The sequence below is a fragment of the Enterococcus sp. RIT-PI-f genome (assembly GCF_001297065.1).
Classification (GTDB): Bacteria; Bacillota; Bacilli; order Lactobacillales; family Enterococcaceae; genus Enterococcus_D.
Genome location: NZ_LHOX01000014.1, coordinates 1 through 57,671 on the forward strand (window position 1 = coordinate 1; position 57,671 = coordinate 57,671).

Consider the following 57,671-nt stretch of genomic DNA (forward strand, 5'->3'; position numbering starts at 1 on the left):
AAAAAAAAAGAAAGAGCAAGTCGATTAAAAATCATAGAAAAAAGCCTAGCAATGAATACCAGGCTTTTTTTCTATGGTTTTAAAATATAAACGGGTTGAATCTGGATGTTGTTTGGACGAGCACCATTTCTGTCAGATAGACGCTGGAAAGCACCATGTAAGCCTTCAACTAAATGACTGGATGGTAATAGTTTTTGCCAATCCGTAACGATTTTATTTAATTTATTTAATTGCCTCTGTTTTTCATTAGGTTGATCATCCATGTAAATATTTAATACGTTTGTCAGGTATTGTGCCCACATTTTTAGTTCGATTGAGTCCACATGATCTGCAACGAAAGCTAACTTATCCAATACGATTTTAGATTCATCAAAGTATCCTAAGTCCATCAAGCAGTCAGATAGGTTCCCCAAGCAGATGGGATAATATTTTTTGTAAAAATGGTTGAAAGAATTCATAACATTGAAATCCACTGTAAGTAATTTCTGACTAATTATTTGTAGCTGATCAGTAGATAATAGGGTCATAAAGTCTGCGAAAAATTGAAGATCATAAGAAGTCAGATACGTGGTTACTAAAATTTGATTCATTAGTGCCTGAACTTCAGTGATATCAATTTTAGGGATTTGAGTAGTGTCATTTGAAAAATATTTCTCAAGCAGCATTCTCAAACGGATCATTGTTAAATTATTGTTTTCGTTCTCTAAAAGGTCATTGTAGAGCAAAATAGCTTCTTGTACATCATGAGAATCTGTCACAATGTTGTATCGTTTGAACAGATATTTGTTTTCGTAATTCTCGCTCTGATAGTAAAGATCCAAAATATCTTCGATTCGTGCGTTCAATCTTTTGGTTAACGGAACCAAGTAAAACATAGGAATTTCTTTTTTTCCTTGTTTTAAACGTGTGTAAACACTCTCACTTAGAATACCAGCGACCAAATCTTTCTGAGACAGCTTTCTTTTTTTCCTTATATTTTCAATTATCTGTATTAAAATGATAGAATTCTCATGCACAGCTCATCAAACCTCCAGAAGAAATTGCTAAATTCGGCAATTCTTATTTTTTTGTTGTAAATATTTTACAGGGTGGTACTATTTGTCTTGTGAAATATTTGCACAATAAAATTATCGGAGGAAATCAGCATGAGTTTAGACTTAATCTTATTTTTGTTAACTGGTTCTACTAGTGTTCAAACACAAGATGTTCAAATTGGTACACGCTAATCGCAGCACATTAGTCAATTTTCGTTTATATTAATTGAGTGACTTTGTATATTACTAAATTAAATTGATATGCCGGCTATTATTTTTTATGAGAAATTGCGAAGTCGCTTATAATATAAAAAAAGCTAGTATAAACTAGCTTTCTGGGGGATAACGATTAAATGGTGGCAAGTTATCAACTGTTCTAAATAAATCTTCTAAGGATATTTCTAAAACTTCAAAAATAATTAAATAGGTTTCCAACTTGGGGCTATCAATTTTGTTGTTTTCAAGCCTTGATAAATGGCTGTATCCTATATTTGTTAAAGATGATAAAGTGCGCAATGAATAGCCATGCTTTATCCGTTGATGTTTAATTTGTAAACTAAGTAAATTTTTGATTTGATGAAATTCGCTTTTATCCATATAATGTAATCCTTTTAGATAAAAAATACCATTAAAACACAAAAAAAATTGCTCTACAGAGCAACATAGTGTATAATTTTAGTATGATAGTTCCTATAAAAATTATTGGAGATTAATCTTACATTTAACCTTCAATGTTCTTTTTTAATAAATTAGTTGCTTAAAATTTTTAACTATGCTATGTTTTACACATAAAAAAATATAAACAAATTTTTGTTTGACGTATTCGTTACAAAGCCAAACAAAAAGGAGCCCCCGAAGTAAATCTCGTCACTGCAGAGCGCCAACTCATGCAGGAGTCATTGATCAACCTCGGTTTCCAATCAAGTGTCGCAACACCTGAACGGATTGAGCTCCTTTGCGTCGTAGGTTATCTACAACGATGTAATTATAACAGATAATGTTTGTTGAGAGAAACGGTTTAGTAAGTGTATTATTGAAAAATATACTTTTGCTTTACCGTGACTTCAACAGACATAGATACATGTAGGATGAGTTATTTCATCGTCTTCATAGGCTTCTGTTATATTCGTTTGAGATCCCGCGATTCTTAGGAGGTAAATTCATGTTCTCGTGAATTTACCTCCTTTTTGTTTGTTTTTTTATGAATATGAATCAAGAAATGGGGAAAGAAAATGACAAAAGGGTTAGCAGTATACGTTAAAGATCTAGCAAGAATTAAAACAACGGTTCAACTATTTAACACGCAGCATTGGATGATCGAAGGCGAAAACGCCTATCGCTATACAACTCTTTTTGAAAAAGGGAAGCCAAAAAAAATATTTTTCGGGGCTGCCAAAACGGAAACGATCTTTCCCCAAATAAAACTTCTTTTTGATCAAAAGGAAAGAGTCATTGCTCAACGATTAAATTCAAATGGTCGTCTGATAACGACACGGGAAAACAAATATTTCAAAGTCCGGAACCATCGAGCGGAACGAGCGTTAGAAGTGTATGCCTTGATCACTGCGATAGAAGAAAAGGAATACGAGGAAATGATTCAAAATTATTGGTACCAGGAACGCAAAAGAGCGTAACTGCTTTTTGAACATTTAATTAAACATCTTTTGTTTGCTAGTTTCTAGCAAAATCTTGATATGAGTTGATAACGAACGAGTATCGAGAACCAATTGAATAAATGAATGTGGGTATTAGAACGCCCCTCTAAACTAAACAGCATGGCTACTAAGGGGTTTAGAGTAACCAGGAATATAATGAACTGGTGAGCCAAAAACATTGAAGGATTTGCCAAGACCGCACGTGTGCGAGCGAATATCCGGCCTTCATAGGAGTTAGATTTCTCCGGTTGTAAAAATCTGCGACTTTTATTTTGTTCTATTTTCGAATCTGGTAAACAAAAGATGTTTAATTGGTTAACACTAAAATTTAAAAAGGGAGTTGAAGTTATGACGAAGACAAATAGGTTATTGGCAGTTGTAAAGTTTTTCTTGAAGATGATGTTTAAAGTTAGTATGGGATTGCTGAAGGTTGCGGTATTTATCTTCATTTTCACTTTCACGTTCGCTGCGATCAATGCTACTTCAACACCTTTTTCTAACCGTTGATTGTATAAGATTTATAGGGGGATGGACATGAGAAACAACAATATAAAAAAAATGAAGAAAAATAATCCTAACCTATTCAAAGAATCATGGGTAAGAAAGCAAGTACGTTTAGCACAGGAAGAACAAGAAAGACTTGATAAAGCGGTTGTTAAAAGAGATCATCCAGTTTGGCGTAACGGAGAACTGATCAAGTGGCAAGACGGTGAAGTCATTAATTGACAGAGATACACAACTAAGGAGGTTCAAAATGCTTCTAAAAAATATTGACCAGTACTTATCAAAAGAAAATCAAGAGTACCTACTCAAAAATTGTTACTATGATCATTCTTTCAAGAAACACACTCTACAGGAAATTGAAAGAATGATTCGTCGAATCAGTGCACAGTTGATGGATCTGAACGAGGATAGGATATTAATAAGGGCTGAATTGTCAATCAAAATAGATAATTTGAAGGACTTGAGACACAAAATTCTTGTTGACAGTTACAATGAGAAATTAGCCAAATTATCGCCAGATCAACGTGCATTAGATGATTGGGATCGGTTTTGACCTTGTCTGAAGAAATAGCGGAAAAGGAGAAATTTACAATGGCTAGAAAAAGTCAGTATGAATTAGGATTAAATGCTGGATTTATTTCATGTGCAAACGCAGCGTTGCATTTCATGGCTTCGGAAAATAAACATGCAGTTGCAGAGCTAGCAAGAACATTAGGGGTAACTCATTCAGAAATGGTCGATGTGGAAGGTAGCGAGGATATTGAGTTTGAAGAATACATTTCTAAAAACGATAAAAACGAAAAGTATTGGAGTTAGTAATTGACAGATTTTAAGGAATAGGAGGCAGATTGATGATCCGATATTACTGGATACGTCTTAGAATGAAATATCATTACTACGTTACCAAAGATATGTCGAAATATGATGTTCTTTGGGAAAAGAAAAGTAAGTTAAAATATTATTCCAATAGAAAGTAGGGGACAAAAAGTGACTTTACCAATTAACGATTGTCCACATTGTGGCTGTCCTATCTTCTATCGAAAGGATTATATGACTGGTCCCTCACATTATTACGCAAGTAATACGATAGATATAGAAAATGGTTCTATGTATGACAGTTTAAAAACCACTTATGGAAAATGGTGGCATTGTGATGATTGCCATAAGAGGGTATTCAAAGACGAAGATGTTGAGTAATTCCACTATCCACCAATATTACCAACTAGGAGGATAAGAAAATGAAGAATGATCTAACCGGAGAAGAATGGATAGTTTTAGCAGACTATCTTGATAAGGAAGACAGAGTATTTGATTTCTGGAAAAAAGATAAAACTTTAAGTAAGAATACTAAGCTTTTGAGATCAGCGCAAAGAAAGTTCTTTCAAACTGCTAGAGATATCAGAAAGGCTGACAAAGCATAAATTCACGAATCAAGGATGTGATTTAAGTGTCTACCTTACAAGACTTTAGAAATGAAGTGCAGGAAATTTTTTTTAGGGAAATGAATTATATGAACAGGTCAGGAGATACCAGAAGTTGTAATGTTTTACAGCAGATAATGAACAAGCTTGATTATCAATATGGCACAGAGTATCAAAAGACCGCTTCGCAATTTCTCGAAGAAACACCTATTTCTACTAAACAGAAAAAAGGGCAACAGAGTTTGTTTTAAAGAAGATTGGTGTAGTTATTGCTGTTGATTGAAGAAGAGAAATAAAAAAAGGCCTTCTAGTTTCCGCTAGAAAGACCTAACTATTATGTCTTTTGCTATTATAAATAAAAACAGATTTATTGCAATTAAATTAGCTTACTATTTGTATATAAAAAATGTCGCTGCTTGAGAAAACTCTTTTCTCAAGCTTTTTTTGTTGATTTAAAGGAGGAAAAGATGAGAAAAGTCTGTCGCAGTCCATAAATGATGGGTTCAAAAAAGTTGAAGGGAGGGTAGAAACAGATGGATGCTGAAAAGAAAACCTTGTATTTAACCGTAGGAAAGGAGGTTTCCCTAAGTTTTACAGGAAACGGTGAAGCATTACAGTATATTCGTTTAAGTGTGAATAAGCTGGCAGAAATTATTAATAATGGCTTGGTCGATCGTCAAAGTATTTTTGAGATCGATGAAGTATCACTGATCACAAAAAGTAATTATAAGACCGTTGTACAAGTGGTCGCTGGGAAACAAGTGTTACACGGGAATACGGATCACGTAGATGTTGTGATCGATAAAGATAAAACAAAACAAAAAGCCGCTGAAAAAGATATTTTTATCAACGGAGATTTTATTTTTATTGTGGATCAAACACAAACCATAGAAAAAAATGATCTTCATACCTTGAATATCAAGAACGCTAAAACTTACCAAAATGAAGGAGGGCGAGTCTAGAAAATGTCGGTAGTCAGTATAGAGGCACAATTTTTTAAAAGAAGGGAGAACGTAAATGAAATCTAGAGCGCCGCCCAAAGATGAAGGTTATCAGAAAAAAAGAAAGGAACGATGTTATGAGTTTCTTAAAAAAAATAAGGTTCCCGCTTCTTTTTCTATTGCTGCTGTTTCTGTTTTCCTCCAAAATTTCGGCGGCTGCTGATGAGATTGGTAGTGGGGAAAATGATCTATTTGAATTTGAAGCTTTTATAAAGGACAAAGAGGTACTTGATGGCACAGCACCTTTTGATTCAAACGATCAATTAGGCAATGATTCAGATCCTAATAATGGCATTGTCCGTACGTTTGATACGATCACCTATCCGGTAAAAGTGACCATCAATCCCAAAAAAGCGGATATGCTCAAGAATATTCGTTTGAAATTAACGGGTACATTAAAAAATGGTGTCACCAATGGCCGCGTAAACGCACGTTTTGCAATTGGAGGGAAAGAATCGATTGATCAATCCAAAGTAGAATTTGAACAATTTTATACGATTGCGCAAACAGGAAACTCGATCATGATCCCTGTAACTGTTGAAGTGCAAGGTGCAGAGACTGGCGTTGTTTTAACACCGACAATCAAAGTAGAAGTGCTGAGTGTAGATGGCCAAGATATTTCTAATGATAAAATTTCAGCGGAATTCAAGGAATTGAAATCGGTAAAAACTTCCGGAAAAGTCAGTGTGGATGTAAAAGTAAGTAAAGGATATATAGGAACTTCAATCAGTCAAATGCTTTATCAATCAGTAGATTCATCTGCTACAAAAGACGATTTTTCGATGTTGTACCAGTTTGGCGTCTCTTTTGATGTCGTGCCCTTAAAAAATAAAAACAATCTAAAAGGGGCCACTTTTCCTTCTGGCAAATTAAATTTTCATATTGAGATATCTGGAAGAGTTGATTGGGATGATCCTGAAGAAAAAAATGTGAATTTTAACTTTTTAGCAGACAACACTCCAATCCAACTTTTTGATTATCAAAATATTACAACCGATCTGGTACGAAAAGGAAAAGAAGATACTGCGAGTGAAACACTGGGTTCTTATACTTGGAAGTATGCTAAAAATCATAGTGTGGCACAATCTAAAATGACCAATACGAATGACTACGAAATCGTAAAACAAGAATCGGGAAATCATGTTTGGGATAGTGGAATTTATTCAATGGAGAAATCAGTTGTTTCTTCAAACAAAGTTAAAGTAAATGGGAGTAACTATGGATATGTGATCGGTAGTACGTTTCCAGAATATCGCGCAGATAATTATAAAGGTTCTAAAGCATACGCAGCGACTGAAAAAGCCTTCAGTACACAATCTTTTATTGTGAAAAGTCCCAATGAATATGCGGTGGGGACTGGAAAGATGAATACAAAGAATAAAGCCAATAATGTTTATTATACTGCTCAAATCGTACTAGATTCTTATGTTGATGATGAAGGAAAGACGATTGATCTGGGATTAACATCAGAAAAAATCATTATGCTTGAAAGAAACAACCCCAGTGGTGCCTATTCTTTACAGACAACTTTTTTTAGTTTTCCTGGTCAAAAACAACTAGGAACTGTAAACGTTAGTTACGGGAATGTATCAAAAGGTGATACAAGTGTCGTGCTTGGACAAAACGTGAATATCAAAGCGGATTTGAACAGTAGAATGTATTCCTATGGCGGTGGTACGATGATTTATAAATGGAATATTGAAAGCTTTGAGTTAACGGAAGAATTTGCTGAAAAAGCACTGACATATCTATATCAGTACGGTTATGTCACATATGACGGAAGTCGTATTAGCAACAATAAAAATGAACAAAAGATCTACTTTGGCGTTCCCAAAAATAAAGATATGTCATTTGAAAACATCACTGGTTATGGGAAAGACGACTATACCTGGTATTCAACGTATAAAGAAGCAATCAAATTTGGTCCGGTGGGTGCAATTAAAAATGATGTGCAAGATATATTAGGTAGTGGCACACCATTTTCAACTGCTTCAATCCCTTTGAAAGTGACCACCAAAAAAATAGGGAGTAAAAACGAAGCAGGCACCTATAATGTCGAAGCGATTCAGGGTTATATGTATCCGGATAAACAAAGAAAAGTTGAAGTAGTGATCAAAGAAAATGGCTACAACACGCCTTCACTTTATGATGATCTGGGTAGCTTAACGACACTACAATCACCAGTAGGAAATTCAGTCAATTTTGAAACGTTGGCTATCCTAAATGCAGAAGTTTCTTCTGTGGCCACTTCAGATAAGCAAACCTATTACAATTCAGAACTTGTAAATTGGTCGGTGAAAAGTTCTGTTGTGTTTCCTGTTACTGGACAATTTGGCGGAGAAGATAATCGAATCGTGTTAAAACAGGTTTTAGATAAAGGATTGACTTATGTTTTGGGATCAGCCAAAATGGCGGGTCAAACGAAGGAACCTAAGGTAGAAAAATTAGCTGATGGCCGGACGACCTTATCGTGGGATTATCTCATGAGTGTCGATTCAAAACAGGTGCCAGATGTGACGTACCAAACGTCTATCAATCCTTTAGCTTTGGACTCTGGGGTGCAGACCTCACAGAAGGTTCAAACGATCATTTCAAGCCCCTTAGATACCCGTAAAGAGCATTTGCGAACGACTGAAAGCAGTATTTCTATTACAAAAGTCGGCATGGTGGGTATTTTTGAATCTCTTGACGAAGCGTATGGTCAAAAGAATAGTGACTATACTTTGACGGTGAACCCATACACCACAATCGACAATGAATTAGAAGTCAAAGGAATCACTGTTTTACCTTATTCTGGTGATAAAGTCGGCAGTCAATTTTCTGGGGAAACGTTCTTGAAAGAAATCTCGATCGACAGTCAAAAAGATGTTGAAATTTACTTGAATAGCCAGGTTATTTCTACCGTCAATCCTAATGAGGTTGATCTTAAAAAAGATCAATGGGTCTTGTATGAACCGACCAAAAAACAGGATCTATCACAAGTAAAAACGGTCTTTTTTGTGATAAAAGATATTTTGACCAACAAAGATGAGGTATCTGTTCATTACAAGATGGGTACTAAAAATAATGTGTTTGGGGATATCTACTACAATGAAACGTCCATCAATACAGCGACTAAGTATAAACTTTCGCCCGTATCAAATCGAGTGAACTATAAGATTCGACCTAATTTTGAAGTAGGCTTACAGCGTATCAGGATCTTTACTGCAGCTGCAGCTAAAGGATTGCCGGTTGAGATCAACCTTGAAAAAGAGATCATCAATAAGGCCGGAGAGAGTGAATCAGTCGCTTTGAATCTATATAACAAAGAGACAGGGAAAAAAGTGGCAGGCAAAACATACCTGGCAAAAGATCTCCCACTTTCTGTTACGTTAACGGTTCCTGCGAAAGGCTTACAGATCGACCAAGTCCAAAATTATGAAGCACGTATTGAGGAATACAATCCAATCAATGTAAATACAATTGATGAGGAAGGAAAAATTGATACCGATGGCCACACGGCAAGTCAAAAGAAGATTACCGCCACTGATACAAAAGACAAAGAACTGAAGTATCAAGGAGTCGTCATGACCGAAAGGGAAATCGGCAAAGAAATCAAAGCTTATTACGAAGATTTAAATATTCCGATAGCCAAACTCTCTAAAAGCAAAAGCGGCTATGGTATTGATCTGAATCACTATACGCTTTCTTATACCAATGCATTAGGTGATCTTTCGACGATACAAACCAAGCTTTTGATCGATCCTAATCTCGTCGATTCGACTATGAACCTTAAAGAGCAATCTGGGTTTAAAGCAATTGATTTGATCACGCTTGATGCTGAGGTCGATGAAAGCGAAACAAAAGAATCCATGTCATATGAGTTTCCAGAAGTCTTGATCCGACAAGGAGACGGTGCTTCATTTCTTAAGGCTCAAAAAGAAGAAATTGAATTATCTAGTGAGAATCAAAATTTATTTGAAGGGGGGAATAAACTGTACGTACCAATTTGGATAAACGGTGAGGGAAGCTATCCAATCAAATTTGTCAGCGAATCACCGGTAGGTATTAATGAAATTGAGTTTGAAGTCATTAATACACAAGAGATTTACGCATATATGTATGCCACGATCGATAGTCATACGAAAGAAGATGATGAATTACTTTTGACCCCGATATATCCAGACTCTACTACGCCAAATGGCTGGTCTAGTGAAGATATAGAATGGTTACGTGGCAAATAAGGAGTTGGACAAAATGTATGGGACAACTGTTTACAACGTACGAACGGAGTTTCAAAGATCCAACAGTAGTATCAGGAAAGTCATCTTTCGCTTTTTAGGCTTGTTTCTATTGTTGTTTCTGGTCAGACAGTTTCTAGATATTCCATTGAATCTGTTAAACCAGGCGAGTTCGTCCTTTTTAAATTTTGGTTCGGGGACTGGCGGCGTTACTGTATCATTGACTTCTGCCATTCAGCACAATCAATTGGTACAATCTGTGGTTGTTTTCTTTACTGGGATCGCTGCAGTATGTACAAAATTTTATGATGAGATCAAAGCATTGATTATTAAATGACAAGTACAAGCCTTAGTGGCTTGTACTTTTTAATTCAAAAAGGAGGTGAACACATGAAAGTAGTTGAAGATCACATGAATACAATTATCGGTGTTGGTATCATGATCGTTATTGTTGTTTCGTTAGGCGCGCTGTTGATCAAATACGTACCTGAACAAGCAACCTCTATGTTGAACAAAGTAACAGATTACATCAACACGTTGTCTATTGGGAAATAAGTTGAAATGCAAAGGAAGGAAGTTAATCTTTCTTCCTTTGTGGTTTCTTAGAGGAGCAACAAAAAATGACACAATATTTTAAACAAATCACGATCGTCTTGTTAGGTATGGTGTTTATGCTAATGATCTCATGGTTTTTTGTCGGCTCTCTCAAAAGAGATACCGAAAGTTTTAACTTGGTAGAGGCTTTGAGATCAACGGCCATATCGAATAAAGATGACTCTGCGCGCATTCAACCAGGTGCTTTTTATCTGAATGAGGAAAATTTTGAAAAAGAGTTTACTGAATCTGTAAAGAAGCAGCCGATTTATGCAAAAGAAGCAGTCAATATCTCGTTTAATTATTTGAGAACGGATGATGGCAAGGGCATCAAAGCAATACGCGCATATGTCGAAGTCAATAGTCAAGTTGAAGAAGCCACTTGTGTATTAAGTACACCTGAAGGAGGAGGATAGGATGGTCATACAAGTAAAAGAGAAAGCTACGAATGACACGAATGATCGATTAGGCAAGCAACTGACCGCAAAAGTATCGACGGCTCTCTTGAATCAACAATTAAAGCACGCGACTGAAGAGCCCCTCGAATCGGATGATGGGACATTGATCAAACTTGTAACAGATGAAGAAATCATCGGCATTCGAGAAGACTTAGTTAGCAATTATCCGGAACTAGTCACTGAAGCCTTTCATTCTAGTGCATTGCGTCAAAAACTTGTGACGATCGTGCTGGAAGAGCAACGCTATGGAAAAAATGAAATTGGGATCAAAAAAGCAGAATATGTCGTTGATGAAATCGTTGGGTTAGGATTTATCGAACAGTTGCTAAAAAATGATGATACGATCACTGATATCGGTTGGAACGGTACATTTCTAACCGTTGAAAATGCGACTCAGCGGCGATTCTATACAGCAGATCAATTACAGATCCGTGATCCGGAAACGGCAATCTTTCGGATCGTCAAAAAATTTGCGGACGCTGCAGGTAAGCCATTCAGCCGAACAGATCCAATTCTTGATAGTGTCCTAGGAAAATTACGTGTGAATGCGATCCATAAAGTGTTAAGCCCTTCTGGTACTACTTTTTCCTTGCGGGTCGTACGTCCTAGACTGGCATTGACGATGGAGAACTTTTCAGATTTTGCGCCTGCGTACATCATTGATTTTCTAAAAGTGATCATGAAAACAGGTTGTATGGCTATTATCGGTGGGGAAACAGGATCTGGTAAAACGGAATTTATGAAGTTGATGCTTTCTTTTATCCCAAAAACAGATCGTATTTTCATGATCGAAGATGTTCCTGAAACGCATATCAAGAAAATATTGCCTGAAAATGATATCTTCTCGCTTGTGACAGGAGGCGTTGTGACAATCTCTGACTTGGTTGCAGCATCTTTACGGAACTATCCTAAATGGATCGTTCCATCAGAAACGAGGGGCCCTGAAGCGTATGAAATGATTCAAGCCGCAAGAACTGGTCATAGAGGTGTCACTTCATTGCATGGGCCAAATTGTCGCTCCTATCCAAGGCGCTTAGTGACTATGTCTGGGATGGGGTATTCGATCAATGAGACTGCAGTTGAAGAAGACGTATTAACGTATGTTGATTTTGGTTTTCATATCAAGACAGCCTATATTGAGATCGATCGAGAAAAACTGATTTTCCATAAAGTCCGCTACTTATCAGAAATAGTTGAGTACTCGACCGAAAAAATTGCCACAACATTGTTCAAACAAGTTCTAAACAACGGTACATTTTATGAAACGACTGGTCTGTTATCAGAAGAGTACGTCAGTCGGATGGGGGAGCATTTTATTGATTTTGCTTTTCCGAAAAGAGAACAATCAGTTTTAACTAAGTCACCTGAATTGACTAGTTTACTTCAAAAAGCAGTAGAAGAAGCAGGAAATACTCATGAGAATTAGTCAATTACAAACCAAGCAATCCAATCGTGTAAATATCGAAGAGCTGCATGCATTGAACAGTGCATATGGGCAGCGTTTGTCTGGTAAAGATTTGATCTTTCTCATAGGCTATCCCGCTTTTATTATTGGTGGATTGGTGTTTTTAATGACCTATGTCTGGTGGGCAGTGGTTATTGCGGTATTGAGCGGACTTTATTTAGGATACAAGATCATCCTTCCGCAAACTGTTGCCCGTCGATATGAAACCCAATCATTTTTAGCCAGAAACAAATTTTTGACCTTGATGACACAGGTCATGGAAGACCACAGTCGGACAGTTGATCAATCATTGCAGATGGTTGCCAAAAGGCTGGATGGTGAACTGCAGATCGAATTAAGTCAATTGATCGCCGCGTTGAACGTGGGATCAGATCCACAAAGGGTCTCGGAGCTATTAAAAGCGCTGGGGCAAAAGTATCGAACAGATCTTTTCTTTGGCCAATATCTGGATCAATTAGAAACCATTCTTCAAGAAGGAAAAGAAAATGTAGAAGCGTTACAAGAAATACTGACCTATCACAATAAAGTACTGGAAAAGATGAATGAATTTCGGAGAATTAAGGACACATTATGGGCAGGGGTCAAAATCATGACCATTGCTTTTTTAGGTATGATCCTTCTTATGCATGCGGCGTCTTACATCATGACGGGTAATCTTGATCAGTATATTCAAGGGTTTGCCCATCATTTCATTGGCTATACGATTGCGGCGATCTGTTCTGTTTCTTTCTTTTTTATCTTTAAAAAATTCTTTAGAGATTACTTTGATGATTCAGTAACGGAATTGGAGGTGCGGACAAAAAAATGAATATGACAGTTCGTCTGAAGCAATCAGCAAAAAATCAAAAAAAACCTTTCTTCTCTCGGTTCTTGCCAGAAAAGCAATACAATTATCTCCTTTTAATGAATAATAGTCTTTCTGATATTGAACAGTGGACAAAGCGCTTGATTCTTTTACTGTTCTTTTTTGTTGTTTCGTTTCTATTGTTAGGCATCTTGCTTGGCTGGCAATTGTTTGTGATAGGTGCGTTGTTCAGTGCTGCAACCTATTGGCTTAAATTAAATCGAATCTCTAATACGTATTATCAATTTCGTTTTGAACGTCAGGTACAGTTTTCAGATTTTGAAAAATTACTCGTTCCGGTTTTAAAGCAAACAAAAGGTGGCATCAATGTACGTTCGATATTAGAGCGACTTTTGCCAAGAATTCCTAATGAGATCGATAAAAAGATCCTTCAGCGATTGATGCTAGATATTACGCACCATCCGGAAAGCTATGAACCGTATGAAAATTTTGCCAAACAAATGTCTGAGACAGATAGCAGTGTCTTGTTCATGATCACGCTGGCTGATTTAGACCAAGGGGTCAAGGACTTGCGAGTGATCGATCGTTTAGCAAAAATTGCTATGAACGAAACAATGGAAGGAATCGACCAGATCATAGAATATAAGCTGAAAAAATTCTCAGGATTATTTCTCAAAATCATGCTTATTATTGTGATTTTTCTATTAGGGAATGGTATTTCGATCGTTGTATTTAATCTAGGAAAACTATTCATCTATTTTTAGGAGGTGGACATTTAATGGGAACAGAAGATGAATTAGGTGAGATCTTCAGTGCATTTTTCTTATGTTTTTCAATTATCGTTTTTTGCGGTGTTTTAGTCTTTGGTTATCAGCTGCAAACGATCACTACTTTCCGGCAACAAGTCAATTACCAAATCGAACGCAAGGGCGGATTGACGCCAGAAGCTGTTTCGGAGTTGAAAGAATACTCTGAAGAGCATTTTCATGGGTGGTATACAGTTGAAAGTACCCGTTTAAATGAAAAAGTGACATTTGGAGAAGTTGTGGATTATACGATCAAAGCGACTTATCCAATCACTTTCTTACCTGACTCAGTGGATATCAAGCTAGGAGTCATGGGACAAGCGCCTTCTCAAGTGAGGTGAGGACATGAAAACCATAGGTAAGACATTGATCAAATTTTTTAGAATAGCGATCACGGTCGCTATTTGTTGCGTGATCATCAAATTATTTTTTGATTATCAAGAATCGATCAAAGATTTTTGGAATCAGTGGTGGGAACAAGGCACGATTCGAATGTAAGGAGGTGATCAAGTGACAGGACAATATCGGGTTCATTTTTCGAATGTAGACAAGAAATTGTCTCGAAAATACCGTGTATTGAACAAAAAAGCGATCCACGGTATCTTCCAAGCGCAACAAGTGTTAGAGCAGCTGCAGCGTTCTTTATCGGAGACTACGACGTTGTCAGTAATTATTGAAAATGATCGACAAGAGTTTGCGATAGAAGACGTAAAAATAGATCCTATCCAGCCAGCGATCCAATTATTGGATATTCTACAAGATCAGTTTTTATCGCTTCAATCAGATACCGTGGATGGCGCAAAAATCTACATGGAAATTAACCGGCAATTCAACGAAGAACGAAAAGTATTACCGGAAATGGAACCAAGACAAAAACGAACCTACTCGAAAAAATCGAGGGGTTTTTCTTTTTTTAGATAATCAATTAGAAAGGAAGGAGGAAGCGTATGGCAGCAAAAAAATCTACAGTTTCCCCATATGTGGAAGCTGCGAAAGATTTACTTTCCCAAGAGGGTATATCTTTCAAAGAATGGTCGAATGATCATTTACGAGATAAAAAAATGGCCATCCTTGAAGGAAAAGATAAGGAATGGGAAGAATCAACGATTGAAAGACAATGTGAAACGTATGTCCTTTCAAAGTTACACACGCTTGTATCAAATAAAAATCAACCAAACATCGGAGGAGAAAAACATGTTACAGAAACTACAACTACAAATAGCACTACTAGCACTACCAGCAAATGATTGGGTCAGCTCATTAGATGGTGCTGGAAAAACGATCTATACGGCTTTACAAAAACTATCTTTACCTGTGGCAGTTATTATGACGATCGTTGCTGGGATCATGTTTATGAGTTCGGATCGAAAAGCTGACGTGGCGAAAAGCATGTGGTTTCGTATTGCCGTAGGCATGATCGTGATCATGTCCGCTGTATCATTGGCGACTTACTTTTCAGGCATTGGTAAAAAATTCTAAATCAAATCATAGGAAAAGATGGGGAGAAAAAAATCTGTCCATCTTTTTTTAAAGGAGAAGAGCATGGGAAATTATATCTTGCGTTTTACGAAATTACCTAAAGAAATGAAAGCTTCTAAACGTTTGGTCATAAACAAAAAGTATCAATTAGCAGAGGCAAAAGAACTTTTTTACCAAGAACAAGCTGAAATCGGTGCCTTGAATGCAAGTATGACTTTAGAGATCCATCGAACAGAAGGCCCCAAAGATTATTGGGAGTTCACTTTATCGTTAGCTAAGGACGTTCCATTAGATCTTTTGATCGATGAGGATATCATTCAAGAATTGAGAAATTTAAAAGGCAATAAAAAAGATGAGTTTGAAACCTTTGAAAATGAGCTGCTCATTGAATTTGATCAACCTTATGAACCGACTGAAGCATTGAATAAACAAGACAAACCCTCTTTGATCGGCAGCTTGTCCTTACCAAAAATAAAATTACCCGAAGCCGCTGAACAGTTGGTTTCTCGCGTATTTCCTAATAAGAAACATCAAGAATTAATCGAGCCAACGGCTGAAGAATCCGTCACTGATTTTTTTGAAGCTGAAGATGAGACAGTTAGTGATTCTTCTGACGATTCCTATGTTCCTGATTATGAAACAGTAGAAGAAGAGGACGAAACACACTTTGAAGAACCTGAATTAGATACTGAAGACATCGGAAATATGGCTGTTTCCAAAGAAACGACCAATCTTTCTACGACCACAGCATCGGTTCCTGGTATGATGATTCCCTCTCTAGATACCTATTTAGATCTTACAGATCAGCCGATTTTCAACCCGATCCAATCATTGATCACAAAGTTAGAAGCAAAACTTGATCGTCAGACGCAAGAATTGATTGCGTATTTTGATCTCGCAGATAAAAATGATTATTTGAGTGAATTGAAGAAAGAGTTTATTCGAACGCACTATAATCCGACGTTTTACAAAGATTTGATCTCCAGCTTGTATAAAGCGAAAAATAATTTGGAAAATAAATTTATCAAGGAATTGACGATCATTCATCAAGAAGTGACGGCAGATGACCAGTTTGAAGCACGTTCAAAAGATTTACTTGAGCGTAAGGAAGAATTGACACAAGCCTATGCCAAACAGATCGAAGCGACATTTACTTCATTAGAAAATCAACTTGAGTTAGATAAAACCAGGATCCAAAAGCGGCAACAAGAAGAGCTTGAGCGACTAGCTAAACGGCATCAAGACGAATTGTATCAATTGGATGTGAAATTCAAAGCGGATCAACAAGAAAAAGCAACGCAGCTTGAACAAGAATTAAAAGAAGATTTGAAACACGAAGAAGAAAAAATCACGTCAGATTACGCAGAAAAAGCCCGTAAATTTCAGTATAGCCAGCTAATTGAACAAAAAAATAATCAGATTGAAACACTGAAATCAATTCTAGTGGAGTCTGTCCAACAAGTGACAGATCAAGAGCTGCAGTATCTGCAGTCGATGAAATCAAAAATGGTTGAATCACAGCCAGTATTTGAAGAACAACGGCGGATCCATGAACAAGAAATGCGGGAAAAAGCGGTACTTGCGCAACGTGACCGTGAATTGGCTATAAAAGAAAAAGAATTGTCCCTAAAAGACAAAGCCGTGCAAAATGTGGAATCGACGAAGCAACAAAATCAACAAAAAGAAATGGAAATCTCTCAATTCCTGGCAAAATTGATCGAAGATCAGACCAGAAGAGGGGCTGAAAACTTAGCAACGCAACAACAGCTGATGGCCTTTATTCAACAGCAGCAACAAGGCATTCCTTTACAAACGACACCGCAAGCAGTACCAACACAACCAAGTGCCGTACAACAAGCAGTAGGTAAGCAATCCTTATGGAAGAAAATCACGATGAGTGGTGCTGTGTTACTTGCATTAGCCAGTTTTGGCGGCTATGTTCATGCCAAATCGCAACAAAATCCAAGTGCAACGACGGTTTCTGCCGCGGTACAAACGGAGAATTCTTATGAAAGCTTTGAATCAGTAGAAAAAGTGGTACCGTCTTATGATGATCAAATCAGTGCTGGAAACTTTATTGAAGCGGCGAAAGAATATCCCGAAAATATTGATCATGTGGTGCAAGTCGTCTTTGAAAAAGAGGATACGGATACTTTAAAGCAACTGACAAAGCTAGGTGCGTCTGATTATGGTTCATTGGATCTGGCTATTTTACAACAAGATCAAAAAGCCATTACGTCAACTTATCAAGAACTGTCAGATGTGTTGAAAAAAGAGTTGTCGTTGCATCAAAAACAGCAAATATCTTCTGCTTACCTGTTGCAAGACAAAGCCAAAGAAGCAAAAAAGGTATTGGAATAGGGTGGTCTTATGCGTGTAAGAAGTAAAAACCGTTCTTTTTTCTACCGCTTTTTTAGTGTTTTAGGGTTAAAAAAATTGGCCCTTTATGTAGGTCGTGGTTATTCGATCAAAGGAGAAGGACTAGCTGATGAACACAAACGCCATGCACCAATTGCGTTTATTGGTTGTTTCAGTGTCTTCTTCTTGGTGTATTTTACCAGCAACTATCTGATTAATTTCATTTTCTCTTTTGTACCAATCATCGGCCAAGCAATCAGTTTGGCAGTGAAACAGGAATTCGAAACGGCTGGTCAACTATTTCAGACGTTTCCATATTTTGCCCGTTCCTTATTTTTTCATGTAGGAACGAATAAGCAGCTGCTTATTACGCTGCCGATAGCCTTCTTTTTTTCCTGGTTCGTCTTTAAAAAGCTGAGTCGTAAATTTGACTCATTGAATTATGGACAAGAAGGCGACGCACGACTGGCGACGATCCAGGAGATCAAAGAGCAGTATCCAGCTGTACCTGATCGAAAAAATCACTTTGAAGGGATCGGCGGTGTTCCGCTCACGCATCATAATAATCAATTTTATATCGATCGAAATACAGTTAACTCGATCATCTTAGGGACAAGTCGGTCAGGTAAAGGTGAGTCGATCGTTTTTCCCCTGACCGATATCTTGAGTCGAGCAAAAGAACAGTGTTCGATGATTTTTAATGATCCTAAAGGCGAATTATACAAAGGATCAAAAGAAACGTTAGAAGAAAGGGGCTATGAAGTACAAGTATTGAATTTAGAAGCGCCAGATCAATCCATGAGTTATAACCCGCTGCAGCTGATCATTGATGCTTACGTAAGAGGGGATTCTTCTTCTGCGCAGATGCTAGTGGATCAATTTACTTATGCCTTGTTCAATGATCCAAACGCAGGTCAGAACAAATGGGTCTATAGTGGTGCGCAGAAGCTGTTAAACGGTGTGATCTTAGCCCTGATCGATTATTATTTGGAAAAGGACGATTTAGGAAAGATCACGATGTACAATGCAGCACAGTGGATCATTGAAATGACGAACCGCAAAATCATTGATCGGGTCACTAAAAAAGAGTACACGGAACTTGATCTGTATTTTGAACGTTTGCCGCAAGGACACATTGCCAAAGCACAGTATTCTTCTTTTTCTTCCATGGATTCGAAGAATAAAGGGCCAATTCAAAGCGCTGTCCTTGATAAATTGACGATTTTCCAAGGGTTTGAAGCAATTGCGAAGATGACCTCTAAGAATAGTTTCAAACTGAAATCTGTGGGTTTTCCTAAGTCATTGTTCTTCCAATTTGATCGATCGATGTATGACCAACTTCTAACAGTTCGTTTTTTTCGAAAGGGTCAAGTGATTGGTTTAGAAAAGATTCGGCCGAATATGGCTGGTGTAGTCGATTTGAACTTCAATTTGAACTTGAAAATGGGTGATCAGCTAGAAGTTGTTTACCAGGAGAAGAAAGTGACTTATTCAATCACCTTATTGGAAAAAGACGGTGAGTTAAATCGAATTAGCGGTGATTTAGACGAGCTGAAGCAATGTGAACTTTTCTATACAGAAAAACCAATCGCTGTATTCATGATCACGCCTGATTATGATCCATCCAAAAATGTGATCTCATCCATGTTTGTCAAACAGTTGTATACAACACTGGCACAAAATGCCGGAAGCACCAGAGGCAGTAAATGTTTCCGACGTGTTCATTTTAATTTAGATGAATTTGGGAATATGCCAGCCATCGAAAGTATGGATAATATCGTTACGGTCTGTTTGGGTCGCAATATCCTATTTAATCTGTTTTTACAAAGTTATACGCAGCTAAGTGCTGTATATGGCGAGTACACGGCAAAGATCATCAAAGAAAATTGCCAAAATCATTTATATATCATGAGTCAAGACAAGGATACGCATGAAGAGATATCAAAACGTGTGGGTGAAAAAACAGTTGAGAAACATTCAATGGGTGAGCAAGATCCTTTATCTCTTCAAACGAGCCAACAAACCAATGTCGGTTCTGAACGAATCATTCCACCCTATAAACTTTCAACATTGATGATGGGTGAAATGGTGGTCTTACGTTTGCATCGAGAAAACAATAAGCGCCAAAAGATCCGTTCTTATGCTATTTTTTCTACGAAAGAAACAGCTATGCCTTTTCGTTATGAGTATTTGTCAGAGTATTTTAATCCAGATCAATCAATGGAAGAATTTACGATTCCATCAGAACATAAACACTTTGACCTAACGAAAAATGCGATCGACGTCGATGCTTTGATTGAAGAGTCAATCAACCGATCGATCTTTTTATCGATGGCAGAAGGTATTGAGACAGTTGTAGAAAAATTTGAAATCGATGAAAGTACATTTAAATCGGTTTTGGTTCGGTTCAGTGACGAAGATATCTTTAATTATCAAGATATCATCAAAACTTCAATCAACCCACAATCGTCAGATACCCTACCATTGGACTTAGTTGATTTTGTTAAAAAAGCCAAGAATCCCAATTATGAAGCATTGTTCACAGAAGAAGAGCGGGCTGCCTTTTTACAACTGGCTAATTTTTATTTAAAAGAGCCGCACTATAAAGATATTTCTAATTTAGTCCGATTAGATAATGAGTAGACGTGCTATACTAAATTAAAATCAAAAGAAAAAGAGGGGTTATTGTGAAGCGTTTAAGATCGGGTTTTTTAGGGATATTTTTTGTGTTAGGAAGTCTATTTTTTCTTAGTGGATGTACAAGTTCAGAAGAATCAAAGCTTGCGGATCTATTTCAAGAGGATCAAGTGTATTATATGGCAAACTCGCCTTCAGATGCACCACGATTTACGATTGAAAAAAGTTCTGAAGGCAAAGTAACTGCTTCTAGTATTGAAGGCGGTATTTCAGAAGAAATGGACTATTCTATCGAAAAAAAGGAAACAGGACTTTATCAATACCATATAGTTAATTCAGAAAACAATGGTATTTTCAAATCCTTAAATGGGTCATCTGATACGACTGATTTTAATGTTTTTTATGATGAAGATCATGAAGGGTATGCATTTGTGCCAATTTCAAAGAACTATTCCAAATCTACGTCAACGCTAGAAGAAGTACGAGCAATTTATGCAGACGATCCAATGTATTATGTAGCAATTTATCAAGAATAAGACAAGAAAGAGATCCTTATTAATGAGGGTCTCTTTTTTATGATTGGAAGGTGAGTGACACGGAAAAAGCAACAGAGTTTCTCCAAAAATTTAGTGATTGGATTCAAGACGCAACACTATTCAGTTATATTTTTAAATGGATCAGTGGCAGCTGGGTCAAAGGTTTATATAAGTTAGCGTCTGGTGTCGAGGATATTTTAGATCAAGTATTTAAAGTATTCGGTTTTTTAAATAATGGCACTATCGGAAAAATCTATACGAGTATGCGGGTACTTTCCTTAACCGTATTGATCATTATGATCATCGTTTTGGCGTACAAATTTATTTTAAATGAACGCGTTGATTTGAAGGCCGGCCTTTTCAGGGCGGTTCTTTTTGTTTGTTTGGGTGTTCAGTTACCAGGTATGATCACCTCTAGCGTGAATCTAGCACAAAAGGTATATGGTCAAACAAAAAACTTAGATACAACAGATAAAAGTACTCTTTCCTACAGTATCGTCAAAGAAAATTTGGCCGATCTGCAGTATGCTTCCAAAAATGGTTTTTCTCGACTTAATAAAGAAGCCGGTACGAAAAAGAACAATCTTTCAGAACAAGGATTTAAAGCAACTGATCTTACTGAAGTCATCACGCCGGATAAGTTATCTAATATTAAAGAAAAAGCACAAAATAAAGATGAAGTATCATACTTAGAATATAAACTTAAAACAGATGAAGACGGAAAAATCACATCTGAGAAAATAGAAAGTGGTATGTTTGACTTCTTTAAAGAAGGAAAATTTAGGTTTTCTTACAAGACAGGCACGATTACATTATCTTTAATCACGGTATCGTTTGCGTTTATCTGTTCGGCGTTTATTATTGCGACCTCTTTGATAGAGTTGATCTTTGCGAAATTAATGTTTCCGATTCTTTCTGTAGCAGACATTGAAACGGGTCAACGCACAAAGAAAATCTTCCTTGATATGGGCAGCAGCTTGTTGGCCATTATGTTAACAGGGTTTAGTTTGAGTATTTTCAAACTTTATTTTGCTTATATTGGTAGTTTAAACGTCGACTTTTTACCTTATTTAGTCCTATGTATCGTTGGTGTGCGAATCACAATTGATGGGCCAAATTTCTTTGGTAAGTTCTTAGGTATTGATATCGGTGTTCGTTCTGGTTGGCAAGCCCTTATGGGAACGGCCGTTGCGGCAAAAGCTGCGACAGGAATGATGAAAAGTGGTGTAAATACTGCAAAAAGCATCAAAGATGGCGCATCAGGCACTATGAACCGAATGAAAGTCAATAATGGGGTACATGAAAGCAACAACAATGATAAATCGATTCAAAATCAATCTAAAAGCGCTATGGGTCAACAACCATCCAGAAGTGGGTTACAATCTCTTGTTTCAAATGTCCGGCAAGCGTTCGGAGCAGAAGATCAAATGGATCCAGAAACAGAATCAAACGGTTCAGCTCGGTCAAATTTACCTACACAATCCAAGAATGAGGCCAGTATAGCCCAAAACAATGGTGAAGGTAATTCTTCTGCGAAAACAGATTCCCTGTCTCAAATGAATGATGAGACGCCTGATTTAAGCAGCATGACCAAGCCTTCAGTATCTAATGGAATCTCATCTGATCCGAGTCTTTCGCCAGATGGACAAGGTAAAAGTATTCGGTCTATATCGCCGAATGACCTCAATAAAATGGGTCAAAATGGCCAACGTTCGGCACTTAAAAATGAAGCAGTATCTAATGGCATTACGGCTGCAGGAAATAAAAATAATCAGAGATCCACAATCCCGTCTGTACAGTCAACAGAAAGAAAAGAAGCCATTAAAGCAGCTGCTAATAAGGTCAACCAAAATCAAGAAGATACAGATAATGATTCAGCTGAAGCACACGTTTCAATGAATCGAACGAATGATCAAGAAGCCATTCAAACCCCTTCAGAAGTCACGTACGGTGATTCAAAAGACCAAATAAGTGATTCTGAAACTAAAGGTAGTCAAATGAGTGGACAATATTCCCAAGGTTATACACCAGGTAACGTTTCTCATCAAGAATCTAATAGTGTTACTGGTAGAAGTAGTTCTGTTATGACTACAGGAAACAATAAACCGGCTTCTGCAGGAGTTTATTCTCAGCAGACAAATCAAACATCTGGTTCTACGACTAATGAGCGTCATTCTAGTGCAGGTATGTCCGCAGATTCTGTGACAGGTGGTGCATCAAGACCAGCACCTCAATCTGTATCAAATCAAGCAAGTGACCGCACTGTGGTTTCAGCACCGAACAAACATACAGACGGTCGCGTCGGTGACGCTCAAATCATACAAGACACAGCGTACACACCTGAAGGAAACGGATCCGTGACCGTAGAACGACATTCTGGATCCAGTGCTTCAGGATCTACGGCAAGTTATGTATCAAACCAATCAGGGCAGCAAGCATCAAGTCAGGCAATCGATCGCACTGTGGTTTCTGCTTCAAACAGACCAATGTCCGGTGGAAACAAAGTCGTACAGGAATCGGTTCATGCCCCTAATAGCGGTTCTGTGACAGTTGAACGTCAATCTAGCGCAAGTCCATCTAGTGGTTCTACGACAAGTTACGTATCACATCAAGCACCAGGTAACGCACCAAGCCAAGCAATTGATCGCACTGTGGTTTCTGCTTCAAACAGAACAGCGTCTGGTGGAAACAAAGTTGTACAAGAAACAGTTCACGCTCCTCAAAGTGGTTCTGTGACGGTAGAACGTCATTCCGGATCCAATGCGTCAGGATCTGCGACAAGCTATGTATCAAGTCAATCAGGGCATCAAGCACCAAATCAGGCAATCGATCGTACTGTGGTTTCTACTTCAAACAGGCCAACGTCCGGTGGAAACAAAATCGTTCAAGAAACAGTTCAAGCTCCTCAAAGTGGTTCTGTGACGGTAGAACGTCATTCCGGATCCAATGCGTCAGGATCTACGACAAGCTATGTATCAAGTCAATCAGGGCATCAAGCACCAAGTCAGGCAATCGATCGCACTGTGGTCTCTGCTTCAAACAGACCAACGTCCGGTGGAAACAAAGTCGTTCAAGAAACATTTCAAGCACCAGGTGATCACCGAACGAAAAAAGATAAAGTGGAGAGCCAAAAAACACCCGAAAAACCGACGCACGAAACGATTATTGAAACAAAACATAAAGAAGCTGCTTCACCTGCAGAATTGGCGAAAAAATATCTAAAGGATTCCGGTGTGTCACCAGAAAGCGCCTTTTTCGATAGTTATGAATCCATCAATCGGATCAAAGTCGATGATTATATTTAGGAGGATGTTGTATGTTAAATGTACATTGTATTGAAGGTCGATTAGCTGAGACCCCGCAGCTAAAAACGACAGATAAAGGCACCTATTATACCAGGGTGTTACTTGTATCAAAACGGAATTATAAGACGAAAAAGGAATCTGACTACCAATCAGATTCCTTTTTATGTGTGTTGTATGGTGCGATCGCTCGATCATTTGTCGAAATGACTTGTCGAGGATCCCACGTTTCTTTTGTAGGTAGAGTACAAACACGCTCTTATCAAAACCAGTCCGGTGAACGTTGTTTTATTTCTGAAGATATCGTACAAAGCTATAACTTATTGGAAAACAAAGAGATCACAGACAACAGACGGAAACGTTTGGCACAAGAAAAACCTGCAGAAGAAAATGAAATCAATGAATACCGTCAAGCAGTGGAACATATCCCAGCATTTTATGACGAAGCTGCCTGGTACGAGTAAGGAGACGACATATGGATAATAAATACAACAATATCGTGATTCAAAGAAGTATCAAACAAGAATTTAAATACAAATCACTCTATATTTTGGATCTATTCATCATTTTTGGGCCATCGATGTTTCTTTTATACCTGCAAGGATATATCCATTTTTCATTGGTCACAACGATTTTATTAGGTATTACCTTCTTTTTTCTAGGATTGTTTTTATGTGCAAAACCCGCCTCAAACGGTGGCCGGAGAAATCTATATACGATCTATTGCTTGATTGTCATGGATCGAAATGTGTACGAAGTGCAAACCTATACAAAGAGGAGAGGGTAAAATATGGTCGCAAAACAAGTGAAAAGTTTTCGTCCGGTAGGACGTAAGCGTAAGAAAGAAGAAAATCCATCGATCCAAGAGTTGGTTCCGATCAAAGAAATGATCAAAGGCAACGTGGTTAAAAAAAATGGCCGTTTCCTTTCATTTTTGAAGGTGACGACTAGAAATATCAATGGACTAAGTGCCAGTGAACAGTATATGGCTATGCGGCATTTTGAGAATATGTTGCGGGTGTATGAAGAAGAAATGAGTATCTTATCGATGATGTTTCCCACAAATATCGATGACAATCTATCTTACTGGAATAAACAGCTGCAGCTGGCACGAGAAGAAAAAAATACGGTTCGTTTCAAAATCATCAGAGACCAAATCAATCGATTGGTTTGGGTCGAACAAGAATTATCTAATTTAGAATTTTATTTGATCGTTTATGGAAAAACAGAAAAGGAGATCAACCTTTCCAAAACGATCTTAAAACGCGCAGGTGGCACCAACTTAGGCATTAAGGATGTTCCACCAAAGCAAATTGAGCAGATCTTATATAAATTAAATAACCTGAATACCCCGATTTAGTCTGGAGGAAAAATATATGTTAAATGAAAAAGAAATTCAAGCACTTGTCAAAGAAGGTTTTGACCTCTCATTCATCGAAAGAATCCAACCACAAGGCGGCATAACTTTTCTTGAAGACCGTATGGTCGCAGGAGACGGCACACATGCTTGTCTGCACATCTACCAACTGGCCAAACGTCCAACCCCTTTTTGGCTGACAACAATCATGAACAATCAAAAATCGATCACAAAATTCGATATCGCACCTTTGGATAAGGAAGTTATTTTGAGTGATATCGACAAAGCTATGCGCGAACTCGACTCTCAAGCAGAGGACAATCGGACACGTACGCAGCGAAATGAAGCAGTCAATGAGTTTCGTTCTTTAGAACGTTACGCAAATGAAATCAACCAAGGAGACGAAGTCAGTAAAATGGTTGATATCCGTATCTATGTGACTGCAGACACACAAGAAGAACTAGACAAAGAGGTAGGCGATCTTAGACGTTCTTTGAAGGCACTAGGCTATAAATCAGTGTCTTATATCGGGAAACAATCCCAGGAATGGCTGGCGTTTTTCCAAAGCTATTCTGAGCAACAAAATGAACCAGGCAGTAAAGAAGGTATGACCGTACCAAGTTCTGCGATTGGTGGAGGCTACCCATTTAATCACCAATTCTTGAATGATACGGGTGGCGGCTATATCGGCAAAACAGATACAGGCGGGCCATTTATTTACAATCCCTATGCGATCACTGCAGTCAGAAAATCCTTTAGTTCAATGACTCTTGGTAAACCTGGTATGGGTAAATCGACGTTACTGAAGCTGCTTGAGGAATTGTTATATGGTAAACGGACGATCATTCGCGGGTTTGAAAAAAATAGAGACTGGTATAAATTGATCAAGTCGCAAAACGGGAAAATATATGATCTATCCGGAAAAGAAGGGATGCTAAATCCATTAGAACCACTAGCCACAATTACTGATACAAGTGGTAAAGTAATCGATGAACTGAACAGTTACTTGCAGCATAGAGCGACATTCTTCAATAAGATCCGCTTTTTAAATCCAGCCATGCGCTCGGTCGATATTCTTGATTTTGGGAAGATCATGGATGATTTTTATATCTCCTATGGACTCTTACCTGAAAACTACACAGAAAATCAAAAGGACATCCATATCATTGGATTGGATCCTTCAAAGTATCCAACCGTTGGCGAATTCAAACAATTCGTAGATCATTATGTTGAAAATGGCTATAAGGATCGTGTGACTGAAGTCAAAATGGTGGAAATGGAAAACTTTCAAACGGTGATCACATCGATGTGCGAACAATATGGATCGATCTTCAATGGCCGCAGTACATTTCATAACATTGATGAAGAAGATGTCTTATTTTTTGATATTGAAACAATCGGTCACTTTGATGATGAAGTATATAAATGTATGCTTTATACCGCTATGAATATCGTTTGGAACCAGGCATTAAAGAATGGTCGCAAACAAAAATTGGCGTTGGAAAATGGCGAAATCACATCAGATGAAGTTCGATTTTTTGCCTTTTTCTTGGATGAATGCCAAGAAATCCTAAGTCCTGATACGGTATTTGTTGTTAAACAAGTCGTGAAATTCTTAAAAGAAATGCGGAAGTTTTCGGCCGGTGCTTTTTTTGCGACACAATCACCACAAGAGCTTTTACCAGAAACATCTTCTGACGATTATATTTCAAAAATCAAGCAAGTCTTTGAATTATGTAATGCGAAATTCTTTCTACAGCTGGATGCATCAGTCAGTGAAACGATGAAAAAAGCCATGGGTAATCTATTGACTGATGGACAATACGAAGACCTGGCACTGTTGGAACAAGGGGAAGTGATCGTCAATTTAGGAGGGAATAACAACTATAAGATCAAAACGGATCCTGATCAAGAACAGTTAGTCAGATTTGCAGGAGGGCATTAATAATGGAGGGTGTTCTCGAAAAATCGTTATCTATGAATGATTTATCAGCTTTTTTTCAACAAGTGAAAAATCAATTTAGCAGCTATTCTTTACAAAATTATCCAAATGAGTTTGATCTATTGGCGTTAAACAGTCAGGATGCAAACTTGTTCTTCCTTTGCTTAGAAGGCTCTATCGTTGATCCAAATCAGTCCCGTCTTGTAAAGGAAATCAGCATTATGAGGAAATTTCTATCAGACAATCCCCATATCGAGAGCTTAAGGTTCGATCATTCGAAACAAAAGGAGTATGTTGTCACAGTCTCCTTTAGAGAGCTGAATCGGATCCTCGATTCAGATTATGATGACGATTGGTTTAATGGAGGTACTGGAGAAAAATATCAGCGTTTGATCTTTAAAAAATTGGAATTGACCCGCATGTCCATTGATAGTTTATCGTACCGTCAAGCGCCACACGTCTTTTTAAAAGATGAAATCAATGGACTTGCATTTCTTAAGACAGTCAATTCCAGAAGTGTACCAATCATGTTGCAAGATAGTTTATCTCATATGGATGATTCTCTAAGAGCTATCTTTCATTCAATTAATCCTTTTATCAACGAAATGTTTGCTGAAAAAGTGCAGCTACCCTTTACTTGGGGAGAATTAGTCCATGCTAAAAACAAATTTCAATTTCTGACTGAGAAATATAAGAATGATACTTTTTCTAAAAAAGTAAACAAGTATCCTCTTCGTTATAGTTATGGATTGATGAAACTAAAAAAAATATTGAGTGAAAAAGAATATAAAAAGCTTTTATCCTGTATTGAGCAAAAGAAATGTCAAGATTTATGGCCGAATGATCTTTTTATCATATCAAAACGATCCACTATGTTTCTACAATCTTTGTTACAAAATTACGTTGAACGTTTCATTTTGAAAGAACCATTATCGGAATCTGATACTGTTACACTCGAAGATCTTGTATTTATGGCTTTAAGAATAAAGCACAAAATGACGTTTCATTTCCAGTCAGTTAATGGAATGGAAAGATATCATGACAAAATTGTGGATGAATACAATTTTAAACAGTCCAGAAAAATGAAAAAAATCGAAATCACTCGTCATAAAAAATTTGTTCAATTGGAAAAAGCTTTAGCATTGGATAATCGATTTGTTCGCATCACGACCAATAAAGAATTGTATATTGAAGGGGCAACAATGCATCATTGCGTATACAGTTATTTTGAAAAAGTGCAAAAAGGTCAATCGATTATTTATAAATACCATCATGACAATCATCGATACACATTAGAAATCAAAACCAAACGAAATGGAACTTACTTTTTAGCCCAATGTTATGGAAAACATGACATGAATCCGGAGGAAAAAGAATTCAGTAAAATACAAGAAGTTATAGAAAGCATACCAGGAAATAAAAAAAGCCAATCAATTAATCGGAGGAAAAAATGAAATCGAAAATAATTAAATTGTTGGCCGGAAAAGCAAGTAAGAAGGATAAAATCCAACTCTTACTTGCTTTTTTAGGTAGTGGCACAGCTGTTCTTACAGCTTTAGGTATAGTGGTCGTCAGTCTTCTTTTAGTTGTGTTTCTGGGTGGTGCGTCACAGACAACCTCTACTGAAATCGGTGGAGGAGGTGTGAATGTTTCGGAGATGACCTTGCAGTGGAAAGATAAGGTCGCAAAAGAAGCGGAAAAGAACGGCATTCCTGAAACCGTTGATTATATATTGGGTCTGATTGAAGCAGAAAGTGGCGGTAATGCCGTTCGTTATCCTGACATCATGCAATCCAGTGAGTCACAAGGAAACGCCCCAAACACGATCTCAGACCCTTATACCAGTATCGAAGTAGGTGTGAAATATTTTGCGAGTTTGGTAAAAAGTCATAAAGATATGGATCTATTGAATATCATTCAAGCCTACAATTATGGGCCAGGATTTCTCTCTTATGCCACTAAAACATATGACTTAAATACAGCAATCGCATTTGCCAACAAGTACGCTAATGGGGTTAAAGTGACCTATACGAATCCAATCGCTGTCAATCTCGGTTATACCTATCGATATGCCTATGGCAATATGTTTTACGGTGCGAGACGTTCCTAGTTGAAAAGACTAGGCACTTAATAATGAGCGTCAAAAAATAATTTATTAAGGAGAACTAATATTTTGAGAAGTGGAATGACGGAGTAACGCCCTGAAACGCTCCCCTAATACTCCGATTGGCTACTTTATTATAGAGACAAAGTTGTCAAAAGCTCGGTGAAGTCGGTTGAGAGTTACCGTAATTGCGAAAGCAAACGAAAACTATCCAGAGGTGGATGGCGTAACCTATAGACCGGGGGTCTAAAAAATATCTATGGTGAGAATGTACAAAATGTACTGACAAATCTGCGAAATAAAAGGTCTATAACATGACGGTATAGAAATATATCGGATTCTAACTCAAGAAAAATGAAGTGAATGAATGCGTAAAGTGGTTGAGTAAGATGCGTAGATATGAAAAACCATGTGCAGTTAAAGGCTGTAGATTTATGCAGGTCTAGAGCAGACACCTAAGGATATATGAATAGATAAAAATATTGGAACGTCGAAAGCTGGTAACGATGAGGGAACTCTATTTCCTGATGAAACGGTTGGTACGAAGAAAATAAGCCCATTTATACCAGTGAGAGTAGTGGCATGACTGATGAAAATTCTATAATGGAATTGGAGGAATAGCCACGAGTCAATTTTATTTAGTAGAACTATTTATGTATTTCATAGAATCGAGTAAGACAAAATAAACACTTTCCTGTTCAATAATATCCAAGTTAGGGAAGTGCTATGAATAAGAAGAAAATAACAAAAACACTACGACATAGTGAATATTATGGAATGATCGAGTGCTTTGATGATTTATTTCAACTAAGCGGTCAAAATCATGTATTCACTGACCTTATGAGCATTGTAAGTTCAGAAGAAAATATTAAATTAGCGTTTAGAAATATTAAAAAGAATAAGGGAAGCAACACCAAAGGTGTAGATAAAAAGACAATTCAACATATTTCTACCATGTTAGATGCAGATTTCATTCAATCCGTACAATCAAGATTAAATACCTATATCCCTAAACCTGTAAGAAGAGTTGAAATACCCAAACCGAATGGTAAAACAAGACCTCTTGGAATTCCAGTTATCTGGGATAGATTAATTCAACAATGTCTTTTACAAGTACTAGAACCTATTTGTGAGGCGAAGTTTCACAAAAATAATTATGGGTTCCGCCCAAACCGGTCAGGTCATCATGCCCTTGCACATTGTTATCGGCTTATGCAACGAAGCGGCCTATCTTACGTCGTGGATATTGATATTAAAGGATTCTTCGATAATGTCAACCATTCAAAGCTCATCAAGCAAATGTGGACAATAGGAATACGTGATAAACACCTGCTCGGAATGATACGAGCAATGTTAAAAGCACCTATTCTTATGCCAAATGGACTAGTTCAACATCCAAAGAAAGGAACCGCCCAAGGCGGTGTTATTTCTCCGTTATTGTCCAACATTGTTTTAAATGAACTTGATTGGTGGATATCCTCTCAATGGGAAGATATGCCGACCAAAACAAAATCTGCAAGAGTTCTTGATAGAACAGCCGAAGGAAAAGGTCTGGATAAAGGAAATAAGTATAAAGAATTGAGAAAATCAGGATTGAAAGAAGTTTATATTGTCCGTTATGCGGATGATTTCAAACTGTTTTGTCGAAATTTATCAGATGCTAGAAAATTATTTTACGCAACAAAAAATTGGTTGAATAAAAGACTGTCTCTTGATATTAGCAACGAAAAATCAAAAATCGTTAATCTCAAAAAACATTCCTCTGAGTATTTAGGGTTTGAAATTAGCCTAAAAAGAAAAAAATCGAAAAATGTAGTCTCCTCCAACATTAGTAAAAAAGCTGTGCAAAACATCAAAAATAATTTAAAAAAGCAATTGGTAAAAATTAAGCATCCAAAAGGCACACTAACAAGAGAAAAGGCTATTGGAAAATACAATTCAATGATTGTTGGTATACATGGTTATTATAGTGCTGCAACAAATGTTAGTACTAATTGTAATGAAATTAACCAGGGTATTCGAAATATTATTGACCGTTCCCTAGATACTAAGAAAGACGGAAAAATAACGAATAAATTTCTAGCTAAAGAATATGGAAAAAGCAAACAAGTTCGCTGGTTGAATAATATTCCTATCCTCCCCATTTCGTACGTCAAACATACAAAATTGATGTCACTGAACCAAAAAATATCTAAGTTCACAGAAGAAGGAAGACAACTTGTTCATGAAAATTTATCGTTAAATGTTTCAATAATAGCAAAAATGTTGAAGTCCCCTATACGAACAATAGAATACACAGATAATCGAATTTCTAGATTCTCTGCCCAAAAGGGCAAATGTGAAGTTCTGAAAATTGAACTAGAAATAGAGGAAATTCATTGTCACCACATTGTTCCAATAAAGCACAATGGAACGGATAAGTATTCAAACTTAATTATTGTTCATAAAGATATACACACCCTTATTCACCTGAAAGATAAAGAAAAGATTTCTAAACTAGCTAACCATCTGGATTTAACAGAGTCACAAATTGAAAAAATAAATACCTTAAGAAATAAAGTAGGAAATAGTGTTTTGTAAAATTTGATTTGAAACATATATAAAAGTTACTACAACAATTGATGGAACGCCGTATGAGGTGAAAGTCTCACGTACGGTGTGGAGCGGGGGAAAATCTGGAGATTATTTCAAAAGATTACCTATCGCTATCCATGGTGGTCAAGCAATACTTGACGCCAAAAAGCACGAATTTGCCTGGTGGCAGCAGCAGTATGGCGAAGGTCGCACAAGCGGAGATCGATGAAGGATTGCATGCAGGAGGACAAAAATATTGGTCATGGTATGGCTTTGGAGGCCGAGTTGAGTGGTGCGCAGTGTTTGTTTCTTATGTGGCCGCAAAGGCTAATGTGAACATGGAAAAATTTGCTTATTGTCCTACTGGCATTCAAAACTTTAAACAAAAAAATGAATGGCAATCAAGAGGTGTTGAACCAAAAGATGGTTGGGTGATTTTTTTTGATTGGGACGCAGATGGCATAAGCGACCATGTAGGTATCGTTAAAAGCTACTCGAATGGAACTGTTTATACGCTTGAAGGTAACTCAGGAGACAGCACGAAAGAGCGTAATTATGGCAAGACCAGTCAGTATATTATGGGCTATGGCACACCTAAATAAGTCATAGCAAAGGAGCGTAACAAAATGATAAAAGAAGCATTTAAACAGTGGAAACATAAACTAAAAGAAGAGCATTTACAAATTAAAATCCAAAACAAATGGTTCGAAGAACTAAAAAAAACAGACCTTTATCGACAACTTAAGAAGTACAAATGGCTGAGGAATGTATCTATTTTGATCGACTATATCATTTTAGTCGGATGCTATCTATCTATTTACACGTTGCCAGTTAGTAAACTAAATGATTTTTTTGGTAGCCATATTACAAAAGAAACCTATCAAAATATTGTATTTATTTATACAATTTTAGTTTTATTACTAATGATTTTCTCTGTTTTCTTTACTGTAGTTCTTTCAAAAGACAAGCTGAAGGATGTTCGGGTGCTAAATAATATGCTTATTTTTTTCTTGTTTGGCGGTGTAAATTATTTGTTGCTTTGTTTGGCCTGTATCATTCAACCAGCATATTTATTGTTCGTTTTAGGGCTAGTTATTGTAAAAGTAGTCATTCGAAAATGGAAAGAACTACAAAGAGAAGCCGTCTTCCTATCTTATAATGAAGCACACAAAGAAGGCTTGATCAGTCATTATAAGCGTCACGGCATACTATTTGAAATGGAAGATGAGCCACGTACTTATCGAATGGACTATTTTCAAGAAGAAAATAAAAAAGAGGAGTTGAGATCATGAGTTATCAACGATTGAGCGGCATTTTGATGCTTATTTTGTTAGGTAGTTGGGGAATTATTGGTTGGTTTTATTTCCATCCTCAGATCCTTTCAGAGGCAGTCAATGAACCTGAAACGGTGTCATTCAGTACAGAAAACAGCGAAATTAAATCAAGCAGCAATGATCAAATAAGTTCAGAAAATCAAACGGATCAAGCACCAGATAATGGAAATACAGGGCAATCAAATGAAGAAAAAACAGAAGTGGTCACAGCGTTTGTGACCACTTATTTTAATACAAATGACCAACCTTTTTTAAAGGAACGGGTGTCATTACTAAAGAAAAACGAACTCATTACTGAAGAATATGGCAATGAAATGGATCAATCAATTGGAGATATGGACAATGAAGATGCCAAGATGAACCTTGATGGATTAACAATTTATTCCAACGATCAAGAAACCTTTTTGGTTGTTTTTGATCTGACCTATGAAGGATTGGATTCAAATGAAGTCCTTGTATACGTCGCAAATGTTCATGTTGGTCAGACGAATCAAGTAGATCATTATGAGTTGGTCGCTACAAACACCAAAATTAAAACGGGGGAATAAACATGACCATTATTTATTCAATCATGCGCTTTATTACATTTTTTAAAGAGAGTAAAGCCAATATCAAACAGAAATATTTTCGAACAAAAACGCAAACATATATCAAAGTTTTGGTTCTTTTCAGTGTTTTATTTGTCTCAATCATAGGCCAAGCAATCCTCTCTAGACCTGCGAATGCCTATTCTGAAACAGCAGTTGATGAATCCATTTCGTTTGATGCAGGAGAAATCACGATCCTAAAAAAAGAATATTCTCCTATCAGCAGAAGCTATCGGATGGATATTTATATCGATACAGAAATCGATATCGTCACAGATGGGGCACCTATCACAAAAGCAAAAGTGGTGACACAAGAGGACATTGAGACACCACTGGATGTCACTGTAATCCCTGTTTCTGAAAAATATTTTGTGCTAGTTGCACCAAAAATTAACGAAGATTTTGGTGCAGTGCGGTTTGATCTGACCTACAAACGGTCAAAAGAGGCGGAAGAAACGACCGTCAGTTTGTATGGATCACAAGATAAATCTTCAGTGGTTGAGAGTGATTTTTCTGAAATTAATGAAGCAGAATTGAAGATCAGTTCGTTAGAAAATGATATCCGATTACAACAATCAGAAAGAAAAACGATTGAAGAAAAAAACAAAACAATCGTCGATAATATCAAAAACACAAAAGAACAAATCGAAGCATTCACGGAAGAAAAAGAGTATCAAGTGGGTGAACAGTTGACCAAAACAGAAGATACGATCACCACATTAGAAAATGCCATTCAATCCTATAAAGGTGAAATATCAGACAATCAAGCGAAAATTGGTGAGATTGAAACAACGATAATTTTAATCAACGAAAAAATAAATGAACTGAAAAAGTAATTTCAAGTCAAATTTTTTTTTAATTACTATTCTTAAAAACCTAAAAATGGAAGAAGGAATTTCATTGGCAAAAGAAAAATTACAAGTCTATATCGACATTGAACATAGGGACGCTTTGGAAGAATTGAAGACCTATTTACCTGTCGATGAGCAAATAAAAGACAGCGCAATGATTCGATATGTTCTTTTGGATTTGTTAAATAGAATTCGCAAAGAAGCTAGCTTTGAAAAGAAAGTATTGGATTCGTTGTCCATTTTGGAGATAATGACCAATGCAAAATTGGAACAAGATCATACAGAAATTCTAGATATCTTTTCATCAAATGTTTATCAAGATGCGTTAACAATGAATAAGAAAGTTGTGAGAAATAAAAATTATCGCTTTAAGAACAGGCCTAAAGAACCGAAAAAACGGGAAGCCAAACAAGATATTTCTCAACAGGAACCACCAAAAAAAGAGCGAGATATTCAAGACATTATTGCACAATACATGCATGAACCTAGCAAATAATTATTAATGAAAATCTAGTTAGTAATCTCGATTATAGTTTTGAAAAAGAAAGTTGGTGGTAGTCGTATAGTAGTCAAATGTCTAAAAAAGACTATTTTACAACTACCTGTAGTATTCAATCGAAACTACAAAAAACAAGGCAATGATATCACCTTAAAATCTCTTGAAACCCAATAGGCACAGCCTATTTTACACCTTCTAAATAGAAGGTGGGGGTATCTACCTTATGCTCTTTCTTTATTTGGGGCTATTTCATCGAACTTACAATCTATAATCAAGGATCTAAGCTCCGATTAAGAACTTACTGAAGGAGGAAACTATGAAAGAAATTGTTGTTCGATTCGAGCATGATGAAACATTAACGTATCTTACCAGAAGAGCAAAAGAATTGTCCGAACGGTCAGGAAAAAAAATCTCAAGGAATCAATTAATTAACATGATTATTGAAGATGATATGAAAAAATTTTTATCTCAAAATAGAGAAGTCGATATGCTTAAAGATAGTTTGGATGATTTTAAGCACATTTTACAACAATACATCGACACAAATAATGCGCTTTTGTATCGTGCATTTGAAGCAGATGGTATTTAATGAATGAGGTGGTCATATGGCACAATCTGCTGGCTCTTATATCAACTTAATGAGTGGTTTTGTCCTTTCGTTTGATTCTGAATATGTAAAATATATGGATCGAGAAGATAAGAAAGTGTATCAAGAAAAAGACCTTTCTGATTTTGAAACGGCCATGACGAATGACGATTCGAGTCAATCATTTGAAGGCTATTTGGATTATATGGATCGAAAAAATGCTTTACTCGCTCAATCAAAATTGACAGATGAGGAAAGAGTATCGCTAAGTGAGATCAACAAGCGTCTTTCTGATTATTCGACTTTATCAAAAGCACAAATCGAAACGATGCAAAAGGAAACGCAAGAAAAAATATGGTCACTAAATACAGGGATGTTTGATTTTAAAAATGATGATTTGACGCAACAAGAAGTTGAACAATATAAAGAATTGTTTGATCGAGCGAACCAAAATGAATCTGTTTTGTTTCAAGATGTAGTGTCATTTGATACAAAAGCTTTAATTGAAGCAGGCATCTACAATCCATATTCAAATGAATTAAAAAGGGAACCGTTGATCATGGCTGGTCGAAAAATGATGAACGTCCTTTATGAGAAAGAAAATTTGAACGGGTCAACCATAAGTGTCGGTGAGATCCATTATAACACGGGTCACTTTCACGTACATTTTGCGACGACGGAAGTTAAACCTACCCGTGAAATGATTTTTGTTAAAGAGCATAATCGCTATGAACGAAAAGGGCAACGATCCGACGAAACATTAGAAAAAATGAAATCGACTTTTGCGAATCTTATCTTCAATCGTTCGAGCGAATTGGAACGATTGAATGATTTGAGAAATGGTCTGCGTAGTGAAATCAAAACAGAAATGGCTACACCTAAAAAAGAAAGTGTTCTGTTACTTGAGGAATTAAAAGCGCAGCTGCCGGAGAATCAAAGCAAGTGGAATAGTAAAAACTTAACGCCGGAAAGTCGAGAAACAATGAACCAGTTGATTGATTCATTGATGAAAGACAATGGCCACTTTGAAGAATTCAAACAGCTGGCAAAAGAGGAAGACATTTTCAAGACAGCAACTTATGGAGAGGGAGATCCTAACAAAGAGAAAAAATCATTTTACGATGGCCGGATGTACGGGCCAGACGGCATCTACTATCGATTAGGAAACAGTATCCTCCAAGAACTAAAAAAGGAAAATAATTCTTCCCAACAAGATAAACCTTTCCGTCCATCTTCGGTATCAGGGAAACAAAACCCAAACAAAGAAGCATATGCGAAACTTAAACAAGATTACTTCATGAGGAAAGATACAAATGAAAGTCGATCACCGCCAAAAAGAAATTCAAGTGAACGAACCAAACCATTTAAGGAATCATTTAAGCATCGTCGGTCGGTCACAAATCAAGTCAAACACCTGGAACGGGTGACGAGCAATGAATTTGATCAATTCAAAAATAAAGTAGCTTTTGAAAAGCTGCAGCGTGAAATCGAACAAGCAAAAATGAGTCAAGAGTCAGACCTATTCAATTAGGAGAAAGAGGAAAGTCATGGAAAATTATTACTTTATCAATAGCGTGGATCCAGAGAACAAAACGATGCGTATTCAAGAAGTGGGTGCTGGCGAAATGAGTGCGCAACAGGTACGTATCACGAAAGAGGATGCCGACGTTTATTCTTTAATGTTGGATGAAGCAACGCAAGAAGGGGAGCCGTTGATCGTTCAGCTGGATCTAAAATAAAGTCAAAACCAGCCGTAGAAAAATTTTTTTCAACATTTAGTGAGACGCTTTAAACCATAAAAATACGGAATACAAAAAGAAGATCGGTGGAAGCCGGTCTTTTTTATATGATTGGAAAGGGAAGAGAAAACTATGAATGAACATGCGCAAGAAATGATTGAAAGCGGCAAGTTAACACAGTGGAAAAAAAATCCGATGATCTATTTTTTAAAAGGGTATCGAAAGCTTGCCGTTGAATTGACGGAAGCCGGATCCTTTGAATCCTCAGGAAGATATGCACCAAAAACTGAGGAAGAACAAACAGCTGTTTCTCAAATCTTGAATGAATTGAATGACTTAGATGAGGGAAAGATCAATACTGAAATCAGCAAATCAGAAATTTCTGAAGAAAAACCGTCGGTCAAAAAAAGAAAAAGAGCTGATGAACTAAAAAAAGAAACCGACCAGTTAGTAAAAGAAGCAATGGAGAAGATCCAGAAGCACTTTGATAAAACAGAAGATGTTTTGGAATTGGCTTCTTTTATGAGTCGTTTTTACAATTACTCATTGAAAAATACGGCATTGATCCAGTCCCAATTGCCAAATGCACAAGCAGTTGCTGGGGCAAAGAAATTCAAAGAAGCAGGTTTTTTTATTCGCAAGGGAGAAAAAGCCATTCGGGTTTTAGCGCCAACGACCTATAAATGTTTTATCAACGAACAGGGACGTACGCAATCATTATCGAAAGCCACCAAGCTACAAAAAGAAAAAATTCTCAAAGGAGAATTGAAAACGGAAGATAGAAGATCATTCAGAAGCGTTCCGGTCTTTGATATCAGTCAGACGACGGCAACAGCCGATGATCTGCCGAAAATTTTCCCTAATCGGCCGTATAACTTTGATCTGACGAAAGCTACAAACACAAAAATGTTATACCAATCATTAGAAAACTATGCCGTATCTGAAGGACTAACGATCATTGATGATCTAACGACTGTTACGCCAGTGTTAGGAACCGCAAAAGGAGCGTATGGTCAAGGTATTGATGGCTCAGAAATGCTTTTCATGAACCCTCGGTTTACACAAGCAGAACAAGTACCTACCATGATCCATGAATTGGCACATGCGAAACTTCACTCAAAAACGAGTAACTCAAATTATTCTAGCTCAGTCAAAGAATTTCAAGCGGAGCTGGCTGCGTATATCGTTGCCCACCATTACGGCATTGATACAAAAGAAGAATCGATTCCTTATATTGCGGCATGGACAAATAATGGTCACGCCGTTGAGGATAAGTTGGTACAAATGGAAGAGGTAAAAGTGTTCTCTCGCCAAATGATTGAACAGATCGATACACAGCTGATGATCCAACAAGAAGTACAACAAGAAGTACAACAAGAAGTACAAGAGCAAGTGCCCACGGTAGAAAAACAAAAACTGACCGAATCACAAAAGACGTACAAAACTTTCTCGGAACAAATTGCTTTTGCGAAGACGGTATCGATCCTAGATATCGCTTTGAAAAATGGCATCGATTTGATTCAGGATTCGAAAAAACAATATCGGATGGCTGACAATCATTCCTTAGTGATCACAACTGATAAGAACTTGTTCATTGAAAATAATGGGAACTTTGGCGGCGGGCCAATCGATTTCGTTCAAAAAGTTGTTGGTATTGAGGATTTTAAATCCGCTGTACACCATATTACAGATAGCGAGTATGAGATTTCCAATGTAGTACCGTCTGAACAACGGGCATTTACCTACAATAAAGAAAACGAACGGGACTTTGATCGTGCGAAGAAATTTTTGGTCAATGATCGTTGCATTGATGAAGAAATCGTTAACGTTCTTCATAATAAAGGCCTGTTGCAGCAAGACAAGCGCAACAACGTCTTATTATTATGGAATGATCATGGAAAAATTGCCGGCTGCAGCGAAAAAGGTACGATTCCGGATTCAACGTGGAAGAAAATTCAGACAGGATCCGATAGTAAAATCGGATTTAATGTACGCAATGGCGAACCGAAAAAGTTGAAGTTTTTTGAAGCTGGCGTCGATCTTATGAGCTATATGTCCTTGAATAAAAGCGATCTAAAAGATACCTGGTTTGTTTCGATGGAAGGATTGAAACCAGAAACGGTTTATCACTATTTGGAAGAAGCACAACAAGTCAGTCCTTCAGGAATTGAAGAAATTGCCTTGTGTGTCGATAACGATGAAGCCGGAAAAGCCTTTTTCGATAAGTTCCAACAATTTACTTTCAATCAAAAAGAAAAAGCGCCCCTTGAATTTCAAGCAGAGTTCCCGCAAGCGCCGATCGGACAAGAAACGCAAAAATGGGATTGGAACAATGAGCTGGTCTATCAAGTAAACGAGGGCGAAAATCAAAGAAAAAAGTCTCTCGCATCTGAACCAGCATTGAGCTTATAAAGAAGGTGAACAGATGAAACGAATGATTTTTACAATCATTCAGGGAATAGGGATGGCCGTGGTGCTGTCCCTTCTTAGTATGTGGATCGGCGAACAATTTTTTTCAACGTATCTTCCTAGACTTCCTGAAGCAAGAAATGGAATCTCCTTTTCTGCCGCAACGTTCTCTATTGTATTGGCACCGATCATTGAAGAATACTTGATACGGGTCAAACTATTGCCTTTTTTGATTCGACGTACGAATTTGCCAGCTGCAGTCATTTTCTCTAGTTTCATTTTTTCTGTTTTACATGGGCAGGTTTTTCTACTGCCCTATTTTTTAAACAGTCTGGTCTATTCATGGGTTTCACTCAAAACAAAAAAAGCCTATGGATCGATGATCGTTCATAGTGCTTATAATTTTATTGCTTTATTACCTAGTATTTAAACGAAGGAGCTTTCTCATGGAAATAATACAAGGAAACTATTACAAAGAAAAAAAAAAGAATCAACATCTTATCTATAGAGCGCAGGATAGTTTGCCAGTTACGGAAAAATATATAGATAAAAAAGAAGATGAAACGTATAAAAATCAGTATTGCTTTTTGGGATTCAATTTATCTGAATCAGATAGATACAAGATTATGTCTATCGAGTGTTTGGATGTGAAGAACAATATCCTTATTCCTGCGTCTAAAGAAGAAATAAGTGTCTGTGAAATGATTGAACGCATTTGTGATTGTGAACCACCAGAAGAACATGAAAGAGGTGCGTTGTGGTCACTTGCAAAAGTTGTAGATTCTATTTATCAGGCAAAAGGATTATTAGAACAATCTTCTGGAAGGTTATCAGAACTATCCTCGATAATTAGATTTCAAGATCAAGGAGAGATCTTTAATAAACTAGATGGAATTGATCAAATTTTAAAAGAGATTGAAACTCATATGGAATTTGAAAAAGTTATATTTGTTCATGCATAAGTACTTTAATAGTAAAATGGTCGATAATTGCGTGGATAGATAAGCAAGAAACATAATTGTAATTTCTAAATGGTACACTTATAAAGAGTTATAAAGGGAGGTTTTATTATGACCACAGTCATTTTAGCAGAAAAACCAAGTCAAGCAGCTGCCTATGCTGGTGCGTTAAAGCATAGCGTAAAAAAGGATGGCTTTTTTGAGATCCAAGATCCAATTTTTTCAGATGAGACCTTTATCACTTTTGGCTTCGGCCATTTGGTCGAATTAGCAGAACCAGGACATTATGATGAAAAATGGAAGAATTGGGCATTGGATGCATTGCCTATTTTTCCGCAACAATATGATTTTCAGGTCGCAACAGACAAGAAAAAACAATTTAAGATCGTTTCCGGACTGCTAAAGAAAGCCGATACGATCATTATTGCAACAGATAGTGATCGAGAGGGGGAAAATATCGCCTGGTCGATCATTCATGAATCAGGCGCTTTTTCTACTAAAAAAACATACAAGCGTTTATGGATCAACAGTCTTGAAAAAGATGTGATTCGTAGTGGGTTTCAAAACTTAAAACCAGGAATGGACTATTATCCTTTTTATCAAGAAGCACAGACACGGCAAATTGCCGACTGGCTCATTGGCATGAACGGGAGTATGCTTTACACGTTGAATCTTCGTTCAAAAGGGGCAAATGGAACGTTTTCTCTTGGACGGGTACAAACACCAACGCTTTACATGATCTATCAACGCCAACAACTGATCGAGCATTTCAAAAAAGAACCATTTTATGAAATCGAATCATTGATCAAGGCAACGAATGGCTCGTTCAAAGCCCTATTAAGCCCGTCACAACGTTTTTCTACTAAAGAGGAACTACTTTCCTTTGTTTCTTCTAAGGGCGCTACAATCGGCACACAACCAGGAACGATCAAAGATCTTCAAACAAAAATGAAGAAAACGAATAGTCCCAATTTATTCTCATTGAGCAGCCTGCAGTCAAAAATCAATCAGCTGTACAAAGCAACAGCCAGTCAGACGTTGAAAGCCATGCAAGGACTGTATGAAGCAAAATTGTTGAGCTATCCAAGGACAGATACACCATTTATTACAGACAGTGAATTTCAGTACTTAAAAGCGAATTACGATAGTTATGCCCGTTTTTTATCCATAGATGAACCCATGGCACAAGATCAGCCAAGAAAGCGATATGTCGATGGTAGTAAGGTGCAAGAGCATTACGCCATTATCCCAACGAAGCAAGTCGCAAGTGAGTCAGTCTTCAATAAATTAGATGATCTACAAAAGAAAATCTATCTTCTAGTTATGAAAACTACATTAGCTATGTTTTTACCAGATTATGCTTATGAAGAAACTGTGATAGAAACCAATGTATCAACTCTCTGTTTTAAAGCGACAGGAAAAGTGCCAAAAGTCGAGGGATGGAAAATCCTATTCAAAACCGATACCAACAAGGAGAACGAAGAGAGCCAAACATTACCAGCAGTTATGATCGGTGAAGCGATTCAAGCGGAGGTAAAAAGCGTACAGAAAGAGACGCAGCCACCGAAACCATTTACTGAAGGCACGTTGCTTACAGCGATGAAAACGGCTAATAAGACCGTAGATGATGAACAAGCGATCAAGATCCTTCAGGAAGTCGAAGGAATCGGGACAGAAGCGACACGTGCGAGCATTATTGAAACACTGAAGCAAAAAGAATATATCAAAGTAGAAAAAAATAAATTGATCGTCACCGAAAAAGGAAAATTACTGTGCCAGGCAGTCGAAAGTCAGCACTTATTGACGAGTGCTGAAATGACGGCAAAATGGGAAACGTACTTAAAGAAAATCGGAAAAAAAGAAGGGAATCAAGAGACCTTTATTGCCAATATCAAGAAGTTTATCGTGCATTTGATCGAACACGTACCAGATGATGTGCAGAAGTTGAATTTCCACACCTACCAAGCGGAAGTTAAAAAAGAAACGGATAAGCAAAAGATCGGTAAATGTCCGAAATGTGGCGGAAATGTGGTATTAAAAAAGTCTTTCTACGGTTGTTCGAATTATCCCACCTGTACGTTTACGTTATCTGATCAGTTCCGAAAGAAAAAATTGACGAAAACCAATCTGAAGGAATTGTTAGTCGGGAAAGAAACCGTGGTTTCAGGAATCAAAAAGGCAGACAAGACGACCTATAATGCAAAAATCAAGTTGAGCGATACGGGACAGATCACTTTTGTATCATTTGTCAATGCGCCAAAAAAAGCAAAGAAAGTAGGGAATAAAGCATGATCAATAACGTCGTATTAGTAGGAAGATTAACGAGAGATCCAGAATTAAAATTTACACCGAACGGTGCTGCAGTGGCCACGTTCACTTTGGCCGTGAATCGAAATTTTACCAATCAAAGCGGTCAAAGAGAAGCTGACTTCATCAATTGTGTCATTTGGCGTAAACCAGCCGAAACCCTTGCCAATTACGCCAAGAAAGGGACGCTTCTCGGCGTGACTGGACGTATTCAGACAAGATCTTACGATAACCCGCAAGGACAGCGGGTGTACGTCACAGAAATCGTGGCAGAGACGTTTCAATTAATGGAATCAAAAGATGTGTCTGAGCAGCGTACGAATGAATCCAACGAAACAGCTGAAAAAAGCAAACCAACACCGCCACCGCTACCTAAACAAGAAACAGATCCATTTGCACAAAGCAGCTCGGCAATCGATTTACCAGATGATGATTTGCCATTTTGAGAAACAAAGACGAAAAAAGACCTGGAAACCCCAGGTCTTTTTTGATATAAAATTCAGGTTCAAACGACAACTGTTTGTATCACCTATCATGAAAAGAGGAATAATGTGCGATTATTTGATGTTCACCAATTTGAATTACCTGAAAAAGAGGTGATCGATTGGGAAAAAACCAAAGGAGAGATCGGATCGATGCTCTCTAGTTATCTTGTTTCAAGAGAAAGGATGGGATTGACGAGGATGCCGCCGATCCATTCAACGTATTCGCTCTTAGACCAAGATATACCAGAAATCAAACACTCTAGCTTTGTTCAAGAAAATCAGCAGTTCAAACAAGAGTTTCTTTATTTTCACCACTTGTTTTGTTTGGGTCTGACGGCCATTAGCCATCCATATAAACCAGAAATCACCGATCGGAGACGAAAGATTTTTTTGATGCGTTTTGTTTACGGATTATCAATCAATCATGTGAGCGATCGGATCCACTATCAGAAAAATGTGATCGTCGATGATTCTCAATCCAGCTTACTGCAGTTTGCGAATGCTTTGTCTATTTTAGCTTTAAAAGAACAAGAGATCTCTGCCTGATCCTGGTAATTATTTCTATTGATCACTTCGGGTTGTGTCAACAACACGGTTTCTGAAGGAGCGGTGGTGGTGGCTGGAGCGACTGAAGGAACAAGCTTTTTGCTTGAATAATGTCGATAAAAAATCGCTAAAAACCTTGATAAATATAGGTTTTTAGCGTGGGTTGTGGTATAATATGAGTACAGTAAAGTTTGTGACGGTGGCTATCTTTTGGAAGGTGGTGATGCTTATGAAAGTAAGTGTTCACTCTTTAGAAAGGAGAAGCCTTTTGTCTGTAGCTGAAGCATTAGGGCTAATGATTAGTTTCGGTTCTTTAATCGCAACGATCATCTTTGGCATCCTAACAGCAGTGAAAAATGACAAAAAAAAATAACCGTCTACTTTAGCGAGTCAGCGGTTATTTTTTATATATAACTAATGTCGCCACCGTCTTAAATGGTGCTGTAGGGGAGTTGTTGACGCAACTCCTCTTTACATAGTAATTATAGCAAGATTTCAGCGAAATATCAACCTTTTGCTCTACAGACGTGCCTTGCGCGTTTATTTTTTTTGCCCTCCTAAGTGGTGGAGGCGGCTGGAACGTGGAGGGCAAAAAAGATCGCTTTTCTTTCTTAAAAAGGCCTAAGTACAACCCTTGTTCCGAAATTTAACAAACCATTTCTTCGGTATTCTTAATCCATCAGGTACTTGAAATACCTTTTCATGCGCATGAAGAAACTGAGTGAACAATGGGAAATGGTACAACAGAAAATAAAGGCACCTTTTTAGATCTTTTTTCAGGAATCGGAGGATTTCGTTTAGGGATGGAACAAGCTGGCTACCGATGTGTTGGGTATTGTGAGATCGACGGCCATGCCAGAAAAAGTTATCAATCAATTTTTGACACAAAACAGGAGGTAGAAATGCATGATATCACAAAACTTTCAGATGAATTTATTCGAGGAATCGGACGTGTGGACATTATCACGGGAGGATTTCCGTGCGTGCGATGCGTTCCTAATTGAAAAGATTAGGCACTGAATTATTTAAGAACGCAAATGTGTTCAGTTCAGTAGAACTGATGATTCAAATGGTGGAATGAAGGGCTAACAACCTGAAACGCTTACCCTGAGATTACGCTGTGCAAAATTATGGGTAATCATAGTGATGTACAAAGCGCGTTAAAGTCGGCAGAGAGTTGCCCAAACAAAGAAAAAAATTATTTTCAGATGTGGAAAGTTGTCCAGAGGTGGATGACGCAGCCTATATGCCGGGGGTCTAAAAACTATCTATGGTTAGTATGTAATGACAATTACTAAGCGAATGTCCGTATGTACGGGTCTAGAGAATTCAGGTAATAGAAATGTTATCACCATTATTTGTGGGGTGTGTGAGGTCTAGTAAAATTGCATGGTATGAAAAATCTTGTAACGTTAAAGGCGTTACCAAGCACACAGGCTCAGAGGGCAAACCTAAGGATAGAAATTTATAGATTGAATCATTGGAACGCAGTAAGTTCAGGACGTGGAGTGATTACACACGATGAAGCGGTAATAGGGAAAACAAACTTTATAACCTAATTTTATCTGAAGGAAAGCGGAGCCACAGTACCGATGAAATCATGGAAACATGATGGAGGGATAGGCTCTAGTCGACAGTCTTAAATAAACAATTCAATACACATATCTTCAAAGGTTCGAGTACGACTAAGAAAGGCAAAGTATTCTGAAAAGGAGAACTGCCGACTTTGACAACTGAGAAAACAACTAAAAAGCAAAAACTAAGAAATGCTGAGTATTATGATTTTCAGATGAATCAAGACGAACTTTATAGACAGAGTAAAGATGGAAAAATATTTAAACATTTAGTGGATATTATCTCGTCTGAGCAAAATATAAAATTAGCCTTTCGAAACATTAAGAAAAACAGAGGAAGTCATACAGCTGGTGTTGATAATAAAAATATCGAGGATCTCGCCAAATGGCAAGACGAGGCATTAATCAAGCATGTGAAACGTAAGTTTCAATGGTACGAACCTCAAGCTGTACGTAGGGTTCAAATACCAAAGTCAAATGATTCGACTAAAACGAGACCATTAGGAATCCCTACAATTATGGATAGACTTATCCAACAATGTATTCTTCAAATCCTGGAGCCGATATGTGAGGCCAAATTTTATAATAAAAATAATGGATTCCGACCCAATCGCAGTTGCGAACATGCTTTAGCTCAGGCTGAAAAAAATATGCAGCTGTCCAAATTACATTTCGTCGTAGATATTGACATCAAAGGATTCTTTGACAATGTGAATCATGGGAAGCTATTAAAACAGTTGTGGACGATAGGGATTCGAGATAAAAAGCTCATTAGTATACTCTCAGCCATGTTAAAAGCAGAAATAGCTGATATAGGTTTTCCTGAAAAAGGCTCTCCACAGGGCTCCATCATTTCACCACTGTTGTCGAATGTTGTTTTAAATGAACTAGATTGGTGGATTTCAAGCCAATGGGAAACAATCCCAACACGAAAAGAGTTTAAACAGCATAAGGGGCACTCAGGTGGACGTCTCCAAGCACTTAAAAAGACGAATCTTAAAGAATGTCGGTTAGTACGTTACGCTGATGATTTTAAAATCTTTTGTCGTAAGAAAAAAGATGCGGAGAAAGTCTTTATTGCCACAGAGAAATGGTTGAAAGATAGATTGGGTCTATCTATCAGTCCTGAGAAATCTAAAATTGTGAATCTTAAGAAAGAATACTCTGAGTTTTTAGGATTTAAATTGAAGGTTACTAGGAAAGGGAAATATTCTAATGGGAAACCACGTTTTGTAGTGAGGTCTCATCTATCAGACAAGTCTATGAAGAAGATTCATATTAACGCAAAGCGTCGAATCAGTGACCTGCAGAAGCCCTCTGACAAGCAAGAGAGTTATAAAGCAGTACAAAATTATAACTCGTTTGTCTTAGGTGTTCATAATTATTACTCAATGGCAACACATGCTAGCTTGGATTTTGCAAAAATAGCCTTTCCTATCGGAAAGATCCTAAAAGGAAGATTACAAGGGAACATATCAAAAGAAAGAGGAATTTGTAGCGAAATTATTAGAAAGAGATACGGAAAGAGCAAGCAATTAGCTTATGTTTATGGATTTGCGTTAATTCCTATTAGCTATGTCCAACACAAAACCCCACTGGATAAAAAACTAGAAATTAATCAGTATACTCCAAAGGGACGGATGTTAATTCATAAGCAACTAGGACAAACGATTAATCCTGATCTATTAAAATACCTTATGCTAAATCCAATCAAAGGAAAAAGTATCGAGTATAACGATAACCGCCTGTCACTTTTCTGTGCACAGAAAGGAAAATGTGCGATTACAAGTAGCGAGCTAACAATTGGTAACATGCACTGTCACCACAAATTGCCTCTAAAATTAGGTGGGAATGATGGATACAATAATCTGGTTTTTGTGACAATTGACTCTCATAAGCTGATCCATGCTTCAAATCCTGTTCTAATTTCTGAATTGCTACAAAACTTAAATCTCTCAGCTACGCAACTAGGAAAAATTAATGTGTTGCGAAAGCAGATAAATCTTCCGATTATTGAATAAATTTCAAAGTTGAAAATGTGTATATGAATTTAAGGAAAGACTGTCGATGGAAAGCCGTGTGAGGTGAAAGTCTCATGCACGGTTTGGAGCGGGGGAAAATCTGGAGATAATCTCAAAAGATTACCTATCGCTATCAAGCTTTCAGCCTTGCAGGAAAAAGAAAAGGTTTTTCAGATACTAGAGGAACTCTCTTTTTTGAGATTGCACGCTTCGCATCTATCTTGCGACCTAAGCTTTTATACCTTGAAAACGTCAAAGGACTCCTCAACCATGAACGAGGGGCTACGTTTGAGACGATCCTCCGAACCCTGGATGAATTGGGGTATGACGTGGAATGGCAACTGTTTAACAGCAAAGAGTTTGTCGCCCAAAACAGAGAGCGTGTATTTATTATCGGACATCTTAGAGGAGCAGGTACCAAAAAGATTTTTCCTCTCACAAGAGAAGAAGGATCAGCTGATCAAAAATCAGGAAGGATCCATTTAGCTGGAACGACACATGCAGCGAACGATTTAAGTCGATTTACACGAGAAAGAGCGTACTATACGGATGGTTTGATGCGGACTTTGACCGCAACGGACTACAAAACACCGAAACAGATCGTTGTTGGCAACGTGAATCCAAGCGGTGGCGGAATGAATGGCCAAGTGTATGATGCTTCAGGTCTTAGTCCTACGATCACTACTAACAAAGGAGAAGGAAATAAAATTGCGATCCCGATCCTAACACCAGATAAAGCCACTATTCGTCAAAACGGCCGTAGAATGAAGGGAAATGAAGCGCCGATGTTTACCTTAACCACGCAAGATCGGCACGGAATTATTGTGGCAGGGTCGATCGATGGTTCCTATCGATCATCTGCAGCGATCCATTCCGTAGAAGGGCTTTGTCCAACGTTTACCACCATGAGTGGTGGCGTCCACGAACCCAAAATATTGGTGAAAGAAGCCACGAAAAAAGGCTATACTGCAGCCCTACCAGGCGATAGTATCAATTTTGCTTATCCCAAATCTACAAAACGTCGGGAACGTGTGGGAAATCAGCAAGCAAATACCGTCGTTACAGGTGATCAGCAAGCCGTAGTAACCGATGATTTTCAGATCCGGAAACTAACACCACTTGAATGTTGGCGCCTGCAGTCGTTTCCTGATTGGGCCTTTTTGGCAGCGAAATTCGGTAGTAGGGAGATCGCTGAAGAAATAATCGGTAATCGGCTTGATCACTATAACTGCAGATACGATCAAAAAACTTCGGACAGTCAGCTGTACAAACAAGCTGGAAATTCGGTTACTGTATCAGTCATTTATTTCATAGCAAAACACTTTCAAATTGGCTAAAATCAACTTTTTTGACAATAAAAACGGATATTGACCCAACAAATCAATCAGTAGAATAAACGTATCAAGACTTGAATAAAAGATTTAGGCCTGAATCGTTAGGATGAACCAAATGATTCAAAAAGATACGATTTATTTTGAAGATTGTTTAGAAGGAATGAATAGAATACCAGATGGTTCGATCGATGCGATCATCTGTGATTTACCGTATGGAACGACAGCTTGTGCGTGGGATAGTATCTTGCCTTGGGATCGCTTATGGGCGCAGTATTGGCGAGTCATAAAACCTGAAGGTGCGATCGTTTTATTTGGTGCAGAACCTTTTTCTACTCAACTGCGAATGAGTAACTTCAAGGATTACAAGTATGATTGGTATTGGATGAAAAATACGGCGACCGGATTTGCGTTTGCGAAAAAACAGCCGATGAGATCAGTTGAAACGATCTCTGTGTTTTCCAAAGGATCTGCGCTCTATTATCCTCAAGGATTGCAACGGATCCAACAACCTAAGATAAGAGTCAGAAACACCACGGAAGGGTCGATTTATCAGTCAGAATCCTTAGCAGAAAAAGCGTATGTCCAGGAATACACAGGTTATCCGAACAATATTTTGCGTTTTGATAAAGAATCAATGCACACTTTCCATCCAACTCAAAAACCAGTGAGTCTATTGGAATACCTGGTTAAAACATACACTAAGAAAGGAGATCTCATATTAGACAACTGCATGGGAAGTGGCACGACGGCGGTTGCTTGTCTAAATACAGAACGTCACTTTATCGGTTTTGAAACAAATGCCGAGTACTACACGAAAGCAATTGATCGGATTCAAAACAATGTGACCCAGCTGGATTTTTTCGAATAAAATCAAAAAAAGACGATAATAGATTGCCATTATCGGTATACCGTGGCATGATAAATACAACGATATACCGATATTTTTAATTTTTAGAAAAGATCTATAGCTATCTGAAGATTCGGTATACGAATAAAAAAGGGAGGGATCACTACTGCAAAATAAAAAAAGCACTTATTCTGAGTGGGTCAGAACAAGTGCAAGTAACAAATCCTTTGACGGGAATGCTACTACTCAAAATATACCATAATTGTGAGTAGTGGCAAGTTTTAATTGTCATGCTCCTTTCAGGAGGAAAAAAGATGTACGCAGATAAAGATAAGATAGAATGGTTGCTTTTTGAAAGTGGAAAATCATTGTATGAAATTCAAAAAAAATCAGGAGTTGCCGCAACAACTGTTGCAGATCTTGCTCATAAAAGGTCTTCTATAGAAAGAATGCGTTTTGATAATGCCGCCAAGCTTACAAAGCTTGCGGATCAATTAAAAGAAGAAGCCACTGAATAATCAGAGCTTGATCTTGTAACTCCGTATATCTAGGAGGCAAGTTATGTCCATTGCAAAAGGAAATACACGTCTTCCTGTAACGCTTAATGAAAAGAGGAAGCAGGGACTGAAGCACTTGAACACCAAGTACAAGAAAAGTGAATCGAAATTAATGTGTATCGCTTTAGATATGTTGCTTGAGCAAGAAAAAGCGGGATTTGAGATTCCTGCGCTTAGAAAGTGACCGCACTTTATTTTCTATTTCATTAAAGTGCAATCACTTTTCACTCATTACTTTTATCAGTGAAACCGTTATCTAATACATGGTAAACTAAAATCAGACAAAAGGTGAAATCCAATGGATGAAAAAGCCAAAAAGAAAATCGTAAAATTATTAGCACTTGCAAATGATGCCAATGACGAAGAATCGATGTCAGCCTTAGCAAAAGCACAAGAGTTGATGCTTCAGCATAATATCGATGAATCAGACGTCTTTCATTATAAGCAAGAACAAAAGTCAGAAGCAGTGATCAATACGGTGATTTATGAAGGCCGGCCACAAAAATGGCTTTACCGATTAGCGAGGATCATTGCTAAAAATTTTCGTGTCCGGTATTACTATGTGTCCGGAAAACCGATTGAACTTCACTTTGTTGGAATCATGTCCGATGTACAAATTGCTCAAATCACGTTTGAGTATGCTCGTGGCAGTGCCAGCTACTGTGCAAGGCAGTTTCTTCAGTTGCCTGAGATCAGACGAAAATACAAACGGAAATGGCAATTAAAACAAGACTATTTGGAAGGATACTTGAAAGGTTTGTCGCAAACATTTCGAAAACAAGTGCTGACAAACGGCTATGAATTGGCTTTGCAAGTGCCGGAAGTGGTTCAGAATGAAGTCGAAAAGATTGGACTGGTACCTGGTAAAGATACCTCTCACACCGTGAGGGATCGGGAAGCATTTTACTCCGGCTATGCAGAAGGTGTCCGTTTTAAGGACAAGGATCGATTAGGTGCTTAATCGTATGTTGAAAGGGGACTTAAAAAGATGGCTGAAGAAAGACAATGTTACGGTGGGCAATGGAAAGTACCAATAACGCCCTACAATCGACGCTTATACTGGCCGCCTAGCTGGATCAAATGTGATTGCGGTGAGTTAGCAAAACAAGTTTATGTAAGAAAAGGTGCTTTTCTTTATTCTAATGGTCATTATTTATGTGAAGCTTGTCAACGGGAGTATCGGAAGATCGATGGAAGAGATCACTTTATCCTGGTCAAACCAAATGAAGAATGATGTAGGCGGTAAACTAGTTCCTATTGAGGATAGAAAAGAAAAGATTTGGACAGTGATCGTTTTCAACCATTTTTCTAAGGACTTGATGGGCTTTTTAAGTAACGCTGCGACGGTTGAGAATTTGCAATTTACGCAAAGAAAAGAAGAGTTAGGTATTTTTAAGGAGAACGAAGCAAAGGCAATCCTTGATGCCATACATGCGCTAAAAGATGAAGAGGATGTGATCCGAAAAACTTTTACAGATAGCGATCATGAAGACTGGTTATCCGGAAAGTATTTTGATTTTGAGATTGCAAAAATAATGTTTTAATAATCACTGAAGGAACGGTGAAAACCAATTAGAGGAGGAACAACAATGGAGAATTTATTTCTAAACAAGGAACATATTGCCAGGTTTAATTTTATGATGGATGAATTGAGTTTTACAGATCATCGGGATCCTTATTGGCGTAGCTTGGTTTTTATCTTTTCCGGTAATGAAAGGCTGTTTAACTAACGTCGCTCGTTGGTTAATTTTGTCCAACGAGAAATCAATAGTGAATTATGGTTTGATGGCACGTTTTCCGGTGGGGAGCAGCGACTGGTTGCTTTGGCTTATAACTTGTTTACCAATCAAGATTTTTATGAATTTGAAGATGGTAAGAGGTATAATATTTCGCCATTAGAAGTATTTTCTGGTGTTGATGAAGCTGGTTATCAACTGGCCAAAAATGCGATCGATATCAGGTTTTTAAAACTCTTCTTAGACGAAGATTTGTTTCCGGTCAGACTAAAAAAGGATTAATCTCTGAATATCCCTCTAACTATATTAGGTGATTCTATAAATAGTTAAAGACAAAAATATTTATACTAATTTATAATTGATGGTCATATAATTAAAATAGGTTTTGGTGTATTTTTAAACTTAAATGATTTATTTTTATAATAATAACTATTTTTAATTTCAAAAATGCTATAGTGATGGCCGACAGTTTATTGTGTTTTAATATAAATACTGCTATCAAATTCTAGGATTTATAAAGATGCATTATAGCTAAATAATAATATTAATTGTAAGAAAACCCTTTCAAAATATAAGTTAATTCTGTATATTATATAATATGGGTAGTAGACATTATGGAGGAATAAAAATGAGAAAAATTACTAAATTAGTTCTTTCTACAGCATTATTATTAATAATACCAACTGTATCTTATGCTTCAACAAGCTACTCAACGTTTTCATTTACTTTACCTGGAGGAGATGGATCAGTTTCTACAGGTTTGGGACAAATAAAAGCTACTAGTGGTGCGAACGGGAACATAAATGTCACTACGTCCAAACAGAAATTTGATGCTAGACAAGTAGATGAACAAGGAAATGCTGGTGCTTGGAGAAGACAGATCTCAGCAGGAAGTAGTGCAGGGTTACCAGGACATTCAAGTCAATTAAAAGGTGATAAAATGAAATTAACTTTATCATCTAACTGGAATGCAACTTCAGATAGTAAAACTGGCACTTGGAGAAGCAACTAGACAGACAATAAATAATATATCTACTACCCAATTTTATTGATTTTAAATCAAGGAGAGATTTTAGTGAATAATATGTTGACCAATTCTTTAAAAGAGTTGAAATTTATTTCATGTGCAGTTTTTATTTTTTATTTATTATTTGAAATTGTAAATATGGTTATTATTGGATCAAATTCTGCTATCTCACAAGGTTTAGAGTTGTGGGTATATGCAACAGATATTGTAGATTTCTTCGCACCTCTTTTCTTGACCGCTCCTTTTGTGTGGATTTTATTTTTCAAGAATAAAAGTCGATTTATTGAGTATGTTAGCGTCAGAATTAACCTAAAAAAGTACTTAATTAGCCAAATTCTTTCAGTTACACTATCGGTTGCTATGATTACTTTTTCAGTGAATATTATCGCCATGTTATTAGCAATATATGTTATTCCTTTTCATTTGGATACTGATCCTTCGATTTTTAAAATACCTATTTTACCATTTATGTTTCAAACGAATGAACCGCTAATATTTGTTATATTTGCTAGTTTTTGGAAAGGCATTCTAGGTGGTTTATTCGCTTTTTCTGCTAGTGTTTTAGCTTGTACTACGAACAATCTTTTTATTTCTCTATTTGGTATTTTGGGTTATGTTTTGCTTGAAAATATTATTACTGCTAGTTTAGGGTTCGATGAATACAGCATTGTTACAAGCAATGTTTTGGGACGATTAAGTGATGAATATTATAATAGCTTTAATATGTTTATTGGACCGCTTCTTATGATGTTTTTCACGTTTTTATGGGTTGTTTTTTACAGAAAGCATATGAGGAATTAATATGACTAGGTATTATTTTCATATTTTTAAAGAATCACTCTATGGAAGAAAATTGCTCTTTTTTTTAGTTTTATCTTGTCTTTATTTTTCGTTAACAATGAATTTTAGTATGAGCCCAGATGTTTGGGTATTAGTGCAACTTCAAAATACATTTTTTTATATTTTTATATTTTTCCCTTTATATGGACTGCTATTCTATCCTATTTTTTTAACGAAAAATTCATTTCTTTTAATAAGAGCAATCACGAAAAAACGCTACATAACAGCAAAAGTACTAAATATTACATTGTTTAATAGCTTAATTTTTGGCTCAATATTTCTTATTATTAAATTTATTTCTATAGTATATATGAATAATGATGTATCTTTTGATCCTGGTCAAAATATCGAGTTATTTCAGGCAGATATACTTCGTATATTTAATGATTATAGACAGTCTGCTATTGCCATATTAATTTATGCAAGTGTGGGTTTTTCATTTATGGTCTCTCTATTAGTTATTTTTAGAGAATTAGTTGGAAAAACAGTTGCATATGTTTTTTATATTATGATGTATGCCTTGATTGTTTGGTCGACCAGACCTGGATTTTTTGATTTCTTTTCTAATGATAAATATGAAGTGTTTAAAATAAATACTTATATTATTTTGCCAGTCACTACAATCGCAGAACAAGATATATCATTAGTAAATTATTTTGTTGTGAAATGGGCAATTTTGTTCTTATTATTAGGTATTATACTGTTTATTTATGTTACTAGAAATAATTTTGGTAAATATACTTTTTTTGATAAACTGTTTATTTCCCCAAAAATAGTTTTAAGTGCTGTTCTGTTCGTAGTTGGATATTTAAGTTTATTTTATATCTATAGTTCAGATATTATTGAGTTGTTTTCATTATATTCTTATGGCTATTTTTTTCCACCTCAGTTAATCTGGCTGATGACTTATTTTTTATTTATACCTTTTGTACTGTCTATTAGATTTTCTCAATTATCAGAAGGAATAAACTTTTTAGTTATTCGTTGTCATACCTTGAAATTTTGGAGAAGGACATGTTTAATCACAGTACTTAAGTATGTCGGCATACACTTGAGTATTCTTATGATTGTACTGTCTATATTCATTAATCTATCGGGTGTTACCATGGATGGACTTCTTTTTAAGAGCATAATCTTAAATTTTTTGGAAATTATTTTTATAACAATCACCTATTTATTGATTTATTTCCAATCAAGTTCTACGATCATGTCATTTCTTTTTTGTTTATGTGGGTATTTGGTAATTACGCTTCCACTAAGTTTTGTAAAATGGCTTCCATTTGCTCTGTCTTCCGTTATAAGAGCAGATGATATTGGATATAATCTAGTAATTATGATGTTCATAGGAATGATACTTATTGAAGTTTATGCCATTATATATTCAACAAAAATGTCAATTAAGTTTGGAAGGATTGAGAATATTGAATAGTATTAGATTGGAAAATATAAGTTTAGCATTTAAAGGGAAACAAATTTTTGGAAATTTAAATTTGAAAATAAAAAAAGGTGAAACGATAGGTATTATTGGAGCTAATGGCGTAGGAAAATCTGTTTTATTTAAAATAATTTGTGGATTGGAAAAAGCTAATAGTGGCAAAGTATTTATCAATGATACAGAAATTGGAAAAAAAGAAGATTTTCCACGAAATATAGGTATTTTAATTAATGAGCCTACGTTTATCCCTATCTATAGTGGTATTAAAAACTTATTACTTTTGTCTGAAATCAATCATATTATTGATGAAAATGAAGTAAGGGAATGTATGGTTAAAGTAGGACTTGATCCTGATAACAAAACAATCTTAAAAAATTACTCGTTAGGTATGAAAAAGAAATTAGCAATTTGTCAGGCAATTATGGAAGATCAATCTATTATTCTTTTGGATGAACCTTTTAATGGTTTAGATTTTTCTACCATGTCAGATATTCGTTCTATACTTGATGCTTTAAAAAAAGAAGGAAAGACTATTGTGCTGACTAGCCACCATCAAAATGATTTAGATTCTTTTTGTGACAAGTTATATTTCATTGACAATCAAAACCTAATTGTTTTTACAGACGAGTTGAGAGAAAAATATTTTTCTTAATTTAGGTGTGATAAAGCTAAAATTCAGCTACTTGGCTTCATTTTAAATTGTGCTATAAGTAATGTGAGAAAGGTGATAAGTTATTGCAAGAGAGCGCAAGAGACGTACCTGCTACGAATAGGTACGTCTCTTTTTTATTCGTTAGTTGCGACGGTCTAAAGTGTGAATTGGTAAGCAACTAGTTCAGTTATTAGACCGACAAAAATCGGTGCACCGATTAACGTGATAAGTTTTTCTAGCAAGATAACATCCTCTTTTGGGGCAAGTCTCCGTGTATGAGTATGTCATATAAAGACATGATGAGGGCTGAAGTTTTATGAAATATCACGTTGAATTTGATAAACCATCATAAAAAAAGTTTTTTGAAGTTAGATAAACTCATTCGAAAACAGATGTTACTTTGGTTGAATAAGAATGTCGAAGGTTCCAAAAATCCAATGAAAAAGTCTACCTGCTGATAAAAGTGACTTATAGAGATATCGAATAAGAAAATATAGATTGATATGTGTGTTTTCGTGATAAGTATGATTAGTTCTTGTTATTCAAGCTAGTAAGCGAAAACTATTTATGATAGTTAGTTACTCAATGATATGGTGAGGTCAGAAGCTTAAAAGTTTTTGATCCCTTTTTGATTCCTCATTTCCTAGCACTTTTGGTGGCTCAATTAATTAGGTCAAAAATTAATCTCTTTTGAGGACACCAGAGTATACCCTGATGGCCTTTTTGCTTATATGTGATATAATTGGATTTTCAAGAGGTCAACAGAGTTGGGCAACAGAACTTAAAAAGAAACCATATTTTTAAATGTTAAAGGAGTTTTTTCTATGGCTAAAATTGGTTATGCTCGAGTAAGCAGCATTGATCAGAATTTAGATCGACAGTTAGAGTTGTTATCAGAGTGTGATAACATTTTTAGTGATAAGGCAAGTGGGAAAGATACTAAGCGTGCAGGATTTCAAGAAATGATGGCATTCATTCGTAAAGGTGATATTGTCGTTGTGACGGAATTAAAACGTCTTGGGCGAAATAATAAAGAGTTGACTGAAACAATGAATTTAATTCAACTGAAGAAAGCTACTCTTGAAGTTTTGAAT

General features: G+C 36.8%; 61 protein-coding genes and 3 pseudogenes (1 of these 64 running past the window's edge). 62 read left to right on the top strand and 2 right to left on the bottom strand.

Going from position 1 to position 57,671, the window contains the following annotated elements; translation table 11 throughout:
- Nucleotides 1-71 precede the first annotated feature (71 nt).
- Nucleotides 72-1,016, bottom strand: coding sequence for a helix-turn-helix domain-containing protein (locus tag AEQ18_RS15905; protein ID WP_054115555.1), 945 nt, complete (start codon nt 1,014-1,016; stop codon nt 72-74).
- A gap of 345 nt (nt 1,017-1,361) precedes the next feature.
- A complete protein-coding gene (locus tag AEQ18_RS06445) occupies nt 1,362-1,631 on the bottom strand; it encodes a helix-turn-helix domain-containing protein (RefSeq protein WP_054115556.1) in 270 nt (89 codons plus the stop codon).
- A 635-nt stretch (nt 1,632-2,266) separates the two neighbouring features.
- Between AEQ18_RS06445 and AEQ18_RS06450 the strand changes: the two genes are divergently transcribed.
- The 62 genes and pseudogenes from AEQ18_RS06450 to AEQ18_RS06735 all read left to right on the top strand — a co-directional run.
- Entirely contained in the window at nt 2,267-2,668 is a 402-nt protein-coding gene (locus AEQ18_RS06450; RefSeq protein ID WP_054115557.1) for a hypothetical protein, read from the top strand.
- Between the two features lie 369 nt (nt 2,669-3,037).
- Complete coding sequence (locus AEQ18_RS15680; protein WP_160316055.1) at nt 3,038-3,196, top strand: hypothetical protein; 159 nt, start codon at nt 3,038-3,040, stop codon at nt 3,194-3,196.
- A gap of 27 nt (nt 3,197-3,223) precedes the next feature.
- Complete coding sequence (locus AEQ18_RS15575) at nt 3,224-3,415, top strand: hypothetical protein (protein ID WP_054115558.1); 192 nt, start codon at nt 3,224-3,226, stop codon at nt 3,413-3,415.
- A 28-nt stretch (nt 3,416-3,443) separates the two neighbouring features.
- Nucleotides 3,444-3,746: a hypothetical protein gene (locus AEQ18_RS06460; protein ID WP_235505499.1), complete on the top strand. Its 303-nt coding sequence runs from the start codon at nt 3,444-3,446 to the stop codon at nt 3,744-3,746.
- A gap of 38 nt (nt 3,747-3,784) precedes the next feature.
- Nucleotides 3,785-4,009, top strand: a complete 225-nt coding sequence (locus AEQ18_RS06465; protein WP_054115560.1) for a hypothetical protein — start codon at nt 3,785-3,787, stop codon at nt 4,007-4,009.
- A gap of 422 nt (nt 4,010-4,431) precedes the next feature.
- The gene (locus tag AEQ18_RS06470) at nt 4,432-4,614 is read left to right on the top strand and encodes a hypothetical protein (protein WP_054115561.1); all 183 of its coding nucleotides are present in this window, start codon (nt 4,432-4,434) and stop codon (nt 4,612-4,614) included.
- Between the two features lie 26 nt (nt 4,615-4,640).
- Complete coding sequence (locus AEQ18_RS06475; protein WP_054115562.1) at nt 4,641-4,865, top strand: hypothetical protein; 225 nt, start codon at nt 4,641-4,643, stop codon at nt 4,863-4,865.
- Between the two features lie 282 nt (nt 4,866-5,147).
- Entirely contained in the window at nt 5,148-5,576 is a 429-nt protein-coding gene (locus AEQ18_RS06480) for a hypothetical protein (RefSeq protein ID WP_054115563.1), read from the top strand.
- A gap of 116 nt (nt 5,577-5,692) precedes the next feature.
- Nucleotides 5,693-9,838 (top strand): hypothetical protein, encoded by a 4,146-nt coding sequence (locus tag AEQ18_RS06485; RefSeq protein WP_054115564.1) that lies wholly within the window; start codon nt 5,693-5,695, stop codon nt 9,836-9,838.
- 13 nt (nt 9,839-9,851) lie between these two features.
- Nucleotides 9,852-10,172, top strand: coding sequence for a hypothetical protein (locus AEQ18_RS06490; RefSeq protein WP_054115565.1), 321 nt, complete (start codon nt 9,852-9,854; stop codon nt 10,170-10,172).
- Between the two features lie 53 nt (nt 10,173-10,225).
- Complete coding sequence (locus tag AEQ18_RS06495; protein ID WP_235505500.1) at nt 10,226-10,390, top strand: hypothetical protein; 165 nt, start codon at nt 10,226-10,228, stop codon at nt 10,388-10,390.
- 65 nt (nt 10,391-10,455) lie between these two features.
- A complete protein-coding gene (locus tag AEQ18_RS06500) occupies nt 10,456-10,845 on the top strand; it encodes a hypothetical protein (RefSeq protein WP_054115567.1) in 390 nt (129 codons plus the stop codon).
- Nucleotide 10,846: 1 nt separating this feature from the next.
- Nucleotides 10,847-12,313 (top strand): CpaF/VirB11 family protein, encoded by a 1,467-nt coding sequence (locus AEQ18_RS06505; protein ID WP_054115568.1) that lies wholly within the window; start codon nt 10,847-10,849, stop codon nt 12,311-12,313.
- On the top strand, nt 12,303-13,160 hold the full coding sequence (locus AEQ18_RS06510) for a hypothetical protein (RefSeq protein WP_054115569.1): 858 nt from the start codon (nt 12,303-12,305) through the stop codon (nt 13,158-13,160). Before AEQ18_RS06505 ends, AEQ18_RS06510 begins: the two co-directional genes overlap by 11 nt.
- The gene (locus AEQ18_RS06515; protein ID WP_054115570.1) at nt 13,157-13,921 is read left to right on the top strand and encodes a hypothetical protein; all 765 of its coding nucleotides are present in this window, start codon (nt 13,157-13,159) and stop codon (nt 13,919-13,921) included. Before AEQ18_RS06510 ends, AEQ18_RS06515 begins: the two co-directional genes overlap by 4 nt.
- Before the next feature lie 14 nt (nt 13,922-13,935).
- Nucleotides 13,936-14,304: a hypothetical protein gene (locus AEQ18_RS06520; RefSeq protein WP_054115571.1), complete on the top strand. Its 369-nt coding sequence runs from the start codon at nt 13,936-13,938 to the stop codon at nt 14,302-14,304.
- Between the two features lie 4 nt (nt 14,305-14,308).
- A complete protein-coding gene (locus AEQ18_RS15750) occupies nt 14,309-14,461 on the top strand; it encodes a hypothetical protein (protein WP_162838223.1) in 153 nt (50 codons plus the stop codon).
- Nucleotides 14,462-14,473: 12 nt separating this feature from the next.
- A complete protein-coding gene (locus tag AEQ18_RS06525) occupies nt 14,474-14,884 on the top strand; it encodes a hypothetical protein (RefSeq protein ID WP_054115572.1) in 411 nt (136 codons plus the stop codon).
- A gap of 26 nt (nt 14,885-14,910) precedes the next feature.
- A complete protein-coding gene (locus tag AEQ18_RS06530) occupies nt 14,911-15,210 on the top strand; it encodes a DUF5415 family protein (RefSeq protein ID WP_054115573.1) in 300 nt (99 codons plus the stop codon).
- Nucleotides 15,158-15,442, top strand: a complete 285-nt coding sequence (locus tag AEQ18_RS06535; protein ID WP_054115574.1) for a TrbC/VirB2 family protein — start codon at nt 15,158-15,160, stop codon at nt 15,440-15,442. Before AEQ18_RS06530 ends, AEQ18_RS06535 begins: the two co-directional genes overlap by 53 nt.
- A gap of 63 nt (nt 15,443-15,505) precedes the next feature.
- Nucleotides 15,506-17,803 (top strand): hypothetical protein, encoded by a 2,298-nt coding sequence (locus AEQ18_RS06540; RefSeq protein WP_054115575.1) that lies wholly within the window; start codon nt 15,506-15,508, stop codon nt 17,801-17,803.
- A 9-nt stretch (nt 17,804-17,812) separates the two neighbouring features.
- Nucleotides 17,813-20,443 (top strand): VirD4-like conjugal transfer protein, CD1115 family, encoded by a 2,631-nt coding sequence (locus AEQ18_RS06545; protein ID WP_054115576.1) that lies wholly within the window; start codon nt 17,813-17,815, stop codon nt 20,441-20,443.
- Between the two features lie 44 nt (nt 20,444-20,487).
- Entirely contained in the window at nt 20,488-20,973 is a 486-nt protein-coding gene (locus AEQ18_RS06550) for a hypothetical protein (RefSeq protein ID WP_235505501.1), read from the top strand.
- Between the two features lie 50 nt (nt 20,974-21,023).
- Complete coding sequence (locus AEQ18_RS15805) at nt 21,024-24,278, top strand: pLS20_p028 family conjugation system transmembrane protein (protein WP_200908900.1); 3,255 nt, start codon at nt 21,024-21,026, stop codon at nt 24,276-24,278.
- Nucleotides 24,279-24,289: 11 nt separating this feature from the next.
- Nucleotides 24,290-24,739 (top strand): single-stranded DNA-binding protein, encoded by a 450-nt coding sequence (locus AEQ18_RS06560; RefSeq protein WP_054115578.1) that lies wholly within the window; start codon nt 24,290-24,292, stop codon nt 24,737-24,739.
- Between the two features lie 11 nt (nt 24,740-24,750).
- Nucleotides 24,751-25,062 carry a DUF5592 family protein gene (locus AEQ18_RS06565; RefSeq protein WP_054115579.1) on the top strand — a complete coding sequence of 104 codons (312 nt, stop codon included), beginning with the start codon at nt 24,751-24,753 and terminating at the stop codon, nt 25,060-25,062.
- 3 nt (nt 25,063-25,065) lie between these two features.
- Nucleotides 25,066-25,635, top strand: a complete 570-nt coding sequence (locus tag AEQ18_RS06570) for a hypothetical protein (RefSeq protein WP_054115580.1) — start codon at nt 25,066-25,068, stop codon at nt 25,633-25,635.
- Between the two features lie 16 nt (nt 25,636-25,651).
- Complete coding sequence (locus AEQ18_RS06575) at nt 25,652-27,577, top strand: ATPase (RefSeq protein WP_054115581.1); 1,926 nt, start codon at nt 25,652-25,654, stop codon at nt 27,575-27,577.
- Nucleotides 27,578-27,579: 2 nt separating this feature from the next.
- A complete protein-coding gene (locus AEQ18_RS06580) occupies nt 27,580-29,028 on the top strand; it encodes a PcfJ domain-containing protein (protein ID WP_054115582.1) in 1,449 nt (482 codons plus the stop codon).
- Complete coding sequence (locus AEQ18_RS06585) at nt 29,025-29,684, top strand: lysozyme family protein (protein ID WP_442855693.1); 660 nt, start codon at nt 29,025-29,027, stop codon at nt 29,682-29,684. Before AEQ18_RS06580 ends, AEQ18_RS06585 begins: the two co-directional genes overlap by 4 nt.
- A gap of 720 nt (nt 29,685-30,404) precedes the next feature.
- Nucleotides 30,405-32,258 carry a group II intron reverse transcriptase/maturase gene (gene ltrA, locus AEQ18_RS06590; protein ID WP_054115583.1) on the top strand — a complete coding sequence of 618 codons (1,854 nt, stop codon included), beginning with the start codon at nt 30,405-30,407 and terminating at the stop codon, nt 32,256-32,258.
- 128 nt (nt 32,259-32,386) lie between these two features.
- Nucleotides 32,387-32,854, top strand: a pseudogene (locus AEQ18_RS06595) (CHAP domain-containing protein); the annotation flags it as partial.
- Nucleotides 32,855-32,878: 24 nt separating this feature from the next.
- On the top strand, nt 32,879-33,544 hold the full coding sequence (locus AEQ18_RS06600; protein WP_054115584.1) for a hypothetical protein: 666 nt from the start codon (nt 32,879-32,881) through the stop codon (nt 33,542-33,544).
- The gene (locus AEQ18_RS15910) at nt 33,541-34,134 is read left to right on the top strand and encodes a hypothetical protein (protein ID WP_054115585.1); all 594 of its coding nucleotides are present in this window, start codon (nt 33,541-33,543) and stop codon (nt 34,132-34,134) included. Before AEQ18_RS06600 ends, AEQ18_RS15910 begins: the two co-directional genes overlap by 4 nt.
- Before the next feature lie 2 nt (nt 34,135-34,136).
- Nucleotides 34,137-35,009: a hypothetical protein gene (locus tag AEQ18_RS06610; RefSeq protein WP_054115586.1), complete on the top strand. Its 873-nt coding sequence runs from the start codon at nt 34,137-34,139 to the stop codon at nt 35,007-35,009.
- A gap of 46 nt (nt 35,010-35,055) precedes the next feature.
- Nucleotides 35,056-35,520 (top strand): hypothetical protein, encoded by a 465-nt coding sequence (locus tag AEQ18_RS15810; RefSeq protein ID WP_235505502.1) that lies wholly within the window; start codon nt 35,056-35,058, stop codon nt 35,518-35,520.
- 319 nt (nt 35,521-35,839) lie between these two features.
- Nucleotides 35,840-36,112: a hypothetical protein gene (locus AEQ18_RS06620; RefSeq protein WP_054115587.1), complete on the top strand. Its 273-nt coding sequence runs from the start codon at nt 35,840-35,842 to the stop codon at nt 36,110-36,112.
- Between the two features lie 16 nt (nt 36,113-36,128).
- Nucleotides 36,129-37,640, top strand: a complete 1,512-nt coding sequence (mobP2, locus tag AEQ18_RS06625) for a MobP2 family relaxase (RefSeq protein WP_054115588.1) — start codon at nt 36,129-36,131, stop codon at nt 37,638-37,640.
- A 16-nt stretch (nt 37,641-37,656) separates the two neighbouring features.
- A complete protein-coding gene (locus AEQ18_RS06630; protein WP_054115589.1) occupies nt 37,657-37,848 on the top strand; it encodes a hypothetical protein in 192 nt (63 codons plus the stop codon).
- A 132-nt stretch (nt 37,849-37,980) separates the two neighbouring features.
- Nucleotides 37,981-40,260: a DUF3991 domain-containing protein gene (locus tag AEQ18_RS06635; RefSeq protein WP_235505503.1), complete on the top strand. Its 2,280-nt coding sequence runs from the start codon at nt 37,981-37,983 to the stop codon at nt 40,258-40,260.
- A gap of 13 nt (nt 40,261-40,273) precedes the next feature.
- The gene (locus AEQ18_RS06640; RefSeq protein WP_054115590.1) at nt 40,274-40,687 is read left to right on the top strand and encodes a CPBP family intramembrane glutamic endopeptidase; all 414 of its coding nucleotides are present in this window, start codon (nt 40,274-40,276) and stop codon (nt 40,685-40,687) included.
- Between the two features lie 16 nt (nt 40,688-40,703).
- Complete coding sequence (locus AEQ18_RS06645; RefSeq protein ID WP_054115591.1) at nt 40,704-41,219, top strand: hypothetical protein; 516 nt, start codon at nt 40,704-40,706, stop codon at nt 41,217-41,219.
- A 108-nt stretch (nt 41,220-41,327) separates the two neighbouring features.
- Nucleotides 41,328-43,508: a DNA topoisomerase 3 gene (locus AEQ18_RS06650; protein ID WP_054115592.1), complete on the top strand. Its 2,181-nt coding sequence runs from the start codon at nt 41,328-41,330 to the stop codon at nt 43,506-43,508.
- Nucleotides 43,505-43,969, top strand: a complete 465-nt coding sequence (gene ssb / locus AEQ18_RS06655) for a single-stranded DNA-binding protein (protein WP_054115593.1) — start codon at nt 43,505-43,507, stop codon at nt 43,967-43,969. Before AEQ18_RS06650 ends, ssb begins: the two co-directional genes overlap by 4 nt.
- Before the next feature lie 105 nt (nt 43,970-44,074).
- Nucleotides 44,075-44,554, top strand: coding sequence for a transcriptional regulator (locus AEQ18_RS06660; RefSeq protein WP_054115594.1), 480 nt, complete (start codon nt 44,075-44,077; stop codon nt 44,552-44,554).
- Between the two features lie 229 nt (nt 44,555-44,783).
- The gene (locus tag AEQ18_RS15405; RefSeq protein WP_080542687.1) at nt 44,784-44,927 is read left to right on the top strand and encodes a putative holin-like toxin; all 144 of its coding nucleotides are present in this window, start codon (nt 44,784-44,786) and stop codon (nt 44,925-44,927) included.
- Nucleotides 44,928-45,282: 355 nt separating this feature from the next.
- Nucleotides 45,283-45,537, top strand: a pseudogene (locus AEQ18_RS06665) (DNA cytosine methyltransferase); the annotation flags it as partial.
- Nucleotides 45,538-46,271: 734 nt separating this feature from the next.
- On the top strand, nt 46,272-48,149 hold the full coding sequence (gene ltrA, locus AEQ18_RS06670; RefSeq protein WP_442855694.1) for a group II intron reverse transcriptase/maturase: 1,878 nt from the start codon (nt 46,272-46,274) through the stop codon (nt 48,147-48,149).
- Between the two features lie 134 nt (nt 48,150-48,283).
- Nucleotides 48,284-49,486, top strand: a pseudogene (gene dcm, locus AEQ18_RS06675) (DNA (cytosine-5-)-methyltransferase); the annotation flags it as partial.
- A 112-nt stretch (nt 49,487-49,598) separates the two neighbouring features.
- Nucleotides 49,599-50,351 carry a DNA-methyltransferase gene (locus AEQ18_RS06680; protein ID WP_054115596.1) on the top strand — a complete coding sequence of 251 codons (753 nt, stop codon included), beginning with the start codon at nt 49,599-49,601 and terminating at the stop codon, nt 50,349-50,351.
- A 293-nt stretch (nt 50,352-50,644) separates the two neighbouring features.
- Complete coding sequence (locus AEQ18_RS06685; protein ID WP_010748125.1) at nt 50,645-50,848, top strand: hypothetical protein; 204 nt, start codon at nt 50,645-50,647, stop codon at nt 50,846-50,848.
- A 43-nt stretch (nt 50,849-50,891) separates the two neighbouring features.
- Nucleotides 50,892-51,071, top strand: coding sequence for a hypothetical protein (locus tag AEQ18_RS06690; RefSeq protein ID WP_054115597.1), 180 nt, complete (start codon nt 50,892-50,894; stop codon nt 51,069-51,071).
- 114 nt (nt 51,072-51,185) lie between these two features.
- The gene (locus AEQ18_RS06695; protein WP_054115598.1) at nt 51,186-51,848 is read left to right on the top strand and encodes a DUF2786 domain-containing protein; all 663 of its coding nucleotides are present in this window, start codon (nt 51,186-51,188) and stop codon (nt 51,846-51,848) included.
- 27 nt (nt 51,849-51,875) lie between these two features.
- Nucleotides 51,876-52,121, top strand: coding sequence for a hypothetical protein (locus AEQ18_RS06700; protein ID WP_054115599.1), 246 nt, complete (start codon nt 51,876-51,878; stop codon nt 52,119-52,121).
- Nucleotides 52,078-52,431 carry a hypothetical protein gene (locus AEQ18_RS06705; protein WP_054115600.1) on the top strand — a complete coding sequence of 118 codons (354 nt, stop codon included), beginning with the start codon at nt 52,078-52,080 and terminating at the stop codon, nt 52,429-52,431. The genes AEQ18_RS06700 and AEQ18_RS06705 overlap by 44 nt, the downstream gene beginning before the upstream one ends.
- A gap of 45 nt (nt 52,432-52,476) precedes the next feature.
- Nucleotides 52,477-52,617: a hypothetical protein gene (locus AEQ18_RS15915; RefSeq protein WP_235505504.1), complete on the top strand. Its 141-nt coding sequence runs from the start codon at nt 52,477-52,479 to the stop codon at nt 52,615-52,617.
- A gap of 9 nt (nt 52,618-52,626) precedes the next feature.
- Entirely contained in the window at nt 52,627-52,905 is a 279-nt protein-coding gene (locus AEQ18_RS06710) for a DUF6075 family protein (RefSeq protein ID WP_235505505.1), read from the top strand.
- Between the two features lie 346 nt (nt 52,906-53,251).
- The gene (locus tag AEQ18_RS06715) at nt 53,252-53,635 is read left to right on the top strand and encodes a hypothetical protein (RefSeq protein ID WP_054115601.1); all 384 of its coding nucleotides are present in this window, start codon (nt 53,252-53,254) and stop codon (nt 53,633-53,635) included.
- Nucleotides 53,636-53,698: 63 nt separating this feature from the next.
- Nucleotides 53,699-54,451, top strand: coding sequence for a hypothetical protein (locus AEQ18_RS06720; protein WP_054115602.1), 753 nt, complete (start codon nt 53,699-53,701; stop codon nt 54,449-54,451).
- A 1-nt stretch (nt 54,452) separates the two neighbouring features.
- Nucleotides 54,453-55,919: a hypothetical protein gene (locus tag AEQ18_RS15685; protein WP_054115603.1), complete on the top strand. Its 1,467-nt coding sequence runs from the start codon at nt 54,453-54,455 to the stop codon at nt 55,917-55,919.
- Nucleotides 55,912-56,577, top strand: a complete 666-nt coding sequence (locus AEQ18_RS06730) for an ABC transporter ATP-binding protein (protein ID WP_200908902.1) — start codon at nt 55,912-55,914, stop codon at nt 56,575-56,577. Before AEQ18_RS15685 ends, AEQ18_RS06730 begins: the two co-directional genes overlap by 8 nt.
- Before the next feature lie 824 nt (nt 56,578-57,401).
- A protein-coding gene (locus AEQ18_RS06735; RefSeq protein WP_054115604.1) for a recombinase family protein crosses the window boundary here: on the top strand, nt 57,402-57,671 show its beginning. It continues 375 nt past the right edge of the window; 270 of the gene's 645 nt are visible here — the first part of the coding sequence; it begins with the start codon at nt 57,402-57,404; its stop codon lies beyond the right edge, outside the window.

Coding starts and splice junctions, on each gene's coding strand:
- AEQ18_RS06445 (WP_054115556.1), bottom strand. CDS start 1,631: ATGGATAAAAGCGAATTTCATCAAATCAAAAATTTACTTAGTTTACAA.
- AEQ18_RS06450 (WP_054115557.1), top strand. CDS start 2,267: ATGACAAAAGGGTTAGCAGTATACGTTAAAGATCTAGCAAGAATTAAA.
- AEQ18_RS15680 (WP_160316055.1), top strand. CDS start 3,038: ATGACGAAGACAAATAGGTTATTGGCAGTTGTAAAGTTTTTCTTGAAG.
- AEQ18_RS15575 (WP_054115558.1), top strand. CDS start 3,224: ATGAGAAACAACAATATAAAAAAAATGAAGAAAAATAATCCTAACCTA.
- AEQ18_RS06460 (WP_235505499.1), top strand. CDS start 3,444: ATGCTTCTAAAAAATATTGACCAGTACTTATCAAAAGAAAATCAAGAG.
- AEQ18_RS06465 (WP_054115560.1), top strand. CDS start 3,785: ATGGCTAGAAAAAGTCAGTATGAATTAGGATTAAATGCTGGATTTATT.
- AEQ18_RS06470 (WP_054115561.1), top strand. CDS start 4,432: ATGAAGAATGATCTAACCGGAGAAGAATGGATAGTTTTAGCAGACTAT.
- AEQ18_RS06480 (WP_054115563.1), top strand. CDS start 5,148: ATGGATGCTGAAAAGAAAACCTTGTATTTAACCGTAGGAAAGGAGGTT.
- AEQ18_RS06485 (WP_054115564.1), top strand. CDS start 5,693: ATGAGTTTCTTAAAAAAAATAAGGTTCCCGCTTCTTTTTCTATTGCTG.
- AEQ18_RS06490 (WP_054115565.1), top strand. CDS start 9,852: ATGTATGGGACAACTGTTTACAACGTACGAACGGAGTTTCAAAGATCC.
- AEQ18_RS06495 (WP_235505500.1), top strand. CDS start 10,226: ATGAAAGTAGTTGAAGATCACATGAATACAATTATCGGTGTTGGTATC.
- AEQ18_RS06500 (WP_054115567.1), top strand. CDS start 10,456: ATGACACAATATTTTAAACAAATCACGATCGTCTTGTTAGGTATGGTG.
- AEQ18_RS06505 (WP_054115568.1), top strand. CDS start 10,847: ATGGTCATACAAGTAAAAGAGAAAGCTACGAATGACACGAATGATCGA.
- AEQ18_RS06510 (WP_054115569.1), top strand. CDS start 12,303: ATGAGAATTAGTCAATTACAAACCAAGCAATCCAATCGTGTAAATATC.
- AEQ18_RS06515 (WP_054115570.1), top strand. CDS start 13,157: ATGAATATGACAGTTCGTCTGAAGCAATCAGCAAAAAATCAAAAAAAA.
- AEQ18_RS06520 (WP_054115571.1), top strand. CDS start 13,936: ATGGGAACAGAAGATGAATTAGGTGAGATCTTCAGTGCATTTTTCTTA.
- AEQ18_RS15750 (WP_162838223.1), top strand. CDS start 14,309: ATGAAAACCATAGGTAAGACATTGATCAAATTTTTTAGAATAGCGATC.
- AEQ18_RS06530 (WP_054115573.1), top strand. CDS start 14,911: ATGGCAGCAAAAAAATCTACAGTTTCCCCATATGTGGAAGCTGCGAAA.
- AEQ18_RS06535 (WP_054115574.1), top strand. CDS start 15,158: ATGTTACAGAAACTACAACTACAAATAGCACTACTAGCACTACCAGCA.
- AEQ18_RS06540 (WP_054115575.1), top strand. CDS start 15,506: ATGGGAAATTATATCTTGCGTTTTACGAAATTACCTAAAGAAATGAAA.
- AEQ18_RS06545 (WP_054115576.1), top strand. CDS start 17,813: ATGCGTGTAAGAAGTAAAAACCGTTCTTTTTTCTACCGCTTTTTTAGT.
- AEQ18_RS06560 (WP_054115578.1), top strand. CDS start 24,290: ATGTTAAATGTACATTGTATTGAAGGTCGATTAGCTGAGACCCCGCAG.
- AEQ18_RS06565 (WP_054115579.1), top strand. CDS start 24,751: ATGGATAATAAATACAACAATATCGTGATTCAAAGAAGTATCAAACAA.
- AEQ18_RS06570 (WP_054115580.1), top strand. CDS start 25,066: ATGGTCGCAAAACAAGTGAAAAGTTTTCGTCCGGTAGGACGTAAGCGT.
- AEQ18_RS06575 (WP_054115581.1), top strand. CDS start 25,652: ATGTTAAATGAAAAAGAAATTCAAGCACTTGTCAAAGAAGGTTTTGAC.
- AEQ18_RS06580 (WP_054115582.1), top strand. CDS start 27,580: ATGGAGGGTGTTCTCGAAAAATCGTTATCTATGAATGATTTATCAGCT.
- AEQ18_RS06585 (WP_442855693.1), top strand. CDS start 29,025: ATGAAATCGAAAATAATTAAATTGTTGGCCGGAAAAGCAAGTAAGAAG.
- ltrA (WP_054115583.1), top strand. CDS start 30,405: ATGAATAAGAAGAAAATAACAAAAACACTACGACATAGTGAATATTAT.
- AEQ18_RS06600 (WP_054115584.1), top strand. CDS start 32,879: ATGATAAAAGAAGCATTTAAACAGTGGAAACATAAACTAAAAGAAGAG.
- AEQ18_RS15910 (WP_054115585.1), top strand. CDS start 33,541: ATGAGTTATCAACGATTGAGCGGCATTTTGATGCTTATTTTGTTAGGT.
- AEQ18_RS06610 (WP_054115586.1), top strand. CDS start 34,137: ATGACCATTATTTATTCAATCATGCGCTTTATTACATTTTTTAAAGAG.
- AEQ18_RS15810 (WP_235505502.1), top strand. CDS start 35,056: ATGGAAGAAGGAATTTCATTGGCAAAAGAAAAATTACAAGTCTATATC.
- AEQ18_RS06620 (WP_054115587.1), top strand. CDS start 35,840: ATGAAAGAAATTGTTGTTCGATTCGAGCATGATGAAACATTAACGTAT.
- mobP2 (WP_054115588.1), top strand. CDS start 36,129: ATGGCACAATCTGCTGGCTCTTATATCAACTTAATGAGTGGTTTTGTC.
- AEQ18_RS06630 (WP_054115589.1), top strand. CDS start 37,657: ATGGAAAATTATTACTTTATCAATAGCGTGGATCCAGAGAACAAAACG.
- AEQ18_RS06635 (WP_235505503.1), top strand. CDS start 37,981: ATGAATGAACATGCGCAAGAAATGATTGAAAGCGGCAAGTTAACACAG.
- AEQ18_RS06640 (WP_054115590.1), top strand. CDS start 40,274: ATGAAACGAATGATTTTTACAATCATTCAGGGAATAGGGATGGCCGTG.
- AEQ18_RS06645 (WP_054115591.1), top strand. CDS start 40,704: ATGGAAATAATACAAGGAAACTATTACAAAGAAAAAAAAAAGAATCAA.
- AEQ18_RS06650 (WP_054115592.1), top strand. CDS start 41,328: ATGACCACAGTCATTTTAGCAGAAAAACCAAGTCAAGCAGCTGCCTAT.
- ssb (WP_054115593.1), top strand. CDS start 43,505: ATGATCAATAACGTCGTATTAGTAGGAAGATTAACGAGAGATCCAGAA.
- AEQ18_RS15405 (WP_080542687.1), top strand. CDS start 44,784: ATGAAAGTAAGTGTTCACTCTTTAGAAAGGAGAAGCCTTTTGTCTGTA.
- AEQ18_RS06680 (WP_054115596.1), top strand. CDS start 49,599: ATGATTCAAAAAGATACGATTTATTTTGAAGATTGTTTAGAAGGAATG.
- AEQ18_RS06685 (WP_010748125.1), top strand. CDS start 50,645: ATGTACGCAGATAAAGATAAGATAGAATGGTTGCTTTTTGAAAGTGGA.
- AEQ18_RS06690 (WP_054115597.1), top strand. CDS start 50,892: ATGTCCATTGCAAAAGGAAATACACGTCTTCCTGTAACGCTTAATGAA.
- AEQ18_RS06695 (WP_054115598.1), top strand. CDS start 51,186: ATGGATGAAAAAGCCAAAAAGAAAATCGTAAAATTATTAGCACTTGCA.
- AEQ18_RS06700 (WP_054115599.1), top strand. CDS start 51,876: ATGGCTGAAGAAAGACAATGTTACGGTGGGCAATGGAAAGTACCAATA.
- AEQ18_RS06705 (WP_054115600.1), top strand. CDS start 52,078: ATGGAAGAGATCACTTTATCCTGGTCAAACCAAATGAAGAATGATGTA.
- AEQ18_RS15915 (WP_235505504.1), top strand. CDS start 52,477: ATGGAGAATTTATTTCTAAACAAGGAACATATTGCCAGGTTTAATTTT.
- AEQ18_RS06715 (WP_054115601.1), top strand. CDS start 53,252: ATGAGAAAAATTACTAAATTAGTTCTTTCTACAGCATTATTATTAATA.
- AEQ18_RS15685 (WP_054115603.1), top strand. CDS start 54,453: ATGACTAGGTATTATTTTCATATTTTTAAAGAATCACTCTATGGAAGA.